Here is a 56,175-nt window from a genome sequence, read left to right as displayed (position 1 = left end):
GGACTCAAGGCTCTGGGTCAGCTGCTCCTCCTTGATGTCCTTGTTGCCGGAAAACTCGATGCTGGAGATGGTCGGGCGTTCCTTCACCACGACTTGCAGCACCTGGCCGTCACGATAGACCTTGACGTCCTCGAAGTTGCCGGAGGCATAGAGCTTCTTGATGGCGTTGGCCAGGGCCACCGAGTCCACGGAGTCACCGACCCGGACCGGCAGATTCAACAGGGCGGCGCCCAGGGTCACCCGCTGCAGACCCTCGACCTGAATGTCTTGCACCACAAAAGAGGCAGGGGCCGCCTGAGCCAGGAAGCTGGCTCCCAGCAGGCAACTCAACACCAATGCTTTTTTAACAGCCATTTTGTTCTTATGTGTCCTTGTTGATGCTCTAGCCTCAGAGGCGAGCGAAATCATTAAACAGCGCAATGCCCATCAGTAACATCAGAATGGCGGCGCCTATCCTGAACCCAATTTCCTGAATTTTTTCTGGTACCGGCTTGCCGGTGACTGCCTCGATGAGGAAGTAGACCAAATGGCCTCCATCTAGCACCGGCAGGGGGAACAGATTGATGATCCCCAGGTTGACACTGATGAGCGCCAGAAAACCGAGGAAATAGACCAACCCGTAATCTGCGCTGCTGCCGGCACCCTTGGCGATGGAGATGGGGCCGCTCAGGTTGTCCAGGGAGACGATGCCACCGATCAGCTTGCCGATCATGTCAAAGGTCAGCGTGATCAGGCTCCAGGTCTTCTGGACCCCATGCCACAAGGCTTGCAAAGGCCCATACTGTAACAGAACTCGATACTCATCCGGTAATGGAACCAGTTGCGGCGACAGGCCGACGAAACCGACCAGCTGGCCCCGTACTTTTTTCACATCCGGGGTCAGGGTCAGGGTCAGATCGCTGCCACCGCGTTCCACCGTCACCTGCAGTGGCTGCTCCGGTGATTGCTGCACCCGCAGGACAAACTCAGCCCATTCGGTGATCGCCTGATCCCCCACGCCTTTGATGCGATCGCCCACCTGCAAGCCCGCCTTCTCGCTGGCGCTCGAGGGCACTATGGCCTGCACCACCGGCAGCACCTTGCCGCCGAGGGGTACTATCCCCAGGCTGCCGATGGGAGATTCCTTGTCCGGATCGAAGGTCCAATCCCCCAGCATGAGCGTCTTGTCCACCGCGTAGCTGGCGCCTTGCGCCTTCAGCCTGAGCTGGACCGAATCATCACCCAGATGGCTGATGAGGGCATAGGTCACACTCTCCCAGTCCCCGGTCTGCTCGTCGCCGACGCCGACGATCTCCATGCCGGGCTCGATGCCGGCCTGGGCCACGATGGAGGCCGGGCGCACCTCGCCGACCACCGGCTTGACGCTGGGCACGCCTATCATGAACATCAGCCAGAAGGCGAACAGTGCGAACACGAAGTTCGCCATGGGGCCGGCCGCGACGATGGCCATTCGCGCCCAGACGCTCTTGTGGTTGAAGGCCTGTGCCTCCTCCCCCGGCTTGAGTTCGTCGACCCGGCCGTCCAGCATCTTGACGTAACCACCCAGCGGGATCAGGGCCAGCACATACTCGGTGCCGTCCTTGCCGACGCGGCGCCAGATAGCCTTGCCAAAGCCGATGGAGAAACGCTCAACCTTGACACCACAGCGGCGGGCTACCCAGAAGTGACCAAATTCATGTACCGCCACCAGCAGCCCGAGGGCAACGATGAAAGCGCCTATGTTCCACAACACGCCGCCCATCAGAGCTTCACCTCGACATCATTCCCGAAGGCGTAGAGAGAGGCCGCTGGCCACCACAGTCCGTTCATCGAGCAAGTTCCTCTATCAGTTGCTGGGCATGGGCACGGGCCCTGCCATCCAGCGCAATCAGATCCTCCAGCGAACCTGCGGCACTGGTGCCCAGTGTCGTCATGATGGATTCGTTGACTCTGGCAATATCCATAAATCCAATGCGCTCTGCAAGAAAAGCCGCGACGGCCTCCTCGTTGGCGGCATTGAGAGAGGTGGTCGCCGCCTGCCCTTGCTGGCAGGCCGCCATGGCAAGTGCCAGGTTGGGATAACGGGCGTAGTCGGGGCGGATAAAGCTGAACTCTCCGACACTGAAGAAATCCAAAGGTTCCACACCAGACTCAATCCTGGCCGGGTAAGCCAGGGCGTGGGCGATGGGGGTACACATGTCCGGGTTGCCGAGCTGGGCCAACACGGAACCATCCTTGTACTGCACCATGGAATGGATCACCGACTGGGGGTGGATCACCACCTGGATCTGCTCCGGGAGGGCGTTGAACAGCCAGCGCGCCTCTATGTATTCCAGCCCCTTGTTGATCATGGTGGCAGAGTCCACCGATATCTTGGCCCCCATGGACCAGTTGGGGTGCGCCACCGCCTGAGCCGGTGTAACCCTGGCCAGCTCGTCGATGTCGGTATAGCGGAAGGGGCCGCCTGAGCCGGTCAGCAGTATCTTGCTGATGCCAGCCCCTGCCAGATCGCAGAAACCAGGCTCGCGCTGGATCGCCTCGGGCAGGCACTGGAAGATCGCATTGTGTTCGCTGTCGATGGGCAGCAGCTCGGCGCCATGGTGGCGCACCGCCTCCATGAAGAAGGCGCCGGACATCACCAGGGCCTCCTTGTTGGCCAGCAGGATCCGCTTGCCTGCACGCACGGCAGCCATGGTGGGTGCCAGACCCGCCGCACCGACGATAGACGCCATCACGCTGTGGGCGTCAGGGTGAGCGGCCACTTCGCACAGGGCAGCCTGACCACAGAGCACCTGAGTGGCACAGCCGTGGGTCTTGAGTCGACCGGCCAGATCGCTGGCGGCCTTCTCATCCACCATGACGGCGAAACGGGGGGAGAATTCGAGACAATCCCGCACCATGGCGTCCACGCTGCGAGCCGCGGTCAGCGCCAGCACCTGCCAGCGTCCCGGATTCTGCCGCAGCACCTTGAGGGTGCTCTGACCGATGGAGCCTGAGGCCCCCAGAATGACCAGATTGCGCATCAGAACTCCTGACCGAGTAGCAGATAGCTGAGCAGGAAGACGGGCAGGGCCGCCGTCAGGCTGTCGATGCGATCGAGGATGCCGCCGTGGCCCGGCAGCAGGGTACCGGAATCCTTGATGCCGGCCTCCCGCTTGAACATGCTTTCGGTCAAATCACCGAGTACGGACGCCAGCACCGCCAGCAGGGAGCAGAGCAGCACGACCCCCATCTTGGCCGGCACGAAGCCCATGAACCAGGTCACGCCTATGGCCAGCACGCTGGCGGTAAAGAGGCCGCCCAGCATGCCCTCTATGGTTTTACCCGGGCTGACGGCCGGGGCCAGCTTGTGCTTGCCGAACGCCTTGCCGAAAAAATACGCGCCAGAATCTGCCGCCCAGACCAGGCCCATCACGAACAGCAGGATCCAGGCCCCCATCATGGGGTCGTGATAGAAGTTGTACCCACGGATGGCCACCAGTGACCAGAAGAAGGGCACCAGGGTCACCAGACCGAACAGGGACTTGAGCCAGACGGACTCTTTCCACAACCTGGCGCTTCTGGGGTAACGCAGCACCAGCAGCAGTCCGAGTAGCCACCAGCTGATGGCGGTCCAGAGCACGCCCATCACCAGCGGATGCAGCTGAGGGATCCAGAGTTGCTCTACCGGCACCCAGAACAGGCTGGCACCGAGCAACAGGCAAAACACCAGCGGCAACCATTGTTGCGGCTGGGCAGAGACGAAGGCGCTCCACTCACGGCTGGCCAGCAGAAAGACCAGGGCAGCGAGCAGGGCAAAGAATTTCAATGGCAGGAAAAACAGTGCCCCCAACACCAGGGGTACTAACAGTAATGCGGTAATAATTCGTTGTTTTAGCAAAAGAAACCTCTCTCTTGGGAGCGGGGTTTAGCCGGTCTGTTGCGCGGCGATCAATTCCCGTATCTGTTCACCCGTACACCCGAAGCGACGCTCGCGAGCAACGAAGGAGGCAACTGCCCCGCTGAACTCGGCCTCGTCAAAGTCGGGCCACAAGACCGGGGTAAAATAGAGCTCGGCATAAGCAAGCTGCCATAACACAAAATTGCTGATGCGATGATCCCCGCCGGTGCGGATCAGCAGATCCACCGGAGGCAGGTCAGCCATGCAGACCTGACGTGCCAGAGCCTCTTCATCAACCGCCTCTGCATCCAGCTCGCCCGCGGCCACGGCGCGAGCCAGCTTGCGGGCCGCCTGGGCGATGTCCCACTGACCGCCATAGTTGGCGGCGATGTTGAGGGTCAGTCCCTGGTTGCCAGCAGTCAGGGCCTCGGCCTTGGCGATCTTGGCCTGCAGCCTTTCACTGAAACGGGCGGTATCGCCTATCACCTTGAGCCGGATGCCATTGCTGTGCAACTTGTTCACCTCGCGGCCAAGCACCGTCATGAACAGCTCCATCAGGGCATTGACCTCCCCTTCCGGGCGGCGCCAGTTCTCGCTGGAGAACGCGAACAGGGTCAGCGCCTCCATCTTGGCACGGGCGGCAAAGGCCACGGCCTCACGCACGGATTTCACGCCCGCCTTGTGGCCAGAGACCCGCATCTTGCCACGGTTCTGAGCCCAGCGACCATTGCCATCCATGATGATGGCGACGTGACGAGGCAAGGACGAGCTGGCGCTATCGCCTAGCGCTGCCAAAAGCGACATTCATTTCTCCCACAAAGACAAAAACGCCGTGCAGGGGCACTACACGGCGCTCGTAATATACCTGTCGGAGGCTTAGATTTCCATTAGCTCCTTTTCCTTCGCGGCCAGGGCTTCATCCACCAGCTTGACGAAGGCGTCGGTCAGTTTCTGGATCTCTTCCTGGGCACGACGGTCGTCGTCCTCGGAGATCTCCTTGTCCTTCAGCAGTGCCTTCAGGTCTGCGTTGGCATCGCGACGGATGTTGCGCACAGCAACCCGGGCACCTTCGGCCTCGGCACGGACGATCTTGGTCAGATCGCGGCGACGCTCTTCGGTCAGCGGGGGCAGCGGCACACGCAGGGTCTGGCCATTGCTGGACGGGTTCAAGCCCAGATCGGAGGTCAGGATGGCTTTTTCCACCGCCTGGATCATGGAGCGATCGAAGATGGAGATGGACAGGGTGCGGGCATCTTCTGCCACTACGTTAGCCAACTGTTTCAGAGGAGTGGCGGCACCGTAATACTCCACCTGGATACCGTCGAGCAGGCTCGGGTGAGCACGGCCAGTACGGATCTTGGACATCTGGGTCTTGAGCGAGTCTACGCTCTTGGCCATGCGGTCCTTGGCGTCGTTTTTAATCTCGTTGATCACAGTGTTTTCCTTTTGGCGAACGAGCCGACATGCGGCCCGTATCTATCTTGTTTACTGGCGTAATGGACAAGCGCGCCAGGCGGCTCAGGCTTGTCTCACTTGCTGACGTGGTGGATCAGGGTACCTTCCGGCTCACCCATGATGACCCGACGCAAGGCGCCTGGTTTGTTCATGTTGAACACCCGGATCGGCAGATCGTGGTCGCGGGCCAGGGTAAAAGCAGCAAGATCCATCACTTTGAGTTCTTTTTCAAGGACTTCATCATAACTCAGTTCTTGATAGAGCACTGCATCCGGGTTCTTGACCGGATCATCGGTGAACACACCATCGACCTTGGTCGCCTTGAGCACCACGTCGGCTTCGATCTCGATGCCGCGCAGGCAAGCTGCGGAGTCGGTGGTGAAGAAGGGGTTGCCGGTACCGGCGGAGAAGATCACCACCTTGCCGGCACGCAGCTGGCTGATGGCCTCGGCCCAGCTGTAAGAATCGCAGACACCCTGCAGAGAGATGGCAGACATCAGACGGGCATTCACATAAGCACGATGCAGGGCATCACGCATGGCCAGGCCGTTCATGACGGTTGCCAGCATGCCCATGTGGTCACCCACCACGCGGTTCATGCCCGCCTTGGCAAGACCGGCACCACGGAACAGGTTGCCGCCGCCGATGACCAGACCGACCTGAACCCCCAGCTCAACCAGCTCTTTGATCTCTTGGGCCATCCGCTCCAGCACCGCCGGATCAATGCCAAAACCCTCGGATCCTTGCAGGGCTTCACCACTCAACTTCAGAAGAACACGTCTGTATGCAGGCTTGGGATTGGTACTCATGTCACTGATTCCTGGTCATATAAAGACCGCGACATAAGTCGCGGTCTGGGGAAACGGAAAAACCGGTTCGATTAGGCCTTCTGAGCGGCCGCGATCTGGGCTGCAACTTCAGCCGCGAAATCGGTCTCTTGCTTCTCGATGCCTTCGCCCACTTCGAAACGGGTGAAGGAGACAACGTCAGCGCCTTCTTTCTTCAGCAGCTCGGCAACGGTCATGGAAGGATCTTTCACGAAGGGTTGACCAGTCAGGGAAACCTCACCGGTGAACTTCTTCATGCGGCCTTCAACCATCTTCTCGGCGATGTCTTTCGGCTTGCCGGAGTTGATGGCGATGTCGATCTGGATTTCGCGCTCTTTGGCAACGACTTCAGCAGACACGTCTTCAGGCTTGACGAACTGCGGGCTGTTGGCAGCAACGTGCATGGCCAGATCTTTGGCCAGGTCGGCAGTACCGCCGGTCAGCTTGGTGATAACACCGATACGGGAACCGTGTACGTAGGTACCCAGGTTGTCACCTTCAACCAGCATCACGCGACGCAGGTTCATGTTCTCACCGATCTTGGCGATCAGGTTGGTGATGGTCAGCTCAACGGACTCACCGTTACCGAAATCGGCGGCCTTCAGGGCGTCGATGTCAGCAATTTTCTGGGTCGCGGCGATGTCAGCGATCTTCTGGCCCATGGCCATGAAGCTGGCATCTTTGGCGACGAAGTCGGTTTCGCTGTTCAGCTCGATCATGGCGGCAATGTTGCCTTCGGTACGGGCGAAGATCACGCCTTCAGCGGCGATACGGCCCGCTTTCTTGGCGGCCTTGGCCTGACCGGATTTGCGCATGTTCTCGATTGCCAGCTCGATGTCACCAGCGGCTTCTTCCAGTGCTTTTTTGCAATCCATCATGCCAGCGGCGGTGCGCTCGCGCAGTTCTTTTACCAGGGCGGCAGTAACGTTAGCCATGTCCAGTATCCTCGGTCTTGAATTGACAAGAAACAGGGGCCACAAGGGCCCCTGCTAACCAATTACATCAGCTTGGTTAATAAGGGCTTTACAGTCCTTATCAATTACTCAGCTTCAACGAAGCCATCTTGTTCGGCTTGAACAACGATGTCCTGAGCGCGAGCTTCCAGTACGGTGTCAGCAGCAGCATTCAGGTACAGCTGTACGGCACGGATAGCATCGTCGTTACCCGGGATGACATAGTCAACGCCGTCCGGGTTGGAGTTGGTATCAACGATGGAAACTACCGGGATACCCAGGTTATTGGCTTCTTTGATAGCGATGTGCTCGTGGTCGGCATCGACAACGAACAGAACGTCAGGCAGGCCGCCCATGTTCTTGATACCACCCAGGCTCTTCTCCAGCTTGTCCATTTCGCGAGTACGCATCAGCGCCTCTTTCTTGGTCAGCTTGTCGAAGGTACCGTCCTGGCTCTGGGTTTCCAGATCTTTCAGGCGCTTGATGGACTGACGAACGGTTTTCCAGTTGGTCAGCATGCCGCCCAGCCAGCGGTGGTTAACATAGAACTGGTCGCAACGCTCAGCGGCTTCTTTTACGGCTTCAGACGCGGCACGCTTGGTACCTACAAACAGGACCTTGCCCTTCTTGGCAGCTACGGAGCTGATGAAGTTCATGGCATCGTCAAACATCGGAACGGTTTTTTCCAGGTTGATGATGTGAACCTTGCTGCGGGCGCCGAAGATGTAGGACTTCATTTTCGGGTTCCAGTAACGAGTCTGGTGACCGAAGTGAACGCCGGCTTGCAGCATGTCGCGCATAGAAACTTTAGCCATTTTATACCTCTGTATTGGGGTTAGGCCTCCACACATCCCATGTAACCGACCCCAAAGGGGCACCCCGGTACAGGTGTCGATGTGTGTGTGTTATTGAGTAAGGGTGATGGAAAGGGACACAAGTTCCCCATTCCGGCGCGCTTTATACCATAACTTTGGTCAGGACACCACCGGATGGACCGCTAAAAATGGATCCCGGTAGGTGCTGCGACCGCTGGATGACGTTGCGATGACGATCACACTGGAAGTAAACGGGGGTTGGGGATAAAATTTTGCCCTGATTGCAAACGCATCTATTTTTCATTACCTGATTGTTGGGCATCGGCAGGATGCGCAGTCGGGCCCCAAGAGAGATCCCATGTCCATTAAAATCAAGACACCGGAAGAGATTGAAAAGATGCGCATCGCCGGCCAGCTGGCCGCCGATGTGCTGGTCATGATCGCCCCGCACGTCAAGGCTGGCGTCACCACAGACGAGCTGAACACCCTGTGCCACAACCATATCGTCGAGGTGCAGCAAGCCATTCCCGCCCCGCTCAACTATCACGGCTTCCCCAAGTCCATCTGCACCTCGGTCAATGATGTGATCTGCCACGGTATCCCCAATCACAAGAAGCTGCGGGAAGGGGACATCATCAACCTGGACATCACCGTCATCAAGGATGGCTACCACGGCGACACCTCCGCCATGTTCATCGTGGGCCAGACCACACCCCTGCGTCGCCAGCTGTGCAAGGTGGCCCAGGAGAGCCTGTACGCCGCCATCCAGCGCGTGCGTCCCGGCATGTGCATCACCGAAATTGGTGCCGTGATCCAGCCCATCGTCGAGCAGGCCGGTTTCTCCGTGGTACGTGACTACTGCGGACACGGCATCGGGGCCGAGTTCCACGAAGAGCCGCAGATCCTGCACTACCGCAACGGCGGCAAGCTGGAGCTGAAACCGGGCATGTGCTTCACCATCGAGCCCATGGTCAACAGCAAAAAGTATCACTGCAAGGTCAATCCCAAGGATGGCTGGACTGTTACCACCAAGGACGGCGGCGACTCCGCCCAGTGGGAACACACCCTGCTGGTCACCGAGGATGGCTGCGAGGTACTCACCCTGCGCCCCGATGACACTATCGACCGCGTCATCAAACACAGCTAACATCGAACCCCGGCCCTAACCTCAACAGCGCCGGGGTTTTTACTGCCCGTTCCAGCCGTTTGCCTGCTACTTGTGTGTGAGATGCCATGGATGCCAGTCTGCTTTCCCCCCACCTGTTACCCGATGACCAGCTCACCCGTGACAACTGCAAGGAGTATCTGAGCCGCTTCCTTGTCTGGCTGCACGAGCGCTTCGATGCCGGTGACAACATCATCGAACTGGTGGCCACCCGCTCAGAGTACATGGACGCGCTGCTGACGAGGCTCTGGCACAAGTTCGGCTTCGACAAGACCAGCCTGACCCTGATCGCGGTGGGCGGCTATGGCCGCGGCGAACTGCACCCCCACTCCGACATCGACCTGCTGATCCTCTACGAAGGGGACGAGCTGGACGAGGTGCTGGGGCTGCGCATCGGCGAGTTCATCGCCTTGCTGTGGGATCTCAAGCTGGAGGTCGGGCAATCGGTGCGCAACGTGAGCGAGTGCATCGAGCAAGGGCGCGGCGATATCACGGTGGCCACCAACCTTATCGAGGCGCGCTACATCACCGGGCGCATGGCGGGGTTCGAGCAGTTGCAGGCCGCCACCCAGCCCCAGCACTTCTGGCCGAGCGAGGCCTTCTTTCGCGCCAAGCGCGAGGAGCAGAGCTTGCGCCACCAGCAGTTTCTCGGCACCGCCTACAAGTTGGAGCCGGATCTCAAGAACAATCCCGGCGGACTTCGCGACATCCAGACCCTGGCCTGGGTCGCCCGCCGTCACTTCGGGGCCACCACCCTGTTCGAGATGACCAGCCACGGTTTTCTCAACCGGGCCGAGTATCGCGAACTGCTCGACTGCCAGAACTTCCTGTGGAAGGTGCGCTTCGCCCTGCACATGGCCATCAACAAGGGGGACAACCGCCTCTTGTTCGATCGCCAGCGCACCGTGGCCCAGATGCTGGGCTTTGAGGGGGAAGGCAACGGCCCGGTCGAGCAGATGATGAAACGCTTCTATCAGACGGTACGGCGGGTGGCCGAGCTCAACGAGATGCTGCTGCAGTTGTTTGACGAGGCGATCCTTGGCAACACCGCCATGGATGTGCGCCGCATCAGCGACGAGTTCCAGCTCCGTGGTCGCCTCATCGATGCGGTGGACTCCGAGCTGTTTGGCCGCGACCCCGCCGCCATACTGCGGCTCTTCTACCAGATAGCCCAGCACCCGGACATCGCCGGCATCCACTCCGCCACCCTGCGCCAGCTGCGGGAGGCCAGACGCACCCTGAGTTGCTGGCTACAGGACCTGCCGGAGTGCCGTCGCCTGTTCATGGCGCTGCTGCGCCACCCCAACGGCATCGGCCAGCCCCTCACCCTGATGCACAAGTACGGGATCCTCGCGGCCTATCTGCCCCAGTGGAACCTCATCGTCGGCCAGATGCAGTTCGACATGTTTCACGCCTACACGGTGGACGAGCACACCCATCGCCTGCTCCAGAACATCCATCGTTTCCCCAATACAGCCAGCCGCCAGACCCACCCGCTCTGCCACGAGGTGTTCACCCAGTTGCGCAAGCCCGAGCTGCTCAGCATCGCCGCCCTGTTCCACGACATCGCCAAGGGACGGCGGGGGGATCACTCGGAGCTCGGCGCCGTCGATGCGCTGGAGTTCTGCCAGTTGCACGGGCTGGATCGCTACGAGAGCCGCCTGGTGGCATGGCTGGTGCGCCACCATCTGCTGATGTCGGTCACCGCCCAGCGCCGCGACATCTACGATCCCGAAGTGGTCACCGACTTTGCTCACAAGGTGCGCGACGAACTGCACCTGGATCTGCTCTATTGCCTGACCGTGGCCGATATCTGCGCCACCAACGACACCCTGTGGAACGACTGGAAGGGCACCCTGCTGCGGGAGCTCTACTTCGCCACCCAGAAGGCGCTGCGCCAGGGGTTGGAAAACCCGCCGGATATGCGCCTCAAGATCCGCGAGAACCAGCGTCAGGCCAGACAGATTCTGGCCCAGCGAGAGGTGCCAGAGGAGGCCGTCAACGCCCTCTGGAACGACTTCAAGGCCGACTATTTCCTGCGCCACAGCCCGGGGCAGATCGCCTGGCATTGCCGCAAGATCATCGCGCACGGCGACAATCCGGCCCCCCTGGTGCTGATCGGCAAGCACCCCATCCGGGGTGGCAGCGAGGTGTTCATCTATTGCCGCGACACCCCGAATCTGTTCGCCACCGTGGCCTCGGCGCTGGATCAAAAGAACCTCAATATCCACGACGCCCAGATCATGAATTCGCGCAGCGACTATGTGCTGGATACCTTCATCGTGCTCGAACCCAATGGCGAACCCATCAGCCCCAACCGCACCGCCACCATCAAGAAAGCGCTGGAGAAGGCGCTGCAGGAGCCGGGCAAGCTGGTGCTGCGCAACAAGCCCCTGTCACGGCGCCACCGCCAGTTCAGCGTGCCAACCCGAGTGGTCTTCTTGCCCCACAAGGGGGAGGGTCGCCACACACTGCTGGAGCTGACCGCCCTGGATACCCCGGGTCTGCTGGCCCGCATTGGTGCCGTCTTCCAGCAGTGCGGCATCGAATTGCATGCCGCCAAGATCACCACCATAGGCGAGCGGGTGGAAGACTTCTTCAGCCTCACCACCCTGGCGGGCGAGCCGCTGAATCAGGCCGAGCAGCAGGCGCTGGAGGAGCGGCTGGTCAATCAGCTCAACCCGCAGGAGCAGGGGGACGAGGAGGGGCGATAATACTCTGGAAAGGCTTCACAAGACGCCGTTTATCGTTCTGATTTATCAATCAGAACAAGTGGTTGGGCCACTTAAGTATAATAAATCGCCTTTCTTTTGAAGAAATCGGCCAGAGCCCTTAAAAACGATTGGAAAAGTGTGATACAACAAACAGAATTTTTTAAAGGAAACCTGTCATGACCCAGTTGCAACAGACCATCGAAGCGGCCTTCGAGCGCCGTGATTCCATCACCCCCGGCTCCGTCGATGCCGCCACCAAGGCCGCCATCCTGGAGGCCATCGACTTGCTGGACTCCGGCAAGGCGCGGGTTGCCGAGAAGATTGCCGGTGAGTGGGTCGTCCACCAGTGGCTGAAGAAGGCCGTGCTGCTCTACTTCCGCATCAATGACAACGGCATCATCAAGGGCGACGACGCCCAGTACTACGACAAGGTTCCCCTCAAGTTCTCCGACTACAGCGCCGAGCAGTTCAAGGCGGCGGGCGTGCGTGTGGTGCCGCCGGCTACCGCTCGCAAGGGCTCCTTCATCGCCCCCAATACCGTGCTGATGCCCTCCTATGTCAACATCGGTGCCTTCGTCGATGAAGGCACCATGGTCGATACCTGGGCCACCGTGGGCTCCTGCGCCCAGATCGGCAAGAACGTGCACCTCTCCGGCGGCGTCGGCATAGGTGGCGTACTGGAGCCGCTGCAGGCCAACCCGACCATCATCGAGGACAACTGCTTTATCGGTGCCCGTTCAGAAGTGGTTGAAGGGGTGATCGTCGAGGAAGGTTCCGTCATCTCCATGGGCGTCTTCATCGGCCAGTCCACTCGCATCTATGACCGCGAAACCGGCGAAATCCACTATGGTCGCGTGCCAGCCGGTTCAGTGGTGGTCTCCGGCTCCCTGCCCTCCAAGTGCGGCAAGTACAGTCTGTATGCCGCCGTCATTGTCAAAAAGGTGGATGCCAAGACCCGTGCCAAGGTCGGCATCAACGCCCTGCTGCGTTCCATCGACGAGTGATCGACCAGCCATCATGGTAAAAGGGGCCTTTTGGGCCCCTTTTGATTTTGGCGCACCTGTCACAGGCAAGCCATGGTGACTCGGTTAAGATAGATGGGTCAGGATCGTTTCAAACCGAGGAAGCCCGATGTACGAGAATCTGAAGAGCCTGGGGATCCAGGAACCCACCTCAGTGGACAGCTATACCCTGCGCCAGGAAGCCAACCACGACATCCTCAAGATCTATTTCAAGAAGCAGAAGGGGGAGTTCTTCGCCAAGAGCGTCAAATTCAAGTATCCCCGTCAGCGCAAGACCATGCTGATAGACTCGGGCACCCATGAGTACAAGGATGTCACCGAGATCAACGCCAACCTCAAGTACGTGGTGGATGAGCTGGATAACCTGACCCAGGGCGTGCACGTCGAGATCGATCAGGACATCAAGCAGAAAATCCTGCGTGACCTGCGCCACCTGGAAAAGGTGGTGCAGAACAAGATCAGCGAAATAGAGCGGGACCTGGAAAAACTCTAGGCAGCCCCCCACCCTGCACAAGGCGCCATCAGGCGCCTTTTTAATGTCGGTGCACAGGGCGGCTGCCAGCGCCCTCACCCCGGATCTGCTCGGCCCCTCGCCCAGCTGGCTGACAAGCGCCCAGCAAAAAGGGAGGCTTGCGCCTCCCTCTTCAAGAACTCTGATATTCAGGCAACAGGATTAGTTGCTCTTCATCCAGATGTCCATGTCGGTTTTCAGGTTGTCGGACTTGGTACCGAAGATGGCTTGTACACCGGAGCCAGCAACCACCACACCGGCGGCACCCAGCTTCTTCAGACCAGCCTGGTCAACCTTGGCCACGTCCTTCACGCCGACACGCAGACGGGTGATGCAGGCATCCAGGGAGGCGATGTTCTCTTTACCACCGAAGGCAGACACCAGGGCAGCAGACATCTCGTCTTTGCTTTGACCAACGGTCTCTTCGGCAGCTTCGTCTTCGCGACCCGGGGTTTTCAGATTCATGGCACGGATCACCACGGTGAAGACCACGTAGTAGATGACGGCGTAGACCAGACCCAGACCGACCAGCAGCAGCATGTTGTCGGCACGGGGTGATTGCACCACGAAGTCGATGAAGCCGTTGGAGAAGGTGTGACCGTGTACGACACCCAGGGAGTTGGTCAGCACATAGGCCAGACCAGCCAGCAGGGCGTGAATCGCATACAGCACAGGCGCCACGAACAGGAAGGAGAATTCGATAGGCTCGGTGATACCGGTCAGGAAGGAGGTCAGGGCAGCGGAGGCCATGATACCAACAATCTTGGCGCGGTTTTCCGGCTTGGCAGCGTGAGCGATGGCAAACGCAGCAGCAGGCAGACCGAACATCTTGAACAGGTAACCACCGGCCAGTTGACCGAAGCCGTTACCGGCAGCACGAGAAGCGTCATCAGCAGTCAGGAAGCAGGTCATGATGCCGTGTACGGTTTCGCCAGCGGCGTTGACACAGGTACCCGCCTGATAGAAGAAGGGGACGTTCCAGATATGGTGCAGACCGAACGGGATCAGGGAGCGCTCAACCACGCCGTAGATACCGAAGGCCAGTACCGGGTTCTGGTTGGCAGCCCAGTCGGAGAAAGCACCGATGGCACCACCGATCGGCGGCCAGATGAAGGAGAGTACAACACCCAGGCCGATGGAGACGAAGCCGGTGATGATGGGCACGGCACGTTTACCGGCGAAGAAGCCAAGGTACTCGGGCAGCTGGATCTTGTAGAAGCGGTTGAACGCCCAGGCAGCGACACCACCGGCGAGGATACCCCCCAGCACACCGGTATCGATGCTTTCGACCCCCATCACAGGTGCCATGACCTTCAGGGTCGCGACCATGATGCCGTAGCCGACGATGGCAGACAGACCGGATACACCGTCGTTATTGGTAAAGCCGAGTGCCACGCCGACGGCGAACAGCAGCGCCATCTGGCCAAACACTGAACCACCGGCCTGCTCCATCAGCTGGGAGACAATTTCCGGCAACCAGCTGAAGTGAGCGGCGCCCACCCCCAGCAGAATACCTGCAACGGGCAAGACCGATACGGGCAGCATCAGCGCCTTACCGACCTTTTGCAGATTAGAGAAAGCATTTTTTAACATGTGTGCGCTCCTGAATGGATTTTTTTCCGACAACGACTCAGTGCAGTTTATTGATGACGGTGTACTTCATCCATGGCTGCATCGAATGCGTTTTCCGGGGTGTTTATTTTGACCTACAGAATATAACCCAGCAGGGTCGGAAATACCTCCATCGAGGCCAAGGGAATAATAAATTTGGAGGAGAGATCACAAGATAATAAATAAGCAGGAAGGGGGCTATCTTGAATATTATTTCGTATTGTTATAGCTTTTCCGCAAAAAGAAAAAAAACACTTCATGATAATTCAAAAGGAAACCAATAAATACCCAAGGAAACCAATTGTAACGATATGTAACTCATTGCAGCTTTATATTATCCAGTCTACCGATTAAAAAGGCCTCCAACAAGGGAGGCCTGCAATAAATATTACGTTGAATAAATCCGCTTATTCAGTTCTTTTGTGAACGTTTAATCGCATCAATAAAGACGGATTTCGCCTTGGTTGAACCTGCACGCTCGGCTTCATTCACCAGCTGCATTGCCTTGTCGATATCCCCGGCCTTGACCGCCTTCTCGATCTGGCTGCTGTAGAAGGTCTCTGTTTCGCTCAACATCGCGGGGGCAGGTGTACTGGGGGTTGCTGCCACCGCAGCAGTGGTCGCTGCCGTCGCCGCCACGGCCGTCGTAGCCGGTTTGGCCTGACTCATCGCCACCTTGTCCGAATATTCGGGCTTGAACACGGCTTCCAGGCCTTGTCCCTTGGCCATGTCAACGACCTTTATTTGCAGCAGACCCCAAGGAGAATGGGGGATCACGGGATCCTTGATATCCGGCTCAACCGTTCCATTGGCACGGGCGAACGCCTTGGCAGGATGCAGTATGGTGGTGCTGCCGGACAGCTCGTCGGCCGGGGCGTAGACCACCATGTAAGTTTCGGTCGCCGGGTTGCCCGGCATGCTGCGATCCACGAACACCTTGCCTTCAATCCTGTCATTGTCGAGCAGGTGGGCGGGTTGATACGTGAAGACAGATTCACCCAGCACACGAGTTACCTTGAACTGGGCATCCAGCATGACTACCTTGGGCACGAGCACCGTCTTGCTCACCTGAGAGGCCAGGGTGATGGCCAGGTTGCCGGTATTGACCGGCAGGCGATAGGCCGCGAGATAGCTCATCCCCTCGTCAAATTGATAACTGGGCTGCTTGCCATCGATGGTCAGCAGCGTCTCACCTTCCGGCAAGGAAACATAATTGAATTCGTTGAACCCTGCGCAGCAACTGGTGGCCTGGGAGAGCGCCTGCTTGGCCTGGTCGGCATTACTCAGGATGGAGGCGTGTTCCTGTACGGGCACCACCATGCTACCGGAACAACCGGCCAACAGCGCGGTAACCACGGCCGCGATAGACATCTTTACCAGTTTCATTCTTCTTATCTCCATAACCCGGTTGCCAAATCCTGCTAAACAAAACTGCCCCCATAAGGGGGCAGTGACTAACTTAACTGAAGATATTGCTTACCACCAGGCTTCTGCTTGTACGCCAACCTGATAGGTGTCTTTGGAGGTGCCACCTTCGAAGCTGTTCTTGCTGCCGGAAGCATCGGCTTCGGTATCAGCCAGATAGGAAGCGAAGACGCGGATTTCCGGACGGGCCCAGAAGCTGGAGCCGGCAGACCAGGCCTGAGCCAGTGTCAGCTTGTAACCACCATCCTTGTCGCTGCCACCGTTGTTGTAGCTGGTCTTGTCCTTGAACACACCACCTTCGAAGATGGTCTTGTTGAAGTCATCCCACTTGTACATCGGGCGGATAACGGCAGACAGGGTTTCGGTCTTGTCGTGGCCATCCCACATCTCGTTGCCTACCCCGTAGACCAGCTGGTGACCCATCTCCCAGGAGTTGCCCATCGGGATGACGCCCCAGTTGATGAAGCGGTAGCCATCGGCACCGTCTTTGGCCTCGGCACCGTACCAGGAGCCGTCACCGTAGTAGGCCATGGTCTTGGAGTAGCCTTCGGTACCGTACTGCAGTACGGTCTTGTTGAAGCCGCCCATCACACCCTGGGTAAGTTCGGCGGTCAACATGAGACCGTTCTTCATGTTGTCGTTTTTCAGATCTTTCTGAGCTTCGGTCTCGTTGACCAGGGCGTACATGGCGCCCACTTCCAAGGAGCCGTCTTGCCACAGCGGGATGCCGGCATAACGAGCGTCCAGGGTGTTGACGTTCAGATCTTCGTTCTTCTGGAAGACACCAGGGCTGGTCTCGGTGTACTGACCGAACACATCGGCCGCGCTGCGGTCGTTGCGGATCCAGGCGAGGGAGACCTTGCCAGGACCGGCCTGGATACCTTCGATACCAGCACCGGCACCGGAGATGTTCCAGTAGTAGAAGTCAGAGATGTGGATGTCGTGACGTTGGTAGAAACGCTTACCGGCCCAGAGGGTGGCTTCCGGCGCGAAGCCCAGCAGGCCCTTGGCTTGAACGTTGAACTGACGCAGCGCGAAGTCGGAGTCGCCGTTGCACTGTTTGGCGTCGAAGTTACAGACGGTACCGGTGCCTTCCCAGTCATTGGAACCGTTGGAGGTCATGGCAAACATGGAATCTACGTAGAAAGTCTTGCCATCTTTGTTGAAGACTTCCTGACCCAGTTGCACTTCGCCGTAGGTATCATTTTCGTTACCCAGACGACCAACCTTGTTGACGTTGTATTTAACCATGTCCCCGTCACCGGAAACACCGACACCGGAACGGAAGTAGCCGTGGAAATCAACGGCGAAGGCGGCTTGAGAAGCCAGGGCAGCGGTTACTGCTGCTGCAATCGGGAGCCACTTTGCTTTCATTTTCATTTTCCTTATTCCCGCTGGGAGTGTGATCCTGATATTCAAGTTCTTATCACTGAAAAACGTTTCAGCGATAACCGGGGTCGATTATATGTAGCCAATTTCGCGACAAACATGAGCTGATTCACAAAACGGTGACAAATCGCGCACCCCCATCATGGAGGACGAACACCGACATCAAAAAGGCACAACCAAGCAATAAAAAACCAAAAAAATACAAAAAAACACAAAAAAACACCAAAGAAAGCGCTTTCAAATATTAATTCGCGATGATGATTAAGTGTTTTATCGATCGAATAGTGACGAAAACATGATTGAAATCGCTTTCAGTGCGGAACTTTTAATTTTCTGACGTGTCGCCGTTCTGATGAATATGGGGATGAGAAATGCGATCTGGCGAGGGAAAAATAACCTGACAAAGTGCGGGATATATTTCAAAGAAGGTTAAGTGAGTCCCAAAATAACACGCCCCCGTCAGCAAGCTCACGGGGGCGAAATTTAAAATACGCTGACAATCCGGTTACAGCTTATTTTCCCAGGTTTTCAACCAGGCCAGCGCCGCGACTTCCGGTTCATCCTCCACCGTTGCGTCTATCTCCAGGCGCGGCACCAGCGCGTCGGCAGCCAACTCCTGCAACAGTTCATCGAGCCTGCGCCCAGCCCCGCAGAAATGTTCATAACTGCTATCCCCCATGGCAATGAGGGCATAACGCCATCCCTTCATATAAGGAGCGCAATCGGCCAGGGCCGTGGCGAAGGGTTGCAGATTGGGAGGAATATCCCCCTGCCCCGTGGTGGCGCTGACAATCAGCAAGAAGCGGGACGCATCTATGTCAGTCAACTCAGCTTCGTCGAAGAGCTGGCAGACATGCCCCTGGGCTTGCAGGTGATCCCGCAGTGTCTCGGCCACCAGCATGGCCGAGCCATAGACGCTACCGACCAGGATATCGATGTCGGCCATCAGCGACTCCTCGAACGAAGGATAAGTCCCGGCTCTGGCACCCTGTCCGGAGTCTTGGCCCCGGACAGGGTCTGGGTACGCGGGGTTGCTAGCGGGGTATCTCGTTGAGCCATAAGTGGTTCCTCTGACGAACGTGGCCTACAGCATGCCACAGCCCGGTCAGAGGCCACAAATGATGACGGGTATCAGGCGCCGTAGTCGCTCTCGCTGGCGGGCCACCCCAGCCTGGCGAACAGGCCCAGTACCTCTGGACCAAGTGGCGCCTGGATCCGCATCGGCACCTTGAGCACAGGGTGTTCGAAGCTCAAGCGGTGGGCGACCAGCAGCAGCCGCTCGCAACCATAGTGCTCGCGAAAGAAGCGATTATGCCGGCCATCACCATGGGTGGTGTCACCGACGATGGGGTGGAACAGGTGATCCAGATGACGACGCAGCTGATGCTTGCGACCCGTCTTTGGGAAGAGCCGAACCAGGCTATAGCGACTGGTGGGATGCTTCTTGGAGACGGCATGGGGCAGCTCGACCTGGTGCAGGCGACGAAACGCCGTCACCGCCTCCTGGGCGGGGCGATCGGGGTCGCTCATGGCGTCGGCTATCTTGTCCAGCTGCTCCTTGAGGGGATAGTCGATCAGCCCCTGTTCGGGGGCCCAGCCCCGCACCAGGGCCAGGTACTCCTTGTGCACCCGACGGGCGGCAAACGCCTCGGTCAGAGTCCGGGCCACCGCGGGATCCAGCGCAAACAGCAACACCCCGGAGGTGGGCCTGTCGAGCCGGTGCACAGGGTAGACATGACGCCCACCGATGAGATCCCGGGTCATCTGCATGGCGAAACGGGTCTCGGCCTTGTCGAGCCAGCTGCGATGCACCAGCAGGCCCGACGGCTTGTTGACCGCCACCAGCCAGTCATCCTGATAGAGCAGGGTCAGCTTCATGCCACCACCCGGGTATCGTCAATGCAGCGCGCCGCGGCCAGGTGCCGTGACTGGGCAGGCAGGGTAGTGATCATTGCTCCACCACTTTTCCGGTCAGCAGCAGATCGAAACGACCGATGAGGCGCAGCAACCCGGCCACCTCGGCCAGTTCGTCCTTGTAGACTTCGCTCGCCATGGGATAGAGGGATACGCTAGTGGGCAGCGGGGCCTGCAGCAGCACTAGCTGCTCCATGCGCGGTATCAGCACGAACTGCAACCATTGATCGAAGCTCAGGGTATCGACGCAAAACGGCAGCTCGCTCGCCAGCGCCTCGGCCCCCGGATGCTCGGCTTGCCAGCGTTCGAGGCGTTGCAACTCGGCGGTGAGTTCACCCAGCAGACCGGCGACCAGCAAATATTGATTCATCTCGTCCTCTTCCTCGTCTCGACGGTCATCCCGCTGCCAGGGGGCAGGGAGGCCGCCTTCTTCAAACACGCGTACCAAAAAGGGGCGTTACTATACACCGCCCCCGGGGTGGCTGCCATGCCGCCATCACTTTCATGGCCCGCACCTGAGCCACTGGCTATCTGATGCAGCCTCCTTATAATCGCCCGCATCACATTTAGCCGGATGCCCTCATGTCTGCCATCAATACCCTGACCGAATTTCTGACCCAGGCCGAGACCCAGTTCCAGCTGTTCGACATGGGCCGCCAGGTGCGCCCGCTGGCGAGCGATCTCTTCGCTCGCATCGAACAGCAGCAGGAACCCTACCCCTGGCCACTGCAACAGCATGCCTGGCTCGGTGTGCACTTCTTCCAGCCAGCGGAATCCAGGCACTACCTCTGGTTCCTCAAGTTTGCCCTCGACGAGCATGGCCTGCTCATCGCCAGCGGCCCCAAGCACTTCATGGATCAGGTGGTCGAAACCCTGGGTTACAAGCTCACCGGCGATCTGGACGAGGAGAAGGCACAGCGACTGGCCGACAACCCCTACACCTTCCGACCGGCCGAGGCCAAGATGGCCAGCCTGCATGCCAAGCTGGCACGTCAGCTGGAGCAGGCCCCTTCCGCCTACTACGAGGCCCTCTGCCACTACCTGGCGGCGCCAGGGGAAGAGGGGTGGCAGGCCTTGGGGTTGCAAGGCTTCGCCGATCTGGCGGAGCGACTGCAGGATGAACGCAATCTGGCCCTGGTGTGCAAGGCGCTGCCCAAGTTGCCTCTGGAGCCGCTCTACGCCTTGTGCCAGAGCCTGGAAAACGCCCCCCTGCCCCCGGCGCTGCAAGGTGCCCTGCTCGAGCGTATCGGCAAGGAGCAGGAGTGCGCCGAACCCAATGCCGAGACCCTCGCCTACCTGTGCCGGGCGCTGGCCTCCTGCTCCGGCAATGCGTTGCGCAGCAACAAGCTGCTGACCCTGTTGCACACCCGGCCGAGCCCGGCTCTGCTGCTCGCCATCGCAGGCCGCCTGTGGCCCGATCTGAAAAAACCCGAGCTGCTCGGACTGTTTCTGGAGCAGCTCGCCCTGCAGCCCACCCAGTTCTTCAATCAGGTCTTTGCCGAGCTGGTGACACTGCCCGCCCTGCGCAATGATATGCTGGCAAGACTGCGTGACCCCGAGCGCAGCGAGGCCCTCGGCCAGGCCATAGGCCGACTGTTCGCCTCGGTATAACCACTCTCGGTGCGGCCGTGCTTTCCCCGGGAAGCACGGCCCAGGCCATACATCACAGAAGGAACCCGCTGATGGGAGAAATGCTTGGAATCTTGCTGCTTGGCGTCGTCGGCTGGGCCTTCTGGCAACAACGCCGCCAGGCGGAGCTGGCCTGGCAATACATGCGGCGCTACTGCCAGCATCACGATCTGCAACTGCTGTCGCTGGCCCGCACCCATCGCGCCCTGGGGCACAAACCCCTGCGCCTGCTGACCTATTACCAGTTCGAGTTCTCCAGCGACGGGGAGAGCCATTACCAGGGCCAGCTCTGCATGCAGGGCCTGCATGTCGCCGGGGTCGAGCTGCCACCCCATCGCCTCCCCTCCTAGCCCATGGGGCAAGGCCGTGGCGACTGGCTATAATTCTCGACAATCGCCCTTCAAGGAGACTCGAGATGGAATTGCTGACCCATGACATGCCTGCCCTCTTCGCCCAGCTGGGCCTGGCCAATGACGAGATAAGCCTGCACCGCTTTATCCGCGAGCACCCTCTGGACAATCAGACCCTGCTGCCGGAGGCCAGCTTCTGGAGCCCCTCCCAGGCCGTGTTCCTGCGTGACGCGCTCTGGAACGACTCCGACTGGTCCGAAGCCATCGATCAACTGGATGTGATGCTGCGCCAGGCAAGCTGAGCCGGCCCGCGTCCCCGCTTTCCCGAGGGCCGGGGTGTGAGCTCTGTGCCACCAGTCACGTCTCACCCCCCTGGCTTCCCCACCTCAACAAACTAAGCCTCCCCCCTTAGCACCGCTTTCCTGATGGGCAGGCTTTGATTAAGCTCTGTGCCACCATCCGCAAGCAGCAAGAGCGCCGCGCAGGAGCCAAGATGTCAGCCCAAGAGATCATCCAGATAGCCAACGAACTGAGTGCCAGGGGGATCACCCCCTCCACCGCCATGGTCAAGGCCCGCCTCAGTCACCCCGTGCCCATGGCCGAGCTGCTCAAGGTGTTGAGCCAGTGGAAGCAACAACCCCAGTCGGCAGACCCGGTCCCGGCCAGCGCACCCGCCGTTGCAGCCCCGGCACAGGCCATCGATTTGCAACAACTGGGCGAGCAGCTCAATCGCCTCGAGCAGAAGGTCGATCGCCTGACCGCCCTGCTGCTCAAACAGCAGCAGGATTGATGCCTCCCCATGTATATCCTCGAACTCAACTTTGAATGCTACCGTGACACCTCCCTCGGCGAGGCCGAGCCGGCTATCGTCAACTACCTCGACATGCTGCGCTACCAGGGGCAGATCCTGGGGAGGGAGTTTCCCACCAGCATGCAGGATGGCGGCTTTGTCACTCGGGTGGTCTGCCCGGAGCAGGACAGCCTGCACCCGGACAACCAGAGCGAGCAGGTCGCGTTGGCCGAACAGGGCCTGCACCAGGCGGGGCTGCTGGCCCCCAAGCCCCAGCTGCTCGGCATGGATCTGCTCTCCGACAGTACGGATCCTTGCGGCCAGGAGGGTGAGCGGCCGAGCTGGATGCTGCTCTACACCAGCTTTGTGCACACGTGCTCTCCCTTGCGCTGCGGCGATCATTTCGCCCCCATTCCGCTCTACCGCCTGCCCGCCATCGCCAACGGTGACCACAAGCAGATCATCAAGTGGCAGGAGGATTGGGAGGCCTGCGATCAGTTGCAGATGAACGGCTCCATCGCCGAGCACGCGGTACTGCACGAGATCAGCGAGGTGGGCAGCCGCCTGCAGCGCCGGGGCAGCGACCTGGCCAGACGGCTGGAGGGGCTCTGCGGGATCCCGACTTACTACTATCTGTATCGGGTGGGCGGCCTGAGCGCGGCCGAGGAGAAAGCCCGCCCTTGTCCGAGCTGCGGCGGCGAGTGGGCACTGGCAGCGCCATTGCACGAGATTTTCGACTTCAAGTGCGATCCCTGCCGGTTGGTCTCCAACCTCTCCTGGGACTTCAAGGACTAGCTCCACCTGCGCTGTTCCCCCCATGAAAGAAGGGCCTTGCCAGATGGCAAGGCCCTTCTCTTTAATACTGGGCGAGCGAAAAACGGTCCGCTTACTGCGGCAAGGTTTCCAGCCGTGCGAGGAAGGCCGGCAGGGAGGGGGCCAGCACCAGACGGCGACCAGAATCCAGCCACTCCAGCCACACCTGGCCGCTCTCGTTATCGAGCGACACCAGCGTCATCTCGTTGCGGGTGGTGGCGATGAAGAGCGACGGCGTGCGTTTGAGTTTGCGCAGCATCAGCAGGTGGCCGATGAGGTTCTCCTTGAGCAGATCCAGATCGACCTCGTTCCACGGCAGTATGAGCTCGATGCGCAGCCCCTTGTAGGAGCAGGGAAGCGGGCGGCTGAACCAGTGGCCAAACAGGGCAAGGGCGCTCGGGTGCAGGGTCAGTTCGAGGGCATCGGCCATGGCCGCAAAGTCGGCAGGCACAGGGCGACGGTACGGACGCCAGGCCACCCGCCCCTCTCTGGGCTCATCCAGCTCGCAAGGTGAGCGCCAGTCGGCCTCCCACTCGCACAGAGGCAGCCCTCGCCTCGCCTCGCCATCGCGCTGCCAGCGTAAAAAGAACTGCTCCAGGGCAGACAGGACTTGATCCGACATCGATATTCCCCACAATAGCGGCCTCTGATCGCCGCAAGAACCTGACCGAAAAATCCGGGCATTGCACCATCAAACCCTTTATCAGACAAGCGTGAGCACACAAGCATGAGCAAACAAGAGAGATACGCAGGCGCCAGCGCGTTGCAGGGCCTGAGCCTGGGGCAGCAGTCTGCCTACATCAGCCAGTACACCCCGTCCCTGCTGCAACCCGTGCCACGCAGTCTGAATCGCGACGATCTCGGCCTTGGCGAGACGCTGCCCTTTCAGGGCTGCGACGTCTGGACCCTGTACGAACTCTCCTGGCTCAATGCCAAGGGCAAGCCCGTGGTTGCGCTCGGCGAAGTGGCCGTGCCCGCCACCAGCCCTAACCTCATCGAATCCAAGTCGTTCAAGCTCTACCTCAACTCCTTCAACCAGACCCGTTGCGACTCCCTGGAAGCGGTGCAGGCACTGCTGGCCAAAGACCTGAGCGCCTGCGCCGGAGCTGAGGTGAGCGTCACCCTGTTCCCCCTCGATCAGGCCCCTCACCAGATAGCGCTGCTACCGGGCGAGTGCATCGACGAGCAGGACATCGAGATCGACCGCTACGAGTTTGACCAGACCCTGCTGCAAGGGGCCGCAGAGGCGGACATAGTGGAGGAGACACTGCACAGCCATCTGCTCAAGTCCAACTGCCTGGTCACCAGCCAGCCGGATTGGGGATCCCTGGTGATCCACTACCGCGGCCCGCGCCTCAATCGGGAGAAGCTGCTGCGCTATCTCATCTCCTTCCGTCAGCACAACGAGTTCCACGAGCAGTGCATAGAGCGCATCTTCATCGACCTCAAGCACTTCTGCGCCCCGCAGCAGCTGACCGTCTATGCCCGCTATACTCGCCGCGGGGGCCTGGACATCAACCCCTTCCGCAGTGACTGGGAACCCGTGCCCGCCAACCTGCGCCTCATCCGCCAGTAACCCCGGCGCCACAAGCCGGGGGATCAGGCCCATCACTCATGTCAGCAATGAACTCTGGACGGGCGGGGGTGGGCTTGGATAACATGCCTGCACCTCCGTGCCGTTCTTAATCCAATGAATCAACTGTTTTTTCTGGCAATGATGATGTCCTCCCTGTCGGCTCCGGATCTGGATCTGGCCAAGGAGCAGTTGTCTATCGATCTGCAGCAGGCACAGACCCTGGTGCTGAGCGATCCCGCCAGATGTGTCCAGATTGCCACCTCCTTCCTCGAACGCACGGCCAACAACCCCAAGCAGATCATCAGCAACCGTCAGGAGTACGGCTATCGGGAGCCGATCCTGAGCTATGGCACTGCGACCCAGACCACGGGGGCCTACCTGCTTCAGGGCGAGTGCCTGCAACAGCTGGGACAGCGCCAGCCGGCCCAGGACGCCTTCGACAAGGGCATCGCCATGGCCGAGAAGGAGCAGCAGTTCGAGCTGCAGGCCCATGGTCTCTACCTCAAGATCCGCAGCAGGGAGATGCAGGAGCATGCCCCTGGCGCCAGCACGATGGCGCTCGAACAGCTTGACAAACTGCTGACCAACCCCGGCCTCAAAGAGAGCCAGTTGCAGGTCTACAGCCGCCTGTTGCACGTTAACGCCAGCATGGAGGAACGGCAGTTCGATCTGGCCAAACGCCAGCTGACCGAGGCGCGTCAATGGGCAGAGCAGGCCAAGAATCCCCTGGCCAGGGCCTGGGTCAGCGCCGTGGGAGGGGACCTCTATCAGGCGCTCGGGCAGCCCCAACTCGCCCTCGGGGAGTATATCGATGCCCAGCAGCAGGCCAAGAATCTGCAGGATCCCCTGTTCCTCGGTCTGCTGTCGAACCAGATGATCAGCCTCTATCAGGCGGAGCAGGAGCCGCAAAAGGCGCTGCAGTATGCCAACGAGGCGGCCAACTACTTCCATGCCCTCGGCAACCCCTCCCTGCTGAGCGATGCCCTGATCGTGCTCGCCCGCCTCAACCGGGATCAGAGGGAGATGAACATGGCGCTGGTCTACTTCTTCAACGCCCTGGATCTGCTGGACGAGGGCAACAACCGCACCCGCATCGCCCACCTCAAGTTCGAGATAGGCAAGACCTATCTGCAGACCGGCAACCTGACCCTGGCCCGCAACTACCTCAACGCGGCGCGCCAGTCACACGAGCTGGGAGACGACAAGGAGTCACTGATCGACACCCTGTTGCTGCTCGGCGAGCTGCACCTCAAGCAGCAGGAGGCGGGCATCGCCATCCTGCAGCTGGAGAATGCCCTGACCCTGGCCAACCGGCTTGGCGACATCCGCCGCCAGTTTGAAATCTTCCGGCTGCTCGCCATCGCCTACGAGCAGAAGGGCTACCTCCAGCAGGCCCTCGAGAGCTACAAGAATTATCACCAGCGCAGCGAGCTGGTCCGCCAGCAGCAGCTCGATCTGGAGCAGGAGGCGGTCCGCGACAACTACGCCCAGGTGGAACGCGCCCAGCAGGTCAAGGAGCTGGAGCAGCGCCTCGACCAGAGCCGGCATCAGCAGGAGCGCTATCTCTGGACCAGCGTCAGCACGGGCCTGCTGCTGGTTCTGTTCATCTACCTGTTCTTCACCCTCTGGCTCAAGCTGCGGGTCGCCCGCCTCAATGCCAGACAGCTGGGCGAGGCCCTGCTCATCGAGCCGCGCAGCGGCCTGGCCAACTGGCAGAGGCTGATGAGCCGCTGGCCTCGCGAGATGGCCAAGCGTCAGCAAAAATCCGATCGCTGGTACCTGAGCGAGCGGCCCACCAGCGAGTTTGACGACAAGCTCCACTACCTGCTGTTCCGGGTACCCTTCCTGGTCAACAACCTGGAGCAGCATGGATATCAGGTCAGCCGCGAGATTGAGCAGGCCTTCGGCCACTATATCAATCAGCTGACCCCCCAGGATGGCCGCATCTACGATCTGCGCGAGGGACACCTGCTCTATGTGGTGCCCCAGCGCCACGTGGCCCAGCTGCACCAGCTGGCGCAAGAGCTGCTGGACACCCTGGCCGCCTTCCCCTGCGAATACCCGCTGGACAGGCACATCAGCCTCGGCATCGTCAGCCATCCCTTCCTGCCCAAGGCGGCGATGGCCCTCGACCATCACGGCCTGTTCGACCTCTGTTATCTGGCGCTTTCGGGGGCCATGCAACTCAGTGAAAAATACCAGCAGAGCGTCTGGTTGGAGCTGGCGGCCATCGATTGCCAACAGGCCGCATTTTTTAATGGCGATGTGTGGCAATGCTGCTTGATGGCAATTGACAAGGGACTGGTAAAAGTAAATTCTTCTCATGAAAAGCAATGGGTTAATTGGCTTCTGCTTTCACGGACGAAAGCGCCGGATAAGCCATGACAACAAGGTACTCAACGGGGTCTTTCATTGGCTTACTGTTGCTGGACGACACAAAAACGATAATGACAACAGGGCGACCTGAACAATGAATGATATCGCTGCCGTAACAGGACAACTGGCAAGACTCAGGGAATCCCTTCAGCAAAAACAGCAGGAGCTCGATGGCATGGCCACGTTCTCCGATGCCGAACGCACCCGCAGCATCCAGTTTATCGGCAAGCTGATGCAGGCCTGCCGTGGTCACGATCGTGAATTGGACAACCGACTCGCCAAGCTCAAGCAGAAGCTCGATGGCAATCCCCCGCTGTCATCGCTCGACGCCGACCTCGCGGTCATCGAGAAGCTGTTGCAGCAACATGGTCACGCCATGGAGGAGTCCATCAGTCTGACCCGGGCCGCCATCGAACTGGGCAGCAAGCAGCTCAAGTCCTTGAAGGGCTTTCCGGAAGAGACCCGTCGCACCCTCAAGGAGTTTCTCGCCAGCCCCGAGGGCTATGGCATCGGCGATCACCAGAAGAAGGTGATCCGCTTGCTGGAGTTCTACCAGCAGGCCATCAAGATCCAGCTGCTGCCACGCCAGCCGCTGCTCGCCCCCGAGATGGCCACCGAGCTCTCCAACCCGGCGCCCACCGACTCTTTCGATATCAAGGCCCACGCCCAGATCTCCGATGAGCTGCAGCGGCTCATCACCGAGCTCGACTTTGCCGGCTCCGTGGGCGAGAGCCTGGCGGACATCCGCCGCCAGCTGCTGGGAGGGATCACGCCGCCCCTGCTGGCGGAGATCTGCCTGCAGATCATCGAACTCATCATTGAAGGGACCCGGGAGGAGCGTAAATCCTCCCAGGCCTTCCTCAGCTCTCTCAACGAGAGCCTCTCTGCGGTACATTTCAACTTTACCGAGTCCCTGGACGAGGGGCGGGCGCTGCAAAATGCCGCCCACCTCAGCGGCCAGGCGCTGGAGCGGGAACTCGCCGCCATCGATCGCACCATGGCGACCCATGACTCCCCGTTGTCCCTCAAGGGAGCCATCTCCAGCCACCTGGATACCATCCGTCGCCTGCAGCAGGAGCGGGAGGCCATGGCCAGCCGCGAGCGTCACCTGCTCACCCACCTCTCCAACATGGAAGCCAAGCTGCGACTGATGAAGGAGGAGACGGCCGAGTACAAGAAGCGGCTCACCATCCAGAAGCACAAGCTGTTTCTCGACAGCCTGACCCAGGTGCACAACCGGGCGGCCCTCGACGAGCGGCTCGAGCTCGAATACAAGCGCTGGCTGCGTTACGGCACCCCGCTGTGTCTGGCCATCATCGATATCGATCACTTCAAGAACATCAATGACAACTACGGTCACATGGCCGGAGACAAGGCATTGAAAGTGGTCGCCAAGGCCTTGCAGAACGCCTTGCGCGACACCGACTTCATCGCCCGTTTCGGGGGGGAAGAGTTCGTGGTGTTGCTGCCGAACATCAATCCGGACAAGTTCCAGAAACCCCTGGAGAACCTGCGCCAGACGGTCAAGAGCATTCCGTTCCGCTTCCGGGATGCCAGGGTCGAGATCACCATCTCCATCGGCGCCACCCTGTTCCGTGAAGGGGACCATACCACGGACGCATTCGAGCGCGCCGACAAGGCGCTCTACAGCTCCAAAAACTTGGGCCGGGATCAGGTCAATCTGGCCTGAATCCGGATTGAACGACGGCTAAAAAACAGGCAAACGCACTTTTCCCCTATTCCCCTGCCCCACCCCTTGCCTCTACTATCGAAATCGAGGGATGCCATGGCATCCCGTTTTCTCCCCAGGGAAAGCACAACGATAACAAGCGAGTGAAAGGGGAAATTATGATTACACACATCAATCCCGTGGGCAGCATGGACCTGCTGTCCCAACTTGAGGTGGATCGCCTCAAGCAGACCGCCTCCAGCGATATCTATCAACTGTTTCGCAACTGCTCGCTGGCGGTGCTCAACTCAGGCAGCCACACCGACAGCTCCAAAGAGATACTGGAGCGCTTCAAGTCCTTCGACATTCATGTGATCCGGCGCGAGCGCGGGGTCAAACTCGAGCTGTTCAACGCCCCCGAGCACGCCTTCGTCGATGGCGAGATCATTCGCGGCATCCAGGAGCACCTGTTCTCCGTGCTGCGCGACATCCTCTATGTCTCGACCCAGCTGGAGTCCAATCGCCTGGTCAACCTGACCAACTCCACCCACATCTCCAACGTTGTGTTCGCCATCCTGCGCAACGCCAAAGCGATCCTGCCGGGGGCAGACCCCAACCTGGTGGTCTGCTGGGGTGGTCACTCCATCAACGAGGTGGAGTACCAGTACACTCGCGCCGTGGGCAGCGAGCTGGGCCTGCGGGAGCTCAACATCTGCACCGGCTGCGGGCCTGGAGCCATGGAAGGGCCCATGAAGGGGGCCGCCGTCGGCCATGCCAAGCAGCGGGTGCGCAATGGCCGCTACATCGGCCTCACCGAACCCTCCATCATCGCCGCCGAACCGCCGAACCCCATCGTCAACGAGCTGGTGATACTGCCGGACATCGAGAAGCGACTGGAGGCCTTCGTGCGTCTGGGACACGGCATCATCATCTTCCCGGGCGGGGTCGGCACTGCCGAGGAGCTGCTCTATCTGCTCGGCATCATGATGCACCCGGCCAACGAGCGGCAGCCCATGCCCATCATACTGACCGGTCCGAAGGAGAGCGCCGACTACTTCCGCGCCATCGACGACTTCGTCAAGGCCACCCTGGGTGAACCGGCCACCAGCCTCTACCGCATCATCGTCGGGGATGCCCCGGAAGTGGCGCGCGTGATGAAGGAAGCGATGCCGAAGATCCGCGAATACCGAAAATCGGTGGGGGATGCCTACTCCTTCAACTGGTCCTTGCGCATAGAGCCGGAGTTCCAGCTGCCGTTCGAGCCGGATCACGCCAGCATGGCGAGCCTGGATCTGCACCGCAACCAGCCGCCCCAACTGCTGGCGGCCAACCTGAGGCGCGCCTTCTCCGGCATCGTCGCCGGCAACGTCAAGGAGGGAGGCATTCGCGCCATCGAGAAGAAGGGCCCCTTCAAGCTGCACGGCGACAAGGAGCTGATGCACCTGATGGACAGGCTGCTAGAGAGCTTCGTCAGGCAGCAGCGGATGAAGCTGCCTGGCAGCCAGTACATCCCCTGCTACGAAATCGTGAAATAAGGGCGCAGCGCCCGTGATGACAGGAGGGGCCCAGTGCCCCTCCTCCACTTCCCGGCCCTGGCGTCCGGGGTTAGCATGACGCCCATCCCTTGTTACAATGGGCCGTCCCGACCGACAAGAGTGCTCCCTGCCATGCAACACCTCAGGCCACACCTGCTCATCATCGATGCCCTCAACCTCATCCGCCGTCTGCACGCGGTGCAGGCCCAGCAGGCACTGACCCCGGCCCAGGCCCTGATCGCCACCCGCGCCAACCTCATCAATACCTGCAAGAAACTGCTGACCGGCAGCGAGCCGACCCATGTCATCGCCGTGTTTGACGGCGAGGTGCACAGCTGGCGCAAGGAGATCTATCCGGCCTACAAGGAGGGGCGCACCCCCATGCCACAGGAGCTGAGGGAGGGGCTGGCCGACTTGCAGGACGCCTTCTGGGAGTGCGGTGTGGATGCCCTGCTCTCCCAGACCGACGAGGCGGACGATCTCATCGCCACCCTGGCCAGTGGTATTGCCCAGCACGGTGCCAGGGCCACCATCATCTCCACCGACAAGGGCTTCTGCCAGCTCATCTGCCCGCAGATCCGGGTCCGAGATTACTTCAACAAGCGCTGGCTGGATGAGGTCTTCGTCCAGCAGCAATATGGCGTCGCCCCTGCGCAGCTGGTGGACTTCTGGGCCCTGACCGGCATTGGCGGTTCCAATATCAAGGGCGTGCCGGGCATAGGGCCAAAGACGGCGACCCAGCTGTTGCAGCAATATGGCGGTCTGGCCGCCATGCTGGACGCCTGCGAGCAGGAGAGCGCGGCCAAACCCCTGCTCAAGCTGCGCCAGCACAGGGAGGATGCCCTGCTGGCCCAGCGGCTGGTGCGGCTGCAGCAGGACATCCCCCTCGGTTTCAATCTGCGGGAGATCCGCTACTCGCCCGAGCCCGATTCGGAGGCGTGATCCCCGGCACACAATTCCCCGAAACAGGCCGTACCTGTTGACATAAATGGGAAAAATGTAAAGAAACATGGAGGAAGTGGTGCAAAAATGGTATAAAACCGCCGAATCCTCCCCCTCTGTTCCCTAGAAGTGGATACGTCTCATGTCAAAAAGAAAAATTACCGTCATTCCGGGCGACGGCATAGGCCCCAGCATCATCGAATCCGCCATCCAGATCCTGACCCACGCCGGCTGTGATTTTGACTATGACTATGCCGATGCCGGTCTGGTCGCGCTGGAGAAGCACGGCGAGCTGCTGCCCCAGTCCACCCTCGATTTGATTGAGAAGAACAAGGTCAGCCTCAAGGGCCCCCTCACCACGCCGGTCGGCGGCGGCTTCACCTCCATCAACGTCTCCCTGCGCAAGAAGTTCAACCTCTACGCCAACGTGCGTCCGGTGATCTCCTTCAAGGGCACCAGGAGCCGTTACGACAACATCGACATCATCACGGTGCGTGAAAACACCGAGGGTATGTACTCGGGTGCCGGCCAGAAGCGCAGCGATGACAACCAGAGCGCCGAAGCAATGAGCATCATCACCCGCGACGGGGCCGAACGCATCGTCACCTTCGCCTTCGAGCTGGCGCGCCAGGAAGGGCGCAAGAAGGTCACCATCATCCACAAGGCCAACATCCTCAAGTCCACCTCCGGTCTGTTCCTGGAAGTGGCGCGCGAGGTGGCTGCCCGCTATCCGGATATCCAGAACGAAGAGATGATCGTCGACGCCGCCTGCATGAACCTGGTGATGTACCCGGAGCGGTTCGATGTGATGGTCACCACCAACCTGTTCGGCGACATCCTCTCGGATCTCTGCGCCGGTCTGGTGGGGGGCTTAGGCATGGCTCCAGGAGCCAACATCGGTGAGGGCGCCGCCATCTTCGAAGCGGTACACGGCTCGGCGCCGGACATCGCCGGCAAGAACATCGCCAACCCGACCTCGGTGATCCTCGCCTCCATCCAGATGCTGGAATACCTCGGCATGCAGGACAAGGCCGAACGCATCCGCGAGGCAGTACGGGCGACCATCGAATCCGGAGATCGGGTGACCCGGGATCTGGGGGGCACGGCCTCCACCAGCGAATTCACCCAGGCCATCATAGACCGTCTATAAATCATATCTAACTGATTGATTTAAAAAGGGAGCTTCGGCTCCCTTCGTTTTATGCAGGATCCCCCTACCTCCCTCGTCAGATGAATACTATGTTCATATGAGGGATAAGGAGATCCACTATGCGTGCTACCTTCATCTTGCTGATCTTCAGCAGCAGTACCATGGCATTAGACAGGCCCATCGACAACGCCTGGTTGACACCGCCCCCTCAGTTCGAGCAACCGGCCAAGCAGACCTGGCGGTCCACCATAGATACCAACGACCTGCTCAAGAGCCCCAAGCCGCTCTCCCTCGGCGTGGACATCATGACCGACAGCAACGGCACCCAGCGGATCACGGCCTACCAGAAACTCAATCTGACGGCCGAGAAGAGCGTGAGCCTCTCCTTCGAAAAGCACAAACCCAGGATCAAGTTCAATGCCGGCGGTATCAACACGGCGGTCAAACTCCGGGGTGACGGCGTCAAGATGCAGTTCAACCCCACCGACAAGACCATTCCACTTCAGGTCGAGCTCAAGATCACCAATGACGAGTCCATGATGCGTTTCGACTACCGCTTCTGAGGGCCGCCAGAAAGCAAAAACCGGACGGGGCTACCCCCGTCCGGTTTTTTTGGCGTCACACCAGGTGACGCGGGTGCCCGAATCAAGACTTGGGTTCGAGCTTGGAGACCCAGAACTTGTTGTAGACGTGCACGGTGATCTCTTCGCGATCGTGGTAGAGCTGCTTGGCCTGGATCACGAACGCATTGTCGATCTCCTTGAGCATCTCCCGCAGCACCTCTATGTTGTGCACCGCCTCGGCATAGCGCTTCTTCATCGGCAGCTTGAGGTTGAACATGGCTTCCTGGCAGTCGTTCTCGCGGAACCAGTCGGCAATCATGTGAACCACCCGCGCCGGCTTGTCCACCATGTCGCATACCAGCCAGTAGGTGTTCTTCTTGCCTGGCCGCCAGACGAAGCCGTCATCGCGAATGTGCTTGACCTGACCGGTATCCATCAGGGACTGGGCCATGGAGCCGTTGTCCACCGCGGTCACCATCATGCCACGGCGCACCAGCTGATAGGTCCAGCCGCCCGGGCAGGCGCCCAGATCAACGGCCTTCATACCGGAGGTGAGACGCAGCTCCCACTCTTCCCGCGGCACGAACACATAGAAGGCCTCTTCCAGCTTGAGGCTGGAGCGGCTCGGGGCGTCCGGCGGGCAGCGCAGGCGCGGAATGCCCATGTGGAATTCGGAGTTGTTGAAGGAGTAGGAGTACCCCAGCAACAGGTGATCATTGGCCATGAAGAAGGCGTGGAACACCGGACGGTGCGGCGTCTCCTTCTTGGTCAGGATCTCGTTGCCGCGCAGCGCCTGGCGCAGCGGCACCGTGAACTTGCGGCAGAAGGCAGAGAGCTCCTTCGCCTCGTTGGTATCGGCCGTTTCCACCCGCAGATCGCCACAGATGGCATAGTCACGGGTCGCCTCTATGATGGGGGAAACCCGATCGGAGAGGTCCAGATCCTTCAGCTCATGGGTCACCACCAGCATCTGGCGGATGAAGATGAGTTCACGGAACGGCAGCTTGCGGGCCAGCAGATCCGCCTGCTCCTCGTCATACAGCTCGAAAATCACGTAACCGCTGTCGTCCTTGACCCGGGCAAAGCCGTAGCACTGCATGTTGCTGGCTCGTTCGGTGATCTCTGCCGCCGCCTCTTTCTCAAAACCCGGGCGGCAATAAAGCAGCAGATTATTCATTTTTTCCTCCAAGACGACAGCCGGCCCATATCAGAGCCGCCCATCCCAACATAAAACAGAGGCCACCGGCCGGGGTGATAAGCCCCAGCCCCTTGCTGCCAAGCAGCACCATGGCGTAAATACTGCCGGAGAATCCCAGGATCCCAAGCACAAAGGCCGTGCCTGCAAAGGTAATCACCTTGCTGCGCACGCCGCACCACCCCAGCACCAGCAGGGCCAGGGCGTGAAAAAACTGATACTGCACCGCGGTGTTGAACGCCGCCAGCAGTGAAGGGGGTATACCGGTCGCCGCCAGCCCGTGAGCCCCATAGGCTCCCAGCATGGTGGCCGTCAGGCCGAAGCAACCCGCCAGCACCAGCCAATGTCGATGGACTTGCATCCTCTCTCCTCGTTCTCTGCGCGCGGCCACCCCTTCAGACGCACCGGAACGGAGTCGCCGCGATAAACCCCTTAATTCGCTCCGCAGCCTGTCGCAGGTTCTCCTGCTCGCTCACACCGCTGGCCTTCCTCGGCTTGAAGCCATGATCCCCATCGGTCAGCCAGTGGACCGATACGGCGGGGGAGAAGGGGAAATCGGCCAGCTCGGCGCGAGAGCCAAAGGTGTCGCGCTCCCCCTGCAGCAGCAGGGTCGGCGTCGTGATCTGCTTGAGCACCTCACCCCGCCAGCGGTCGGGGCTGGCCGGGGGGTGGAAAGGATACCCGAGAATGAGCAATCCTGCAGCATTCATCTCGTCGCCCCCTTCATGATAGAGCTCGGCCGCCATCCGCCCCCCCATGGACTTGCCTGCCAGGAACAAGCGGGGATGGGCAAATGCGCGCACCATCTCGCGCCAGTGCGCCAGCAACACGGGCTGCCGGTCCGGCGGCCTGCGCTTGCCATCCAGGGCCCGCTTGCTCATGTAGGGGAAGTTGAAGCGCACCACCTCGATGTCCGGCCCCGCCAGCAGGCGCGACAGCTCGGCGAGAAAGGCATGATCCATGCCGGCGCCCGCACCGTGGGCCAGCAGAATGCGAACGGGGGCGTCGCTCGCCCCCTCTCTTGTCACATCCATCCCCTCAGGCATCGGCGAGACGGGCCCGGCGACGGGCCTCCTCCTGCTCCACCAGCTCCAGCATCCAGTCGCGGAAGGCCACTATCTTGCCCTGATCGGACTGCTGCTCCTGGCACACCAGGTAGAAGGCATTCTTGCTCACCAGCACCTGCTCGAACGGGCAGATGAGGCGGCCCGCTTCGATCTCGGGCTGGGCCAGCACGCTGTGACCGAGCGCCACCCCCTGACCGTGGATCGCCGCCTGGATCACCATGGTGGAGTGGCTGAAGATGGGCCCCTGGTTGACGTTCGGGGCGTCGATGTCGAGCTGACGGAACCAGGCCTTCCAATCGCGTCGGGAGGTGTCGTGCAGCAGGGTGTGCCTGGTCAGATCCTCAGGGGTGCGCAGGGGCTTGGGGCCGGTCAGCAGCAGCGGTGAACAGACCGGGATCAGGTACTCGGTGTGCAACTTGTCAGAGCGCAGTCCGGGCCAGTTGCCACGGCCGTAGTAGATGGCCACGTCCACGTCGTCGGTCAGGGATCCCTCGTCCATGTCCACCGCCTTGATCCGCACATCGATGTCGGGGTGGCGCTCGCTGAACTTAACCAGCCTGGGCACCAGCCACTGGATGGCGAAACTCGGCTGCAGGGAGACGGTGAGCGCCCCCTTGGCGCTGCGGGCCAGCAGCTTGTCGGTGGCCTCGGAGATGGAGGCGAAGATGTCCTTGATGTCGAGGAAGTAGCTCTGCCCCTCCTCGGTCAGCAGCAGGGAGCGGTTCTTGCGACGGAACAGCTTGATGCCGAGGTACTCCTCCAGCGCCTTGATCTGGTGACTGATGGCGGCCTGAGTCACAAACAACTCTTCTGCTGCGCGGGTAAAGCTTAAGTGGCGAGCCGCTGCTTCGAATGCCTTCAGGGCATTGAGCGGGGGTAAACGACGAGACATGACACCAGCCGACGATGAGTTTTTCTAATGGGGCGCATTATAAATTGTCGGTTGCGGGTCGACCAGTGAATAAACATAATTCGCCACGCAATCCGTTGCCATATGGCTCACACCTTCTCTTCCATGTTGGTTTACATGTGGTTTTTGTGAGTGGGCCGACAACGGTTGTGGTGTTGTGTTTCTTCCTCTGCGGGAAGAAGGGCTAAATCGATGCGATTTAACCCAGTCTGTCATCTGAATGTGTTTGGCGCCTCCGGTTGGATGGCGCCTTTTTTCTTATCTCTATACCCTGAACTGCCCCACCAGTTGCTGCTGCTTGTCCGCCAGTTGCGACAACTCGCGTCCGTTGTCGGCAGAGCTCGCCGCCTCGGCCCGGATGGTGTGGCTCACATCGCGAATATTGCTGACGTTGCGATTGATCTCGTCCGCCACCCCGCTCTGCTCCTGGGCCGCCCTGGCTATCTGCTCGTTCATCTGATGGATGGTGGCCACCGCCTGGATGATCTGCTCCAGCACGCTGACCGACAGCTCCACCTTGCCAAGCGTCACATCCGCCTGGCTGTGGCCCGTCATGATCGCCTTGACCACCGCCTCGGTGCCCGACTGCAGCTCGGTGATCAGCGTCTGGATCTCGACGATGGCGTTCTGGGTGCGACCGGCCAGGTTACGCACCTCGTCGGCCACCACGGCGAAGCCGCGGCCCTGTTCACCGGCCCGCGCCGCCTCGATGGCGGCATTGAGCGCCAGCAGGTTGGTCTGTTCGGCTATTCCCTGAATAACGACGAGGATATCGTTGATGTTGTCGCTGTTGGCAGCCAACCGCTCCACCACGGGCTTGGCATCGCTGATCACCGCCATCAGCCTGGACATGGCCTGCTGGGTATCGGCGACCACGGATTTGCCCTCCTGGGCCGCCATGTCCGCTTGGTTGGCTGCGCTCACCGCCGAGCTGGCATTGCCCGCGACCTGCAGGGCGGTAGCGCTCAGCTCCTCGAACGCCGTCGCCACCAGATCCACCTCCTGATACTGGGCTTGCATGCCGGCACTGGTGCGAGCTGCCCCTTGCGCCGCCAGCGCCGCGCTGGCCCGGGTACCGGCCACGGTATCGATCACCTGGCTGATGGTGGACTGCAGCTTGTCCAGAAAGTTGTTGAACCACTTCGCCAGCTCGCCGATCTCGTCATCGCGACGCAGGTCGATGCGCTGGGTCAGATCACCCTCGCCGCTGGCGATGTCCTTGAGGCGGGCCACCACGGTGCGAATAGGGGCGACGATGCGCTGGGCCATCAGCCAGATGCAGAGCAGGGCAAGGGCTGAGATGGCCCCACCGATCAGCAGCTGGGTGGCGACGCTGCGCTGGGACTGGGTCTCCAGCTCATCCTGCAGTTGCAGGGCGGAGGCGAGCACCACGGTCCGGGGCAGTTCGATGTAGATGCCCCACTGACGATCCGTCCCGCGCATGCTGACCGGCACGAAGGTCTGCAGCAGGGCGCCATCCGGGCTCCAGCGCGTGACTACCTCCCCCTTGGCGAGCCAGCCGTTGAGATCCGCCGCCAACCCCTGCTGCGCCAGGGTATCCCCAAGGGCGACCTTGAACCCTTCGACCCCGGCTACCCGCCCCTCGTGACTGAGCAGCAGCACCTTGCCCTGCCCGTCATAGAGCGTCTTGTCCATCTCCTCCACCAGGCTTTGCAAGGTGGCCAGCGAGATGTCGACCCCGACCATGCCGAGCAGATTGCCCTGCTCCAGCAAGGGGGCCGTCACCGAGGTCATCAGCACCTGCCGGGAGCCCACCTCGTCCACATAGGGATCGAGCAAACAGAGAGCCTTGCTGCGAATGCTGCAACTGTACCAGTCATTCTCCAGGCCGCCGTGCCCGGACGGCTTGTCGTTGGCCAGCAGCGCCTCGTCCATCACCTCTAGGGTCACCTTGCCATCGACTCTGGCCCAGTAGCTGGAGAAGCGTCCCTTGTCGTTGGCCCCGAGCGCCGTCGAGCCCTGATAGTTGTCATCTTCCCCATCGAGCTGGTTGGGTTCGAATACCGCATAGACCCCGAGCAGGTTGGCCGATGACTCCGCCGCGTCCTGCAACTGCTGGTTCACGGCACTGCGCAGCGCCTCGGAGTGAACGAAGTTGTCCGCCGCGTTCTTGCGCTGGAACAGGATGCCCTCCGCCAGCAGGGTGGCCCTGAAATAGGCCTCGTCGAGGTAGCTGGTCACTCTGGCCGCCTGGGTGGCCCCCATGGCCTTCATCCAGTTTTCTGCCGCGTGCTGCCCCTCCAATGTGGTGGAGGTGAGCACTTGTTCCTGCATGCGCGCCGCGTTGAAGAGGGAAGAGGCGACCAGTGCGGCGGCACTGGCCAACAGGCAACAACCGGCGATCAGGGTGATCCGCCCCTGAACAGAAAGAGAACTCATGCCACATTTCCTGACGTCTAAAGATGTAAGTACTGTATCGGTTTTGGAAACAAAAACTTAACCAAATCAACTGAGATCCAGGCTGAGTTGATTGATTTCCCCGGCCCCGGGCAGTCCCACCACCAGCCCGAGCAGACGAATGGGCTTTCCTTGAGACCGTTGCAGCCCCTCGTGCAGCAGATCGTGGAAACGGGTCGCCTGGTAGCTCCCCTTGCGATAGACGGTAGTCTGGTGGAAATCGGCAAACTTCAGCTTGATCCCCTGCCCCATCAACGCCTCCGCAGGGCAAGCCCTGGCAAAGCGCAGCTCCAGCTCGGGAATGAGCCGGCCGAGCACGGCCCGGCAGGCGGCTTCATCCAGCACGTCGCTGGCGAGCGTCGTCTCCACCCCTATGCTCTTGCGTATCCGCCGGGCCTGCACCGGCTGATCGTCATGCCCCCAGATGCGACCGGCGAGCATCTCCCCGAGCTTGCCGAAACGGCTCACCAGCTCCTCGTTGCCGAGCTGGCGGGCATCCTCGCAAGAGTAGAGCCCGAGGGACTCCAGCCGTTCCGCTGTCTTGCGGCCGATGCCGGGCAGTTTGCCAAGGGGCAGCTGGCGCACGAACTCATCCACCTCCTCTGGCCTTATCACGAACAGGCCATCCGGCTTGCGCTGCTCGGAGGCGAGCTTGGCCAGGAACTTGTTCGGCGCCACCCCGGCCGAGGCAGTCAGCCCCAGTTCGAGGGCGATGGCGGCGCGGATCTCGGCCGCCATCAGGGTGGCGCTGCCGCCGCAGTGGGGGCTGTCAGTGACATCGAGGTAGGCTTCATCGAGGGAGAGCGGCTCCACCTGCTCTGTGTAGCGCAGGAAGATGGCTTGCAACTGGCGGGAGGTCTCCTTGTAGACGGTCATCCGCCCGGGGATCAGCACCAGCGGCGGGCAGAGCTTCCTGGCCAGGGCGCTCGGCATGGCGGAGCGCACCCCGAAGCGGCGCGCCACATAGTTGCAAGTGGAGATGACGCCGCGCCTGTCGGCCGAGCCGCCGATGGCGAGCGGTACTTCCCGCAGGGCCGGATTGTCCCGCATCTCCACCGCGGCGAAGAAGCAATCCATGTCGATGTGAATGATCTTGCGCATGCCAGAGTCTGTTGAGCTGTCGGCACCTGCCGCACGGTTGCGACACATGGTGCCAGGTTGAGGCAGGGCTCATCTCGGTGAGCCGGAGGTCACGTCTCGCAGGGTCGCCACCAAGAGCCTGGTTGCGTGCCCCCCGTCACAGCCATGATGAGACGTCAAACACCACTGTATGAATAACCAGTTGGCATCCCATGCTACCCCAGCCCTGTCATTTCTGCCAGCGCACGGGAGGAGGCGGGCGGATAGACTCTCAAGGCACCATCCACATGGAACTCAAGGAGGAGAGAGATGAGAGCAATCTGGCCGGGACTCTGCCTGCTGCTGCCACTGACGGGCATGACCAAGGACCATCCGACCGCAGAGTGCAGTTGGCTGTTTGAACGTATCGAGATACTGGAGAAGGCCATCAAGCAGGGGGACGAGCTGGGCACGAGGGAGGAGTTGGCAAAGCGAAAGGTGGAGTTTCGCAACAAGGCCTGCAGCCAATACGATTACTGAACGCCATGAAAACGCGAGCCGACCCGGGGTCGGCTCGCGTGTATTCGATACACCCGCACGCGGGTGTTCGCCCTCAGAGGATGCGGTTATCCACCAGCATCTTGCGACGGGCCTCTTCCTTGGCCATCTTCTTCTTGCGATTGTCGCAGGGCTCCGGGCAGTCACACTCCTTCTCGATCCCTATGGTGCCGAGACCGCCACAGGAGCCGGAGATGGTCTTCTTCTGGAAGATGTAGCCGATGGCCATGGCCACCACCACCACCAGAAACACCCCGAAGGTGATCAGAAAGATCTGCATGGTATTACCCCTTACTGTTCAACCAGATACAGCTCAACGGCATCCGGCTACAAGATTCTTCGATACCGCCATCCCGGTGAGTGATGGCTGCCTCTTGACGATTAACCGGGCTGCTTGGCCAGGTAGGGCTTGAAGGCATCCGAGTAAGCCTCCTCGAAGCCATCGTCCGTCTTGGTGATCACGAAGATGGCCAGACCCCGCTCCTTGGCATAGGCCAGGCTCTTCTGCGTCCCCATGACGGTCAGCGCCGTGGCCAGCCCGTCTGCGGTCATGCAGGAGGGGTGGATCACGGTGACCGAGACCATCCGATGGGTGATGGGCTTGCCCGTCAGTGGATCTATGGTGTGGGAGAAGCGCTTGCCATCCAGCTCGTAGTAGTTGCGATAATCCCCCGAGGTGGCGACGCCGTTGTCCCCGGGCACTATCACCTCCTGCACCGAACCGGCATTGGCGGTCGGCTTCTCGATGGCGACGCGCCAGGGGTGACCCTTGCCGTTGACGCCGTTGATCCGCAGCTCGCCGCCGATCTCCACCAGGTAGTTGCGCGCCCCCAGGGATTCCAGGTACTCGGCCACCTTGTCCACCCCAAAGCCCTTGGCGATGGCGGAGAGATCTACGTAGAGGCCCGGGATATCCTTTTGCAGGGTGTCGGCGTCGACCGAGGTTACCACATGCAGATTGCCGAGGCCCGTCTTCTGCCGGGTCTGGGTAATAAGCTCGTCGGATGGCACCTTGGTCGGTTTGGCATCCGGCCCAAAGCCCCACAGATTGACCAGGGGGCCCACGGTGACGTCCAGCGCCCCGCGGCTCTCGCGGCCAATGTGAATGGCCTCGGTCACCACCCGGGCGGTGTCACGGGAGACCACCAGCGGGGTACTGCCCTTGTGCTGGTTGAAGCGCGACAACTCGGAATCCGGGCGATAGGTGGACATCTGATCGTTGACCCGCTCCAGCAGGACATCGACCTCGACTTGCAGCTTGGCGGCATCCGTGACGGCGGCATCCGCCACCTTGATGGAGTAGTAGGTGCCCATGGTGCTGCCGGTGATGTGGATCTCCGGCTTGGATTGGACCGATTCCTGACCGCACCCCGTCAAGAAAAAGGCTAGCCCGAAGGCTAGCCAGGTCTTTACAACACTGTGCATGGATTAACCACCAAAGTCATCCAGGAGGATGTTTTCGTCTTCAACGCCGAGGTTTTTCAGCATGTTGATGACGGCAGCGTTCATCACGGGAGGTCCACACATGTAGAACTCGCAATCTTCCGGCGCCTCGTGGTTCTTGAGGTAGTTCTCGAACAAGACGTTGTGGATGAAGCCGGTGTAGCCATCCCAGTTGTCTTCCGGTTGCGGATCCGACAGGGCGACGTGCCACTGGAAGTTGTCGTTCTCGGCGGCCAGCATGTCGAAGTCTTCGACATAGAACATCTCGCGCTTGGAACGAGCACCGTACCAGAAACTCATCTTGCGCTTGGACTTCAGGCGGCGCAGCTGGTCGAAGATGTGGGAACGCATCGGCGCCATGCCGGCACCACCACCGATGAACACCATTTCGGCGTCGGTGTCCTTGGCGAAGAACTCGCCAAACGGACCCGAGATGGTCACCTTGTCCCCAGCCTTCAGGCTGAAGATGTAGGAGGACATCTGGCCGGGAGGGGCAGTCCAGTTGCTCGGCGGCGGGGTCGCGATCCGCACGTTCAGCATGATGATGCCGAACTCTTCCGGATAGTTAGCCATGGAGTAGGCACGAATGATCGGCTCGTTGACCTTGGACTCCAGCTCGAAGATCTTGAAGCGATCCCAGTCCCCGCGATACTCCTCGGGGATGTCGAAGTTCTTGTACTGCACGTGGTGGGCAGGGGCTTCGATCTGGATATACCCACCGGCGCGGAACGGTACGCTCTCGCCATCGGGGATCTGCAGCTTGAGTTCTTTGATGAAGGTGGCCTTGTTGTCATTGGAGATGACGGTACAGTCCCACTTCTTCACGCCGAAGATCTCTTCCGGCAGCTCGATGTCCATGTCGGAACGGACGGTGACCTGACAGGCCAGACGCTCGCCATGACGGGCTTCACCCTTGCTGATGTGATCCAGCTCGGTCGGCAGAATGTCGCCGCCGCCGGCCTTGACTCGCACCTTGCACTGACCACAGGAGCCGCCGCCGCCACAGGCGGAGGAGACGAAGATACCGCTGCCGGCGAGCACGCCGAGCAGCTTGCCACCCGCCGGGCTGGTGACAGCCTTGGCCGGGTCGCCGTTGATGCTGATTGTCACGTCACCCGCGGTCACCAGCTTGGACTTGGCGAACAGAATGACTGCCACCAAGGCCAGCAGGATCACGGTGAACATGACCACACCCAGAATAATTTCCATCTATATTTCCTTTCCGATTACAGGGAAATACCAGAGAAGGACATGAAGCCCAGCGCCATCAGACCCGCGGTGATGAAGGTGATGCCAAGGCCGCGCAGGCCTTCCGGAACATCGGAGTACTTCATCTTCTCGCGGATCCCCGCCATCGCGACTATGGCCAGCATCCAGCCTGCACCCGACCCCACGCCATAGACTACGGACTCCACGAAGTTGTAGTCACGCTGCACCATGAAGGAGACACCACCGAAGATGGCGCAGTTCACCGTGATGAGCGGCAGGAAGATGCCGAGGGCGTTGTAGAGCGCCGGGAAGTACTTGTCCAGCGCCATCTCCAGGATCTGCACCAGGGCCGCAATCACCCCGATGAAGGTGATGAAGCTCAGGAAGCTGAGATCCAGGCCGGAGACCAGGGCACCGTCTTTGAGCACGTAGTTGTAGATCAGGTTGTTGGCCGGAACGGCAACGGTCTGAACCACGATAACGGCAATGCCGAGGCCCATGGCGGTCTTGACCTTCTTGGACACCGCCAGGAAGGTACACATCCCCAGGAAGAAGGAGAGCGCCAGGTTTTCGATGAAAATCGAACGAATCAACAGACTCAGATAGTGTTCCATACCTTAATCCTTTGCCTCCACCTGCTTGGGATCCTTGGTGCGCACGCCCCAGATGATCAGACCAATGATGAAGAATGCACTCGGCGGCAGCAGCAGCAGGCCGTTAGGCACATACCAGCCACCATTGTTCACCAGCGGCAGCAGCTCGATGCCGAACCAGGTGCCGGAGCCCAGGATTTCACGCACCGTGGCCACGACCAGCAGCACGGCACCGTAACCCAGGCCGTTGCCGATGCCGTCCAGGAAGGAGGGCAGCGGGGCACTCTTCATGGCATAGGCTTCGGCACGACCCATCACGATGCAGTTGGTGATGATGAGGCCGACGAACACCGACAGCTGCTTGGAGATGTCATAGGCATAGGCCTTGAGCACCTGGTCAACCACGATAACCAGCGAGGCAATCACCGCCATCTGGGCGATGATCCGCACGCTGTTCGGGATCTGGTTGCGGATCAGGGAGATGAACAGGTTGGAGAAGGCGGTGACCGCGGTAACGGCCAGCGTCATCACGAACGCCGTCTTCATCTGGCTGGTAACGGCCAGCGCGGAACAGACACCCAGCACCTGCAGTGCGATGGGGTTGTTGCCGAGCACAGGCGTCAACAGCAATTTTTTCATTTCGCTCTTGTCAGCCATTGTTGATTTCTCCTGCACGTACCTTGGCCAAGAAGGGACCGAAGCCCTTGGGGCCCATCCAGAAGTCGAAGGTGTGCTGTACGCCATTACCGGTCAGGGTTGCGCCAGACAGGCCGTCGATTTCATGCTCGGAACCAGCCGGAGCATGGCCTTTAATCACCCGCAGCGCAGGCTGACCGTCCTGATCGAACAACTTCTTGCCGACGAACAGCTCGCGCCAGGCCGGGTTCTCGATCTCGCCGCCCAGACCCGGGGTTTCACCGTGGTCATAGTAGGTGATGCCCTTGATGGTCTGGCCATCGGCCGCTACCGCCACGAAGGCATACATGGTGGACCACAGACCCTGGCCGTAGATCGGCAGGATGATGTTGTCGACCTTGCCCTCGGCATCCTTCGCGAAGAACACCGGGATCAGCTTGGAGATCTGACGCAAGCCAGCCTTGTCGTCGGCAGGTGCCAGGCGAACACTCTTGGCCGGATCTTTGGCCGCCAGCTTGGTATCGAAGTTGTCGGCATCGCCGTCAACGAATTCACCAGTGGCCAGATCCACCAGACGCGCTTCAATCTTGTCGCCATACAGCTGGGCCAGGTCACGCTTGGCTACCGAGCTGACATCGACACCGGCAACGGACAAGATGTTGCTTTGCTTGTCCAGCGCCTTGTTTTCCAGCTGGGCCGGACGCAGACCCACGGCGGCCACGGAGACCACGATGGAGCAGACCAGACACAGACCGGTCACTACGGCGAGAGTGCCGGTAGTAGAGTCTTTATTAAACGCCACGTGCGATCCTCCGCTTGATGTTCGCCTGCGCCACGAAATGGTCAAACAAGGGGGCAAACAGGTTGGCAAACAGAATGGCCAGCATCATGCCTTCCGGGAACGCGGGGTTCACGACACGGATCAGCACGACCATGACGCCGATGAGGGCGCCGTACCACCACTTGCCCTTGTTGGTAAAGGCGGCGGAAACAGGATCGGTTGCCATGAAGGCCATGCCGAAGGCGAAGCCGCCCAGCACCAGATGCCAATGCCACGGCATGCTGAACATGGGGTTGGTATCGGAGCCGATGACGTTGAACAGCAGGGAGGTCGCTACCATGCCGATCATCACGCCGGCGATGATGCGCCAGGAGGCGATCCGCATGTAGACGATCATGGCCGCACCGATGAGGATCATCAGGGTGGAGACTTCACCGATGGAACCCGGCAGGTTGCCGAGGAAGGCATCCATCCAGCTGATGGCTTCGCCGGTGGCACCGTTGATCAGCGCCATTTGGCCGCCCTGGGCCCACTGGCTCAGCGCAGTCGCGCCCGAATAGCCGTCAACGGCCACCCAGACGGCATCGCCGGAGATTTGACCCGGGTAAGCGAAGAACAGGAACGCACGACCCGCCAGGGCCGGATTCAGGAAGTTCTTGCCGGTACCGCCGAACACTTCCTTGGCCAGCACCACGCCGAAGGTGATGCCGAGCGCGGCTTGCCACAGGGGCAGCTCGGGCGGCACTATCAGGGCGAACAGGATGGAGGTCACGAAGAAGCCTTCGTTGATCTCGTGCTTGCGCACCATGGCGAACAGCACTTCCCAGAAGCCACCGACCAGGAACACGGTCAGGTAGATGGGCAGGAAGTGCGCCGCACCGATCAGCATCTTGCTGCCGATGCCGGCCACGGCCGGATCCAGCGAGGCACCCAGCAGGGTCGCTATGGTGTATTGCCAGGTATCGGCACCGGCCGCGCTGCCCAGATGGGCGATGGCGGCGATGGACTGGTTGCCGACGTTGTACATGCCCCAGAACATGGCCGGGAACACGGCCAGCCACACCATGATCATCATGCGCTTCAGATCGATCGCATCACGGACGTGGGCGGCATTGCGGGTCACGGACCCGGGGGTATAAAACAGGGTATACGCCGCCTCGAACAGGGCATAGTACTTGGCGTACTTGCCACCCGGCTCGAAGTGATGTTCCATATTTTCAAGAAGTTGCTTGAAACTCATCGCTTAACCTTCCAGTTCTATCTTGGTCAGGCACTCACGCAAGACTGGGCCGTACTCTGTCTTGCCGGGGCAGACGAAGGTACAGAGCGCCAGATCTTCCTCATCCAGCTCCAGGCAGCCGAGCGCTTGTGCGCTGTCGGTGTCGCCGGAGACCAGATCCCGCAGCAGCAGGGTCGGCAGGATGTCGAGCGGCATCACGCGCTCATAGTTGCCGATAGGCACCATGGAGCGATCACTACCGTTGGTGGTGGTAGTGAAGTTGATGAGTTTGCCCTTCATCAGATGAGAGAGGGTGGTACGGGTGATGGAGAACTTGTCGGCACTGGGTTTGACCCAGCCCAGGAACTCTTTCTCACGACCTTCACCCAGTACGCTCACCTGATTGTGGTAACGACCCAGGTAGTCATGAACCCCTTCGGCCTTGGCACCGCTGAGCAGGGAACCGGAGATGATGCGATTCTCGTCCGCACGCAGCTCGTTGTTGGTCAGCTGGCTGATGCAGGCGCCCAGACGGGTGCGCAGCAGGCGCGGCTTGATCACGTTCGGGCCGGCCAGGGCGATCACCTTGTCGGTGAAGATTTGACCAGTGGTGAACAGCTTGCCGTAGGCGATCACATCCTGATAGTTGATGTGCCACTGCACTTTCTTGGCACCGACCGGGTCCAGGAAGTGGATGTGGGTACCGGGCAGACCGGCAGGGTGCGGACCGACAAACACGGCTTCCTTGACCTGGGCCAGGGAGGCGTGCGGCAGGCTCGCCTCGCCCTTGCAGACGTGGACGGTGCCATCGGTCAGGCGGCTCAACACGGTCAGACCGTCGAGGAAGGCCTGGGCCTGTTCCTTGATGATGATCTCGGCGTTGGCGGCCAGCGGGTTGGTGTCCATCGCGGTGACGAAGATGGCACGCGGGGCAGAGCCCACGGCCGGCACCTTGCTGAATGGACGGGTACGCAATGCGGTCCATTGGCCTGATGCGACCAGGATCTCCTGCACCTTGCTGCGCTCGAGCTGTGCCAGCTCGGCAGACGCAAAGTGTTCAAAGGTCACCTGCTCGTCAGAACCATCGATGTCGATGACAACGGATTGCAGAACACGCTTGGCACCACGGTTGATCTCAGTAACCACACCGGTGGCAGGGGCCGTGAATTTAACGCCGGGATTCTTCTTATCTTCGAAGAGCTCCTGACCTTTAATGACGCGATCACCTACTTTGACGAACATAGTAGGACGCATCCCCACGAACTCTTCGCCGAGTGTAGCAACACGGGTGATGGCCGGGCCATCGTAGATTACTTGCTCCGGAGCACCCAGCACGGGGATGTCCAGTCCTCTTTTAATTGTAATCATACTCACTTGCACTACCGTTAAGGGAAGACAGGTTGGTTAGCGCCGAGAAATACATCACGACGAGTTGTTGAATGAGCCCGTCAACATCACGGAAAACTGTCGAAGAAACAAACAAATCAGCAACATACAGGATCATTCAAAAGCGCCTGAGTTTACCACCTTAGACAAGTCAGTCGCCACGCCAAATGGGGAAAATCCCCGTCCTATCACAAAATTAACCTCTACTGAATATTTCCCTTCCATCCCTGCAAGCCGTGGTTTTAAAGGATTTTTTGTTTTACTACCCACATGGAGGTAATTTTATCCGTCCCTGGAGTTGATTAGAAAAAGTAATCATTACCCTGATCCAATGCTCTCAGGTGCCGGCGGCTGGTGCCCCGGCCCCATCATGACAATTTTGTTGATTAATCGACAATTGGGTAATGAAAAGGTCAAAGGCTCAGGCAAAGGGGGACTTGCTGACACAGCCCGGGGTCTTGGGGGCCTGCTCCCGGGCCTGCCACTCCGCCTCGGTATAGGTATGCAGCGCCAACGCATGGATGGCCCCTGCCAGCTCCTCTGCCAGCACGCCGTTGACCTGACGATGGCGCCCCAGCAGGCGCTGCCCCTCGAACGCCTGGCTCACCACTATGACCTTGAAGTGGCTCTCGGATCCCGGCTCCACCCTGTGCATGTAGCTCTCGTTAATCACTTCCAGATGACTGGGGGACAAGGCGGCGGCCAGTTTGGCCTCTATCTGTTGTTGCATGCTCACGGGCAAGACTCCCTCGTTGGATATCCGGCCATTGTAGCCAGGGTTGCATGCCGGATGCATCAGGCCCGCTTTAAATAGAAGGAGGCCGGGCGCCTCCTCGCTGCGGGCTGGTGAAATTCTCCGCCGCCGCTAGAATAGCGCCACTTTCCCTGCCTGCCGGGCAACACGGTGCGGGCGGGCCTCATCTATCAGCAACACGTTGGACTCTTTCTTATGCAAACCCTGCTCGACACTGCCCATTGTCGTCTGACCCTGTATCGCTACCCACGGCAGAGCCAGGATCCCCTGCAGGCCTGGGATGCGGCGGACGAGTACCTGATCAACACATTGGCGGAGTCCCCTCTTGAACAGGCCGGCCCCGTCATCATCATGAACGACGGCTTCGGCACCCTGGCCGCCTATCTGCACGGCCATGGCCCGGTCTGCGTGAGCGACTCCCATATCAGCGAACGGGCCACCCTGGCCAATCTGGCGGAAAACAGACTGGATCCCGCACAGATAACCATGCAGGACGCCCTGGCCCCGCTGCCCGCAGCCCCTGCACTGGTGGTGATCAAGGTCTCCAAGTATCAGGCACTGCTGGAACAGCAACTGCTGGCCCTGCGCGAGGTGGTCACCCCGGCCACTCGCATCCTGGCCGCTGGCAAGGCCAAGGACATCCACAGCTCCACCCTCAAGCTGTTCGAGAAGTATCTGGGGGAGACCCGCACCTCGCTCGCCTGGAAGAAGGCGCGCCTCATTCACTGCGAGCCACAGGCCGAGCGCCCTGCCCTGACCAACCCCTTCCCGACCGTCTGGCCGCTGGAGGGCACCAACATGCTGATCCACAACCATGCCAACGTGTTTTCGCGCACCAGTCTGGATATAGGCGCCCGCTTCATGCTGGACAATTTACCGATCCACAGCGCACGCAAGGTGATCGACCTGGGCTGCGGCAACGGGGTGCTGGGTCTCTCGCTGCTGGCAAAAGACAGCGAGGTGGAGGTGACCTTCATCGACGAATCCCACATGGCGGTTGCCTCGGCGCGCCTCAACGTCGAGCACAACCTGCCGGCTGCCCTGCCGCGGGCCCACTTCCTGGTCAACAACTGTCTCGACGATGTAGCGGTCGGAGCGGCGGACAGGATCCTCTGCAATCCCCCCTTCCATCAGTTGCAGGCGATCACCGATCACATCGCCTGGCAGATGTTCACCGACGCACACCGGGTGTTGCCTCAGGGGGGTGAACTCTGGATAGTAGGCAACCGTCATCTGGACTATCACAACAAACTCAAGCGCTTGTTTGCCAACGCACAAGTCGTTGCGTCGAACAGCAAATTCGTTATTTTGAAAGCCATCAAACGCTAAAGGAAACCCATGATGAAAAAGTCACTCTTGCTGCTGGCCGCCCTGGTGCTGGGCGGTTGTGCCACCCACTGGCCGGAGACGGCGCTGCTCAATCCGCAAGTCATCCCCTCCAACCAGCAGTACTACTCTGGCAACCGCATCACCATGGAAGGGGTGGACAAGCGCGAGGCCGCCTATGTCTTCTCCATCAAGAAGAAAGAGAAGGCCCCCGTGCTGGTCAACAGCAGTCAGCCCCTCAACAACCTGCTGGCGGAAAAACTGGCGGAAGGGCTGCGCAGCCAGGGTCTCGAAGTGGGCAACAGCGGCACCACCAACCTGACCCTGGCCATCTCCACTGTCGCCGTCACCGTGGAAGAGAAGACCTTCACCTATGTCACCAAGTCCAAGGTCAGCCTGCAGGTGATCGCCGACTTCCAGGGCAACAGACTGACCAAGCAGTTCAACATGTCTTCCAGCAAGGAAGAGCCGGGTGAGCCGACCATGGCCGATCTGGAGTCCATCCTGAACCAGCAACTGGGCAGCGTGCTGCAACAGATCATGGCCGACGAGGCACTGCGCGGTTATCTCAAAGGCCAGCCGAGCTGAGCAAGGAGCATATAAATGAAGACTCTCTGGTTACTGGCCACCCTGATCGCCCCCCTGGCGTTCGCCGGACAAAAAGTCCAGATGGAGACCAACCACGGCAACATAGTGGTGGAGCTGGCCCCCAAGCAGGCGCCGCAGACGGTGAAGAACTTCCTGCGCTACGTGGCGGACGGCAGCTATGACGGCAGCCTGTTCCACCGGGTGATCCAGAACTTCGTGGTGCAGGGTGGGGGCTACAACCAGCAGTTCCAGCCGCTGCCAACCTTCGATCCCGTGGTCAACGAGTCCAGAGGCGGCCTGCCCAACAAGCGTGGCAGCATCGCCATGGCCCGTACCCAGGCGGTCGACAGCGCCACCCGCCAGTTCTACTTCAACCTGGTGGACAACGACAACCTCAACGCCAATGCCGGCGCCGGTTACACGGTGTTCGGCCAGGTGGTGCAGGGCATGGAGGTGCTGGACAAGCTGGCTCAGGTGCAGACCGGCTACAGCTCCATCCTGCGCGCAAATGACGTGCCGACCAGTCCCATCATCCTGAAAAAAGTGGTGCTGCTGGCGGACAAATAACGCGGGGCGGATCACATTCCGCCACGACGTAACCCGGGTCACCGGCGCCCCTTTCTATACTCTGGCCTTGTCCGATGTGGACGGAGTATGACCAGGCAGAGAGAGGAGGTTCCGGTGACTTGTCACGATTACATTGCCCAACATGCCATTGTGCTGGCCCAGGCGGTTCGTCACTTTTTGGCACGGGAAATTCCTTATCGACAGCTCGAGGATCTGAGCTGGCAACTCCTCTCCCACTGGCAGGCGCTGCCCGCCATCCCGATTGACAAAGAGCCCGCCACCGAACAGGAGGGGGTGTTCTGGCACCTGCTCCACAGCCTGCACCTGTGGGACGAGCATCAGCTCGTCACCGACACCTGGCTGCGGCAGCAACTGATGGCCTGCGCCACCTTTCTCGTGGCCGGGGGGACCTGTCCACGCCACTGCATCGGCTCACGCCCCTGAATCCCGGGTCGCCCCGTTCGGCTTGCCTTGGCTATCCCCCTCGAACCTGACAAAATGACCCCCTTTTCTCTGAGGAGTCAGGCAGTTGAACAATCTCCGCCCGCCCAGCCATACCCCGGACCGCGCCACAAGCTGGCGAGACGCCCTCGCCGTCTATCTGGAGGCGCGGGTACTCACTCTGTTTGCCATGGGCTTCTCCTCCGGCCTGCCCTTGCTGCTGGTGTTCGGCACCCTCTCCTTCTGGCTGCGCGAAGCCGATGTCAGCCTGACCGACATCGGCTACATGAGCTGGGTGGCGCTGGCCTATGGCTTCAAGTGGCTGTGGTCTCCCCTGGTGGATCGACTGCCGCTGCCGCTGCTCTCCCGGCTGCTGGGACGGCGACGCAGCTGGATGCTGCTCTCCCAGGTGCTGATCGCCCTCTCCCTGGTGGGCATGGCCTATTGCGATCCCAAGACCCAGCTCGCCCAGCTCGCCCTGTTCGCCCTGCTGGTGGCGTTTTGCTCCGCGACACAGGATATCGTCATCGACGCCTACCGCATCGAGTCGGCACCCGAGCGTCTGCAGGCGGCCATGGCAGCCTCCTACATGACGGGTTACCGGCTCGCGATGATAATGGCGGGGGCGGGGGCGCTGGCGCTGGCGGCCTGGCTTGGCAGCAACGACAGCTACGACTACCGCGGCTGGCAGCTCACCTACCTGCTGATGGCGGGACTCATGTCCCTCGGCGTCATCACCACACTGCTCAGCCACGAGCCGGATATCGACCTCCATCGCCAGAACGAGCAGCAGATGGAGCGCAAGGCGCTGCTGCTCGAGCGGGGCTGGCCCAAGACCCTGGCCGGGCTGGGCGCCTGGACCTATGAAGCCATCTGGTGCCCCTTTGCCGATTTCTTCCGTCGCTACGGCGGCTCGGCCCTGCTGATCCTGGGGCTCATCGCCTGTTATCGCATCTCGGATGTGGTGATGGGGGTGATGTCCAACAGCTTCTATGTGGACCTGCAGTTCAGCAAGACGGAGGTGGCCACCATCACCAAGGTGTATGGCGTCATCATGACGCTGGTGGGGGCGGCCTTGGGGGGCGTGTTGGTGATGCGCTTCGGTACCCTGCGCATCCTGTTTCTCGGCGCCGTGCTCACCGCCAGCACCAATCTGCTGTTCGCCCTGCTCAACGAGGTGGGTCACGATCTGGAGCTGCTGACCCTGATCATCTCCCTGGACAACCTCAGCGCCGGCATTGCGACGGCGGCCTTCGTGACCTATCTGTCGAGCCTGACCAATGTCGCCTTCTCGGCGACCCAGTACGCCCTGTTCAGCTCCATCATGTTGCTGATGCCCAAGCTGCTGGCGGGTTTTTCCGGTCAGGTGGTCGAGCAGATCGGCTACAGCAGCTTCTTCGTCGGCACCAGTCTGCTCGGCATTCCGGTCATGATACTGATCATCATGGTTGCCAAACGAGGCGATGCTTTGTTACCACAAGCGGACAAATAGCAAGCGTTTGCGCCATTTTGGGGGTGATTAGATTCACAAAACCGGACAAAGTTCCCTGGCTCTTGTTTATCCGATGAATTTATTTGGCTAGAATCCCTTCCGCTCCTTGTGGGCAGGCTACGGAAAACCTCAACTAACGCACAAGAGACCAATAAAATGGCCAAATTTACCAAGACTCTGATCGCTGCCGGTCTGCTGGCTGCATCCGCCACTCCGGCCTTTGCTGCCGATTACAGCGGCGACATCCACAAGAACGACTACAAGTGGTTCCAGTTCAACGTGATGCACACCATCGATCAGCTGCCCTACAGCGAATCTGAAGGTGGTTACAACGATACCTACTTCGAAATGGAGTTTGGTGGCCGCTCTGGTATCTTCGATCTGTACGGTTACGTCGACGTGTTCGACATCTTCCAGAACCGTCACGACGACAAGCACAACCAAGACAACTTGTTCATCAAGTTCGCACCGCGTATCTCCATCGATGCCATGACCGGCAAAGATCTCTCCTTCGGCCCGGTGCAGGAAGTCTACATCGCCAACCTGATCAACGTGGGTGGTCCGGATGGTCTGTTTGAAGCCATGACCGGTCTGGGTGCAGACGTACAAGTGCCCTGGTTCGGCAAGGTTGGCATGAACCTGTATGCCCGTCACGTCAACGAAGGCGGCGGCGAGCAGGGCTGGAACGGCTATCAGTTCTCCATGAACTGGTTCAAGCCTTTCTACACCTTCTCCAACGGCAGCTTCGTAGCCTATCAGGGCTACCTGGATCACCTGTTTGATGCCAAGGACACTTCCACCGACGGTACCGCCATGTTCAACGGCCTGTACTGGCACTCCGACCGCTACGCCGTCGGTTACGGTCTGAAGTACTTCAACGACATCTATGGCATCCAGAACGGTTCCTACGGTCTGAAGACCACTGGTTTCGGCCACTACTTCTCCGTGACCTACAAGTTCTAATCGAACTCGTTACACGGACACAAAAAACCGGAGCAGCTGCTCCGGTTTTTTTATGCCGCTTCGTCGATGAGGGGGAGTGGCCAAGGCCCTCCCCCCTTCATCATCAATCGCGGAAGTTCTGGAACTGCATCGGCTGACCCAGCTCGGCGCCACGCACCAGTGCCATGGCTTCCTGCAGGTCATCGCGCTTCTTGCCGGTGACGCGCACTTCGTCGCCCTGAATGGCGGCCTGCACCTTGATCTTGGAATCCTTGATAAGCTTCACCACCTTCTTGGCGGTCTCTTTCTCGATCCCCTGCTTGAACTTCACCGTCAGGTGGAAACGCTTGCCGGAGTGAACGCTGTCACCCACGTCCATCGAGCTGTTCTCGATGTTGCGCTTGAGCAGGGCTGCGCGCAGGATCTCGACCATCTGCTTGAGCTGGAAATCCGCATCGGCTTCCAGCTTGACCTCTTCCTTGTTCAATTCGAAGCTGGCTTCTACACCACGAAAATCGAAACGGGTCGCCAGTTCACGATTGGCGTTATCGACGGCGTTCAACACCTCGTTCATTTTGACTTCAGAGACAATATCGAATGACGGCATAGCCGGGCTCCTCATGCTGTACTTCAGGTTGTGCTGACAAAGGGGCAAATCTACCAGAAAATGGGCAAATTTGCTGATTTCGATGGGATTGCTCTGCTAGAATCCCCAGCGCACAGGAATGGCGAGACCCGTTAGTGTCCGCCTAGCGACATCTTCACTTATCCCCGGTAGCGGGTTGCTCGGAATGCAGCCACTACCCTGATTGAGCCTCTCCATGCCAAGCGGATTACGCGACAACAACCTGAAAAACAGCCGACACCCCTCCTCCCCCCGATGGTCCTTGCTGGGCTGTGGTGCTCTGGGCGGCGTCTTCGCCTCCTTGCTGACCCAAAGTGGCCAGCCGACCCGTGTCCTGCTGAGCGAGCGGCACCGCGCCACCCTGCACCCCGGCATCGATTTCACCTCCCTCGAGGGCCACACCCAGCTGCTCGCCATCGAGCGGGGCTTCATCGACAAGCCCGGCGCCATCCAGCGACTGTTGGTGATGACCAAGGCGGGTCAGGTGGTGTCGGCCCTGACGCCCCTGGCAGGCAAGCTGGCGGCAGGGGTTCCCATCGTGCTGCTGCACAATGGCATGGGGATAGCCGAACAGGTGGTGCAGCTGTTTCCGCATAACCCCGTCATTGCCGGTGTCACCAGCCACGGCGCCATGCGCTGCGGTCACTTCGTGTTCCGCCACACCGGCAAGGGCGAAACCTGGCTCGGCCCGGTCAACGATGCGGCCATAGCCTATTCTCATCTGGCCGACGAACTTGCCCTGGCTCTCGGCCAGGCCGGCTGGGATGAGCAGATCCTGACTCGCCAGTGGCAGAAACTCGCCATCAACTGCGCTATTAATCCGCTCACGGCGCTTTACAAGCTCAAAAATGGTGAGCTGGCCGGCCCACGCTTCGCCGATGCCCTGCAACAGATCTGCGTGGAAGTGGCAGACGTGATGCAGGCTGAAGGCCAACCGGCCAACCGCGACGAGCTGTTGCGCCGGGTGATGATGGTGGTGGAGCTCACCGCCGACAATTACTCTTCCATGTATCAGGACATGGAGCAGGGGCGTGAGACCGAGATCGAGGCCATTACCGGTTTCCTGCTCGGCAAGGCCGCCGCCCACGGCATCGCGGTGCCAGTCAATCAGGGCCTCTATCAGGCCGTCAAAGAGAAGCGCTGAGCCCGGGATCGCGGGCGGCAGGCTAAGGAGTGCAAGATGACCGCATTGGTTTTGGTAGCCCCGGGGTCGGAGGAGATCGAGACGGTCGCCATCGTCGACACCCTGGTGCGCGGGGGCATAGAGGTGGTGCTGGCCTCCTGCTGCCCCACTGGAGCGCGTCAGATCTGCGCCTCCCGCGGCGTACAGATCGTGGCCGATTGCCACCTCGACGAGCTGACGACCCGCGACTTCGAACTCATCGTCGTGCCAGGTGGCCTGCCCGGCAGCGAGGTGATCCGCGATACGCCGCTCGCCATCGACCTGCTGAGGGAGCAGGCGGCGCTGGGCCGCTGGCGCGCTGCCATCTGCGCCGCCCCCGCCGTGGTATTGCTGCATCACGACTTGCTGGGTGATGCCAGTGCCACCTGTCACCCGGGCTTTCAGGCCCGCCTGCCCGCCGCGCAACTGAGCACGGCCCGGGTGGTGCGGGATGATGCCCATCGTCTCATCACCAGTCAGGGCCCTGGCACCGCCATCGAGTTTGCCCTCGAGCTGGTGCGGGTGCTGCGTGGCGATGAAACCGCCCGTGCGGTAGCCGGGCCCATGGTGTTGCCATAGGCTCAGGTTGTCGGGCGGCCGATTATCTTTCAGCCGCTCTTGTACCACCCCAAGAAAGATCTGTAGTGGTCTAATCATCCCGGACACCATTTTAGGTGGTACAGTCGCCACCATGACTTGAGGTGTTCAATGACAAGATTACGTCGCTCATTTACTGCTGAATTCAAACTCG

At 60.3% G+C, this 56,175-nt stretch carries 57 protein-coding genes (1 of these 57 only partly in view); 25 read left to right on the top strand and 32 right to left on the bottom strand.

What is annotated here, in order from left to right:
- From bamA to rpsB, 9 genes are all read right to left on the bottom strand, one after another.
- Nucleotides 1-354: the start of an outer membrane protein assembly factor BamA gene (gene bamA, locus ACB039_RS00285; protein WP_041206257.1), read on the bottom strand. 2,070 nt of this gene lie to the left of the window's left edge; 354 of the gene's 2,424 nt are visible here — the first part of the coding sequence; its start codon is at nt 352-354; its stop codon lies beyond the left edge, outside the window.
- Nucleotides 355-388: 34 nt separating this feature from the next.
- Complete coding sequence (gene rseP, locus ACB039_RS00280) at nt 389-1,741, bottom strand: sigma E protease regulator RseP (RefSeq protein ID WP_182310439.1); 1,353 nt, start codon at nt 1,739-1,741, stop codon at nt 389-391.
- Nucleotides 1,742-1,805: 64 nt separating this feature from the next.
- A complete protein-coding gene (gene ispC / locus ACB039_RS00275; RefSeq protein WP_042649527.1) occupies nt 1,806-3,002 on the bottom strand; it encodes a 1-deoxy-D-xylulose-5-phosphate reductoisomerase in 1,197 nt (398 codons plus the stop codon).
- Nucleotides 3,002-3,859 carry a phosphatidate cytidylyltransferase gene (locus ACB039_RS00270; RefSeq protein WP_041206258.1) on the bottom strand — a complete coding sequence of 286 codons (858 nt, stop codon included), beginning with the start codon at nt 3,857-3,859 and terminating at the stop codon, nt 3,002-3,004. Before ACB039_RS00270 ends, ispC begins: the two co-directional genes overlap by 1 nt.
- 27 nt (nt 3,860-3,886) lie before the next feature.
- Entirely contained in the window at nt 3,887-4,663 is a 777-nt protein-coding gene (gene uppS, locus ACB039_RS00265) for a polyprenyl diphosphate synthase (protein WP_139436553.1), read from the bottom strand.
- Nucleotides 4,664-4,735: 72 nt separating this feature from the next.
- Nucleotides 4,736-5,293: a ribosome recycling factor gene (gene frr / locus ACB039_RS00260; protein WP_005330806.1), complete on the bottom strand. Its 558-nt coding sequence runs from the start codon at nt 5,291-5,293 to the stop codon at nt 4,736-4,738.
- A 95-nt stretch (nt 5,294-5,388) separates the two neighbouring features.
- Complete coding sequence (pyrH, locus tag ACB039_RS00255; RefSeq protein ID WP_025327915.1) at nt 5,389-6,123, bottom strand: UMP kinase; 735 nt, start codon at nt 6,121-6,123, stop codon at nt 5,389-5,391.
- A gap of 71 nt (nt 6,124-6,194) precedes the next feature.
- Nucleotides 6,195-7,076, bottom strand: coding sequence for a translation elongation factor Ts (tsf, locus tag ACB039_RS00250; RefSeq protein ID WP_005330802.1), 882 nt, complete (start codon nt 7,074-7,076; stop codon nt 6,195-6,197).
- A gap of 104 nt (nt 7,077-7,180) precedes the next feature.
- Nucleotides 7,181-7,909, bottom strand: coding sequence for a 30S ribosomal protein S2 (gene rpsB / locus ACB039_RS00245; RefSeq protein WP_025327917.1), 729 nt, complete (start codon nt 7,907-7,909; stop codon nt 7,181-7,183).
- 358 nt (nt 7,910-8,267) lie between these two features.
- Here rpsB and map point away from each other — a divergent pair, with 358 nt between their 5' ends.
- The 4 genes from map (at nt 8,268) to ACB039_RS00225 (ending at nt 13,303) form a co-directional block, all read left to right on the top strand.
- Entirely contained in the window at nt 8,268-9,056 is a 789-nt protein-coding gene (gene map / locus ACB039_RS00240) for a type I methionyl aminopeptidase (protein ID WP_005330799.1), read from the top strand.
- 86 nt (nt 9,057-9,142) lie between these two features.
- Nucleotides 9,143-11,788, top strand: a complete 2,646-nt coding sequence (glnD, locus tag ACB039_RS00235; protein ID WP_371164897.1) for a bifunctional uridylyltransferase/uridylyl-removing protein GlnD — start codon at nt 9,143-9,145, stop codon at nt 11,786-11,788.
- 176 nt (nt 11,789-11,964) lie between these two features.
- A complete protein-coding gene (dapD, locus tag ACB039_RS00230) occupies nt 11,965-12,792 on the top strand; it encodes a 2,3,4,5-tetrahydropyridine-2,6-dicarboxylate N-succinyltransferase (protein ID WP_025327920.1) in 828 nt (275 codons plus the stop codon).
- Nucleotides 12,793-12,919: 127 nt separating this feature from the next.
- Entirely contained in the window at nt 12,920-13,303 is a 384-nt protein-coding gene (locus tag ACB039_RS00225) for a DUF3461 family protein (protein WP_005330793.1), read from the top strand.
- Between the two features lie 180 nt (nt 13,304-13,483).
- On the opposite strand, the gene ptsG is transcribed toward ACB039_RS00225, so the two are convergent.
- The 6 genes from ptsG to ACB039_RS00195 all read right to left on the bottom strand — a co-directional run bounded on the left by ptsG (nt 13,484) and on the right by ACB039_RS00195 (nt 20,030).
- Nucleotides 13,484-14,914, bottom strand: a complete 1,431-nt coding sequence (gene ptsG / locus ACB039_RS00220; protein ID WP_005330791.1) for a PTS glucose transporter subunit IIBC — start codon at nt 14,912-14,914, stop codon at nt 13,484-13,486.
- Between the two features lie 429 nt (nt 14,915-15,343).
- Complete coding sequence (locus ACB039_RS00215; RefSeq protein ID WP_043130958.1) at nt 15,344-16,318, bottom strand: MalM family protein; 975 nt, start codon at nt 16,316-16,318, stop codon at nt 15,344-15,346.
- A gap of 90 nt (nt 16,319-16,408) precedes the next feature.
- A complete protein-coding gene (locus tag ACB039_RS00210) occupies nt 16,409-17,731 on the bottom strand; it encodes a maltoporin (protein WP_317841283.1) in 1,323 nt (440 codons plus the stop codon).
- A gap of 520 nt (nt 17,732-18,251) precedes the next feature.
- Complete coding sequence (locus ACB039_RS00205) at nt 18,252-18,692, bottom strand: flavodoxin (protein WP_371164896.1); 441 nt, start codon at nt 18,690-18,692, stop codon at nt 18,252-18,254.
- A gap of 185 nt (nt 18,693-18,877) precedes the next feature.
- Entirely contained in the window at nt 18,878-19,624 is a 747-nt protein-coding gene (truC, locus tag ACB039_RS00200) for a tRNA pseudouridine(65) synthase TruC (RefSeq protein WP_041206262.1), read from the bottom strand.
- 70 nt (nt 19,625-19,694) lie between these two features.
- Entirely contained in the window at nt 19,695-20,030 is a 336-nt protein-coding gene (locus ACB039_RS00195; RefSeq protein WP_106886065.1) for a YqcC family protein, read from the bottom strand.
- A gap of 212 nt (nt 20,031-20,242) precedes the next feature.
- Here ACB039_RS00195 and ACB039_RS00190 point away from each other — a divergent pair, with 212 nt between their 5' ends.
- From ACB039_RS00190 to ACB039_RS00170, 5 genes are all read left to right on the top strand, one after another.
- The gene (locus tag ACB039_RS00190) at nt 20,243-21,271 is read left to right on the top strand and encodes a DUF3549 family protein (protein ID WP_371164895.1); all 1,029 of its coding nucleotides are present in this window, start codon (nt 20,243-20,245) and stop codon (nt 21,269-21,271) included.
- 71 nt (nt 21,272-21,342) lie between these two features.
- Nucleotides 21,343-21,639, top strand: a complete 297-nt coding sequence (locus ACB039_RS00185) for a DUF3301 domain-containing protein (RefSeq protein WP_041206263.1) — start codon at nt 21,343-21,345, stop codon at nt 21,637-21,639.
- 65 nt (nt 21,640-21,704) lie between these two features.
- The gene (locus tag ACB039_RS00180) at nt 21,705-21,941 is read left to right on the top strand and encodes a DUF2789 domain-containing protein (RefSeq protein WP_005330771.1); all 237 of its coding nucleotides are present in this window, start codon (nt 21,705-21,707) and stop codon (nt 21,939-21,941) included.
- 191 nt (nt 21,942-22,132) lie between these two features.
- A complete protein-coding gene (locus ACB039_RS00175) occupies nt 22,133-22,429 on the top strand; it encodes a hypothetical protein (RefSeq protein ID WP_218409742.1) in 297 nt (98 codons plus the stop codon).
- A gap of 9 nt (nt 22,430-22,438) precedes the next feature.
- On the top strand, nt 22,439-23,224 hold the full coding sequence (locus tag ACB039_RS00170) for a Zn-ribbon-containing protein (RefSeq protein ID WP_268419500.1): 786 nt from the start codon (nt 22,439-22,441) through the stop codon (nt 23,222-23,224).
- A 91-nt stretch (nt 23,225-23,315) separates the two neighbouring features.
- Here ACB039_RS00170 and syd read toward each other — a convergent pair whose 3' ends face one another.
- Nucleotides 23,316-23,864 (bottom strand): SecY-interacting protein, encoded by a 549-nt coding sequence (gene syd / locus ACB039_RS00165; RefSeq protein WP_371164894.1) that lies wholly within the window; start codon nt 23,862-23,864, stop codon nt 23,316-23,318.
- Between the two features lie 105 nt (nt 23,865-23,969).
- On the opposite strand from syd, the gene queF reads away from it, so the two are divergent.
- From queF to ACB039_RS00130, 7 genes are all read left to right on the top strand, one after another.
- Nucleotides 23,970-24,818 (top strand): NADPH-dependent 7-cyano-7-deazaguanine reductase QueF, encoded by an 849-nt coding sequence (queF, locus tag ACB039_RS00160; RefSeq protein WP_371164893.1) that lies wholly within the window; start codon nt 23,970-23,972, stop codon nt 24,816-24,818.
- A 114-nt stretch (nt 24,819-24,932) separates the two neighbouring features.
- Entirely contained in the window at nt 24,933-27,203 is a 2,271-nt protein-coding gene (locus ACB039_RS00155) for a hypothetical protein (protein WP_226169959.1), read from the top strand.
- An 85-nt stretch (nt 27,204-27,288) separates the two neighbouring features.
- Nucleotides 27,289-28,884, top strand: a complete 1,596-nt coding sequence (locus tag ACB039_RS00150; protein ID WP_270823360.1) for a diguanylate cyclase — start codon at nt 27,289-27,291, stop codon at nt 28,882-28,884.
- A 158-nt stretch (nt 28,885-29,042) separates the two neighbouring features.
- Nucleotides 29,043-30,398: a nucleotide 5'-monophosphate nucleosidase PpnN gene (ppnN, locus tag ACB039_RS00145; RefSeq protein WP_041206266.1), complete on the top strand. Its 1,356-nt coding sequence runs from the start codon at nt 29,043-29,045 to the stop codon at nt 30,396-30,398.
- 132 nt (nt 30,399-30,530) lie between these two features.
- On the top strand, nt 30,531-31,340 hold the full coding sequence (gene xni, locus ACB039_RS00140; protein WP_371164892.1) for a flap endonuclease Xni: 810 nt from the start codon (nt 30,531-30,533) through the stop codon (nt 31,338-31,340).
- Nucleotides 31,341-31,482: 142 nt separating this feature from the next.
- Nucleotides 31,483-32,490: an isocitrate dehydrogenase gene (locus tag ACB039_RS00135; protein WP_025327939.1), complete on the top strand. Its 1,008-nt coding sequence runs from the start codon at nt 31,483-31,485 to the stop codon at nt 32,488-32,490.
- A 119-nt stretch (nt 32,491-32,609) separates the two neighbouring features.
- A complete protein-coding gene (locus ACB039_RS00130) occupies nt 32,610-33,053 on the top strand; it encodes a hypothetical protein (RefSeq protein ID WP_043130933.1) in 444 nt (147 codons plus the stop codon).
- A gap of 82 nt (nt 33,054-33,135) precedes the next feature.
- Here ACB039_RS00130 and rlmM read toward each other — a convergent pair whose 3' ends face one another.
- The 6 genes from rlmM to dinB form a co-directional block, all read right to left on the bottom strand.
- Nucleotides 33,136-34,230 carry a 23S rRNA (cytidine(2498)-2'-O)-methyltransferase RlmM gene (rlmM, locus tag ACB039_RS00125; RefSeq protein WP_025327941.1) on the bottom strand — a complete coding sequence of 365 codons (1,095 nt, stop codon included), beginning with the start codon at nt 34,228-34,230 and terminating at the stop codon, nt 33,136-33,138.
- Entirely contained in the window at nt 34,223-34,609 is a 387-nt protein-coding gene (locus tag ACB039_RS00120) for a DUF423 domain-containing protein (RefSeq protein ID WP_371164891.1), read from the bottom strand. The genes rlmM and ACB039_RS00120 overlap by 8 nt, the downstream gene beginning before the upstream one ends.
- 34 nt (nt 34,610-34,643) lie before the next feature.
- Nucleotides 34,644-35,282 carry an alpha/beta family hydrolase gene (locus ACB039_RS00115; RefSeq protein WP_371164890.1) on the bottom strand — a complete coding sequence of 213 codons (639 nt, stop codon included), beginning with the start codon at nt 35,280-35,282 and terminating at the stop codon, nt 34,644-34,646.
- Between the two features lie 4 nt (nt 35,283-35,286).
- Nucleotides 35,287-36,207 carry a transcriptional regulator GcvA gene (locus ACB039_RS00110; RefSeq protein WP_042649544.1) on the bottom strand — a complete coding sequence of 307 codons (921 nt, stop codon included), beginning with the start codon at nt 36,205-36,207 and terminating at the stop codon, nt 35,287-35,289.
- A 282-nt stretch (nt 36,208-36,489) separates the two neighbouring features.
- Nucleotides 36,490-38,625 (bottom strand): methyl-accepting chemotaxis protein, encoded by a 2,136-nt coding sequence (locus ACB039_RS00105; RefSeq protein ID WP_371164889.1) that lies wholly within the window; start codon nt 38,623-38,625, stop codon nt 36,490-36,492.
- Nucleotides 38,626-38,691: 66 nt separating this feature from the next.
- A complete protein-coding gene (gene dinB / locus ACB039_RS00100) occupies nt 38,692-39,744 on the bottom strand; it encodes a DNA polymerase IV (protein ID WP_043130924.1) in 1,053 nt (350 codons plus the stop codon).
- A gap of 288 nt (nt 39,745-40,032) precedes the next feature.
- Here dinB and ACB039_RS00095 point away from each other — a divergent pair, with 288 nt between their 5' ends.
- Nucleotides 40,033-40,242, top strand: coding sequence for a hypothetical protein (locus tag ACB039_RS00095; RefSeq protein ID WP_042649547.1), 210 nt, complete (start codon nt 40,033-40,035; stop codon nt 40,240-40,242).
- A gap of 73 nt (nt 40,243-40,315) precedes the next feature.
- Here the strand turns inward: ACB039_RS00095 and nqrM are convergent, their stop codons facing one another.
- The 9 genes from nqrM to ACB039_RS00050 all read right to left on the bottom strand — a co-directional run bounded on the left by nqrM (nt 40,316) and on the right by ACB039_RS00050 (nt 48,257).
- Nucleotides 40,316-40,540: a (Na+)-NQR maturation NqrM gene (gene nqrM, locus ACB039_RS00090; RefSeq protein ID WP_005330718.1), complete on the bottom strand. Its 225-nt coding sequence runs from the start codon at nt 40,538-40,540 to the stop codon at nt 40,316-40,318.
- Between the two features lie 101 nt (nt 40,541-40,641).
- On the bottom strand, nt 40,642-41,685 hold the full coding sequence (locus tag ACB039_RS00085) for an FAD:protein FMN transferase (protein WP_371164888.1): 1,044 nt from the start codon (nt 41,683-41,685) through the stop codon (nt 40,642-40,644).
- A gap of 3 nt (nt 41,686-41,688) precedes the next feature.
- Entirely contained in the window at nt 41,689-42,912 is a 1,224-nt protein-coding gene (gene nqrF, locus ACB039_RS00080; RefSeq protein ID WP_025327948.1) for an NADH:ubiquinone reductase (Na(+)-transporting) subunit F, read from the bottom strand.
- A gap of 17 nt (nt 42,913-42,929) precedes the next feature.
- Nucleotides 42,930-43,526, bottom strand: a complete 597-nt coding sequence (gene nqrE, locus ACB039_RS00075) for an NADH:ubiquinone reductase (Na(+)-transporting) subunit E (RefSeq protein WP_005330713.1) — start codon at nt 43,524-43,526, stop codon at nt 42,930-42,932.
- A gap of 3 nt (nt 43,527-43,529) precedes the next feature.
- The gene (locus tag ACB039_RS00070) at nt 43,530-44,162 is read right to left on the bottom strand and encodes an NADH:ubiquinone reductase (Na(+)-transporting) subunit D (protein ID WP_005330711.1); all 633 of its coding nucleotides are present in this window, start codon (nt 44,160-44,162) and stop codon (nt 43,530-43,532) included.
- Nucleotides 44,155-44,943 (bottom strand): Na(+)-translocating NADH-quinone reductase subunit C, encoded by a 789-nt coding sequence (locus ACB039_RS00065; RefSeq protein WP_025327949.1) that lies wholly within the window; start codon nt 44,941-44,943, stop codon nt 44,155-44,157. The genes ACB039_RS00070 and ACB039_RS00065 overlap by 8 nt, the downstream gene beginning before the upstream one ends.
- On the bottom strand, nt 44,933-46,162 hold the full coding sequence (locus tag ACB039_RS00060; RefSeq protein ID WP_042649549.1) for an NADH:ubiquinone reductase (Na(+)-transporting) subunit B: 1,230 nt from the start codon (nt 46,160-46,162) through the stop codon (nt 44,933-44,935). Before ACB039_RS00060 ends, ACB039_RS00065 begins: the two co-directional genes overlap by 11 nt.
- Before the next feature lie 3 nt (nt 46,163-46,165).
- Nucleotides 46,166-47,509 carry a Na(+)-translocating NADH-quinone reductase subunit A gene (locus ACB039_RS00055; protein ID WP_041206271.1) on the bottom strand — a complete coding sequence of 448 codons (1,344 nt, stop codon included), beginning with the start codon at nt 47,507-47,509 and terminating at the stop codon, nt 46,166-46,168.
- A gap of 439 nt (nt 47,510-47,948) precedes the next feature.
- Nucleotides 47,949-48,257 (bottom strand): BolA family transcriptional regulator, encoded by a 309-nt coding sequence (locus ACB039_RS00050; RefSeq protein WP_041204526.1) that lies wholly within the window; start codon nt 48,255-48,257, stop codon nt 47,949-47,951.
- A 219-nt stretch (nt 48,258-48,476) separates the two neighbouring features.
- Here ACB039_RS00050 and ACB039_RS00045 point away from each other — a divergent pair, with 219 nt between their 5' ends.
- The 6 genes from ACB039_RS00045 to ACB039_RS00020 all read left to right on the top strand — a co-directional run bounded on the left by ACB039_RS00045 (nt 48,477) and on the right by ACB039_RS00020 (nt 53,658).
- Nucleotides 48,477-49,610: a methyltransferase gene (locus ACB039_RS00045; RefSeq protein ID WP_371164887.1), complete on the top strand. Its 1,134-nt coding sequence runs from the start codon at nt 48,477-48,479 to the stop codon at nt 49,608-49,610.
- A gap of 12 nt (nt 49,611-49,622) precedes the next feature.
- Nucleotides 49,623-50,195: a YajG family lipoprotein gene (locus ACB039_RS00040; protein WP_371164886.1), complete on the top strand. Its 573-nt coding sequence runs from the start codon at nt 49,623-49,625 to the stop codon at nt 50,193-50,195.
- A gap of 15 nt (nt 50,196-50,210) precedes the next feature.
- Nucleotides 50,211-50,762, top strand: coding sequence for a peptidylprolyl isomerase (locus tag ACB039_RS00035; RefSeq protein ID WP_005330697.1), 552 nt, complete (start codon nt 50,211-50,213; stop codon nt 50,760-50,762).
- Between the two features lie 114 nt (nt 50,763-50,876).
- Nucleotides 50,877-51,206, top strand: coding sequence for a hypothetical protein (locus ACB039_RS00030; RefSeq protein ID WP_371164885.1), 330 nt, complete (start codon nt 50,877-50,879; stop codon nt 51,204-51,206).
- 187 nt (nt 51,207-51,393) lie between these two features.
- Nucleotides 51,394-52,695 (top strand): MFS transporter, encoded by a 1,302-nt coding sequence (locus ACB039_RS00025; protein ID WP_043131200.1) that lies wholly within the window; start codon nt 51,394-51,396, stop codon nt 52,693-52,695.
- A 156-nt stretch (nt 52,696-52,851) separates the two neighbouring features.
- The gene (locus ACB039_RS00020; protein WP_005330693.1) at nt 52,852-53,658 is read left to right on the top strand and encodes an outer membrane protein OmpK; all 807 of its coding nucleotides are present in this window, start codon (nt 52,852-52,854) and stop codon (nt 53,656-53,658) included.
- Nucleotides 53,659-53,761: 103 nt separating this feature from the next.
- Here the strand turns inward: ACB039_RS00020 and ACB039_RS00015 are convergent, their stop codons facing one another.
- On the bottom strand, nt 53,762-54,244 hold the full coding sequence (locus ACB039_RS00015; RefSeq protein WP_041206278.1) for a YajQ family cyclic di-GMP-binding protein: 483 nt from the start codon (nt 54,242-54,244) through the stop codon (nt 53,762-53,764).
- Between the two features lie 214 nt (nt 54,245-54,458).
- Between ACB039_RS00015 and ACB039_RS00010 the strand changes: the two genes are divergently transcribed.
- Nucleotides 54,459-55,406: a ketopantoate reductase family protein gene (locus tag ACB039_RS00010; RefSeq protein WP_371164884.1), complete on the top strand. Its 948-nt coding sequence runs from the start codon at nt 54,459-54,461 to the stop codon at nt 55,404-55,406.
- A gap of 36 nt (nt 55,407-55,442) precedes the next feature.
- On the top strand, nt 55,443-56,003 hold the full coding sequence (locus ACB039_RS00005; RefSeq protein WP_371164883.1) for a DJ-1 family glyoxalase III: 561 nt from the start codon (nt 55,443-55,445) through the stop codon (nt 56,001-56,003).
- Nucleotides 56,004-56,175 lie beyond the last annotated feature (172 nt).

It is taken from the genome of Aeromonas sp. S2(2024) (assembly GCF_041402505.1).
Taxonomy (GTDB): domain Bacteria; phylum Pseudomonadota; class Gammaproteobacteria; order Enterobacterales; family Aeromonadaceae; genus Aeromonas; species Aeromonas media.
The sequence above is the reverse complement of the archived record's forward strand: the minus strand, read 5'-3'. Positions and strand labels throughout refer to the sequence as shown.

What these genes read in the sequence shown, in the direction of transcription:
- ACB039_RS00195 (WP_106886065.1), bottom strand. Translation starts at nt 20,030, where the DNA reads ATGAATCAATATTTGCTGGTCGCCGGTCTGCTGGGTGAACTCACCGCC.
- ACB039_RS00025 (WP_043131200.1), top strand. Translation starts at nt 51,394, where the DNA reads ATGGGCTTCTCCTCCGGCCTGCCCTTGCTGCTGGTGTTCGGCACCCTC.
- ACB039_RS00150 (WP_270823360.1), top strand. Translation starts at nt 27,289, where the DNA reads ATGAATGATATCGCTGCCGTAACAGGACAACTGGCAAGACTCAGGGAA.
- xni (WP_371164892.1), top strand. Translation starts at nt 30,531, where the DNA reads ATGCAACACCTCAGGCCACACCTGCTCATCATCGATGCCCTCAACCTC.
- queF (WP_371164893.1), top strand. Translation starts at nt 23,970, where the DNA reads ATGAGCAAACAAGAGAGATACGCAGGCGCCAGCGCGTTGCAGGGCCTG.
- nqrM (WP_005330718.1), bottom strand. Translation starts at nt 40,540, where the DNA reads ATGCAGATCTTTCTGATCACCTTCGGGGTGTTTCTGGTGGTGGTGGTG.
- ACB039_RS00225 (WP_005330793.1), top strand. Translation starts at nt 12,920, where the DNA reads ATGTACGAGAATCTGAAGAGCCTGGGGATCCAGGAACCCACCTCAGTG.
- ACB039_RS00130 (WP_043130933.1), top strand. Translation starts at nt 32,610, where the DNA reads ATGCGTGCTACCTTCATCTTGCTGATCTTCAGCAGCAGTACCATGGCA.
- ACB039_RS00020 (WP_005330693.1), top strand. Translation starts at nt 52,852, where the DNA reads ATGGCCAAATTTACCAAGACTCTGATCGCTGCCGGTCTGCTGGCTGCA.
- ACB039_RS00110 (WP_042649544.1), bottom strand. Translation starts at nt 36,207, where the DNA reads ATGTCTCGTCGTTTACCCCCGCTCAATGCCCTGAAGGCATTCGAAGCA.
- nqrF (WP_025327948.1), bottom strand. Translation starts at nt 42,912, where the DNA reads ATGGAAATTATTCTGGGTGTGGTCATGTTCACCGTGATCCTGCTGGCC.
- ACB039_RS00060 (WP_042649549.1), bottom strand. Translation starts at nt 46,162, where the DNA reads ATGAGTTTCAAGCAACTTCTTGAAAATATGGAACATCACTTCGAGCCG.
- ACB039_RS00105 (WP_371164889.1), bottom strand. Translation starts at nt 38,625, where the DNA reads ATGAGTTCTCTTTCTGTTCAGGGGCGGATCACCCTGATCGCCGGTTGT.
- uppS (WP_139436553.1), bottom strand. Translation starts at nt 4,663, where the DNA reads ATGTCGCTTTTGGCAGCGCTAGGCGATAGCGCCAGCTCGTCCTTGCCT.
- ACB039_RS00120 (WP_371164891.1), bottom strand. Translation starts at nt 34,609, where the DNA reads ATGCAAGTCCATCGACATTGGCTGGTGCTGGCGGGTTGCTTCGGCCTG.
- ACB039_RS00010 (WP_371164884.1), top strand. Translation starts at nt 54,459, where the DNA reads ATGCCAAGCGGATTACGCGACAACAACCTGAAAAACAGCCGACACCCC.
- ACB039_RS00040 (WP_371164886.1), top strand. Translation starts at nt 49,623, where the DNA reads ATGAAAAAGTCACTCTTGCTGCTGGCCGCCCTGGTGCTGGGCGGTTGT.
- ACB039_RS00155 (WP_226169959.1), top strand. Translation starts at nt 24,933, where the DNA reads ATGAATCAACTGTTTTTTCTGGCAATGATGATGTCCTCCCTGTCGGCT.
- truC (WP_041206262.1), bottom strand. Translation starts at nt 19,624, where the DNA reads ATGAAGCTGACCCTGCTCTATCAGGATGACTGGCTGGTGGCGGTCAAC.
- ACB039_RS00190 (WP_371164895.1), top strand. Translation starts at nt 20,243, where the DNA reads ATGTCTGCCATCAATACCCTGACCGAATTTCTGACCCAGGCCGAGACC.
- ppnN (WP_041206266.1), top strand. Translation starts at nt 29,043, where the DNA reads ATGATTACACACATCAATCCCGTGGGCAGCATGGACCTGCTGTCCCAA.
- ACB039_RS00175 (WP_218409742.1), top strand. Translation starts at nt 22,133, where the DNA reads ATGTCAGCCCAAGAGATCATCCAGATAGCCAACGAACTGAGTGCCAGG.
- rseP (WP_182310439.1), bottom strand. Translation starts at nt 1,741, where the DNA reads ATGGGCGGCGTGTTGTGGAACATAGGCGCTTTCATCGTTGCCCTCGGG.
- ACB039_RS00135 (WP_025327939.1), top strand. Translation starts at nt 31,483, where the DNA reads ATGTCAAAAAGAAAAATTACCGTCATTCCGGGCGACGGCATAGGCCCC.
- ACB039_RS00205 (WP_371164896.1), bottom strand. Translation starts at nt 18,692, where the DNA reads ATGGCCGACATCGATATCCTGGTCGGTAGCGTCTATGGCTCGGCCATG.
- ACB039_RS00055 (WP_041206271.1), bottom strand. Translation starts at nt 47,509, where the DNA reads ATGATTACAATTAAAAGAGGACTGGACATCCCCGTGCTGGGTGCTCCG.
- syd (WP_371164894.1), bottom strand. Translation starts at nt 23,864, where the DNA reads ATGTCGGATCAAGTCCTGTCTGCCCTGGAGCAGTTCTTTTTACGCTGG.
- ACB039_RS00085 (WP_371164888.1), bottom strand. Translation starts at nt 41,685, where the DNA reads ATGCACAGTGTTGTAAAGACCTGGCTAGCCTTCGGGCTAGCCTTTTTC.
- ACB039_RS00035 (WP_005330697.1), top strand. Translation starts at nt 50,211, where the DNA reads ATGAAGACTCTCTGGTTACTGGCCACCCTGATCGCCCCCCTGGCGTTC.
- rpsB (WP_025327917.1), bottom strand. Translation starts at nt 7,909, where the DNA reads ATGGCTAAAGTTTCTATGCGCGACATGCTGCAAGCCGGCGTTCACTTC.
- tsf (WP_005330802.1), bottom strand. Translation starts at nt 7,076, where the DNA reads ATGGCTAACGTTACTGCCGCCCTGGTAAAAGAACTGCGCGAGCGCACC.
- dapD (WP_025327920.1), top strand. Translation starts at nt 11,965, where the DNA reads ATGACCCAGTTGCAACAGACCATCGAAGCGGCCTTCGAGCGCCGTGAT.
- rlmM (WP_025327941.1), bottom strand. Translation starts at nt 34,230, where the DNA reads ATGAATAATCTGCTGCTTTATTGCCGCCCGGGTTTTGAGAAAGAGGCG.
- glnD (WP_371164897.1), top strand. Translation starts at nt 9,143, where the DNA reads ATGGATGCCAGTCTGCTTTCCCCCCACCTGTTACCCGATGACCAGCTC.
- ACB039_RS00050 (WP_041204526.1), bottom strand. Translation starts at nt 48,257, where the DNA reads ATGCAACAACAGATAGAGGCCAAACTGGCCGCCGCCTTGTCCCCCAGT.
- ACB039_RS00170 (WP_268419500.1), top strand. Translation starts at nt 22,439, where the DNA reads ATGTATATCCTCGAACTCAACTTTGAATGCTACCGTGACACCTCCCTC.
- ptsG (WP_005330791.1), bottom strand. Translation starts at nt 14,914, where the DNA reads ATGTTAAAAAATGCTTTCTCTAATCTGCAAAAGGTCGGTAAGGCGCTG.
- map (WP_005330799.1), top strand. Translation starts at nt 8,268, where the DNA reads ATGTCCATTAAAATCAAGACACCGGAAGAGATTGAAAAGATGCGCATC.
- ACB039_RS00005 (WP_371164883.1), top strand. Translation starts at nt 55,443, where the DNA reads ATGACCGCATTGGTTTTGGTAGCCCCGGGGTCGGAGGAGATCGAGACG.
- ACB039_RS00180 (WP_005330771.1), top strand. Translation starts at nt 21,705, where the DNA reads ATGGAATTGCTGACCCATGACATGCCTGCCCTCTTCGCCCAGCTGGGC.
- ACB039_RS00115 (WP_371164890.1), bottom strand. Translation starts at nt 35,282, where the DNA reads ATGGATGTGACAAGAGAGGGGGCGAGCGACGCCCCCGTTCGCATTCTG.
- ACB039_RS00215 (WP_043130958.1), bottom strand. Translation starts at nt 16,318, where the DNA reads ATGAAACTGGTAAAGATGTCTATCGCGGCCGTGGTTACCGCGCTGTTG.
- dinB (WP_043130924.1), bottom strand. Translation starts at nt 39,744, where the DNA reads ATGCGCAAGATCATTCACATCGACATGGATTGCTTCTTCGCCGCGGTG.
- ACB039_RS00070 (WP_005330711.1), bottom strand. Translation starts at nt 44,162, where the DNA reads ATGGCTGACAAGAGCGAAATGAAAAAATTGCTGTTGACGCCTGTGCTC.
- nqrE (WP_005330713.1), bottom strand. Translation starts at nt 43,526, where the DNA reads ATGGAACACTATCTGAGTCTGTTGATTCGTTCGATTTTCATCGAAAAC.
- ACB039_RS00210 (WP_317841283.1), bottom strand. Translation starts at nt 17,731, where the DNA reads ATGAAAGCAAAGTGGCTCCCGATTGCAGCAGCAGTAACCGCTGCCCTG.
- ACB039_RS00015 (WP_041206278.1), bottom strand. Translation starts at nt 54,244, where the DNA reads ATGCCGTCATTCGATATTGTCTCTGAAGTCAAAATGAACGAGGTGTTG.
- ispC (WP_042649527.1), bottom strand. Translation starts at nt 3,002, where the DNA reads ATGCGCAATCTGGTCATTCTGGGGGCCTCAGGCTCCATCGGTCAGAGC.
- ACB039_RS00095 (WP_042649547.1), top strand. Translation starts at nt 40,033, where the DNA reads ATGAGAGCAATCTGGCCGGGACTCTGCCTGCTGCTGCCACTGACGGGC.
- ACB039_RS00185 (WP_041206263.1), top strand. Translation starts at nt 21,343, where the DNA reads ATGGGAGAAATGCTTGGAATCTTGCTGCTTGGCGTCGTCGGCTGGGCC.
- ACB039_RS00045 (WP_371164887.1), top strand. Translation starts at nt 48,477, where the DNA reads ATGCAAACCCTGCTCGACACTGCCCATTGTCGTCTGACCCTGTATCGC.
- pyrH (WP_025327915.1), bottom strand. Translation starts at nt 6,123, where the DNA reads ATGAGTACCAATCCCAAGCCTGCATACAGACGTGTTCTTCTGAAGTTG.